A 56,960-nucleotide genomic window follows, 5' to 3' on the forward strand; every position below is an offset into this window, starting at 1 on the left:
TTTCGGGCGGGCGGTGGGGGTGGGGGTGTGGTGTGGGGCGGGGGGGGCCGCCCCCCACGACCCGGGAGTGGACGCAACTGCTCGCGCTGACGGTGCGCGTGGCATCGTTGCCCGGACTGCTGCCCACCTCGACCGTGTTCGGGGTCAAGGAGGAGTTGCCCGACGATCCGGAGCCCGGAACGGTCGGATTGCTGATCGCCGAGGGGCCCGTCATCGGCGCCGAAGCCGTGACGCCGGAGCGATTCGCGGACTGCCGGCCGTCGGCGCTCATCATGTTGCATCCTCCGTCGGAGACGACTCCGACGCTGCCCGAGAATGCGGGTGCCGCGTCGGGGTGTGTGTTGTTGCCGGGCCTCCCCCACCTGGGCCTCGACCACCGGGCAGCCTGGGTGGAAGCGGAGCCGGACGGTACCGTGACGTCCCTGGTGAGCAGGGTCGGAGTGAATCCGAGCAGTGATCCCGACACCGCAATTCTGGCGATGCTGCTGGCCGCGTGACCCGCACCCGCACAAGAGAGTTCGGTTCTCCGAAACTGAGCATGCCCTTTACCGATGCGCTGTCGGGCCGGTATCGTTTGCTTCGCGAAGGGGAGTAGCCCCCAATCGCCGAGTCGACATACTGGCGGCGCCGCGCAGGCGGACCGCCCGGCACGGCGAACCGGACGGTAGTCCGGTGGGCGAGACCTTCGGCCGTCGGCGCACCGTGCCCGACGTCCGGAGGAAGCCCAATTTTCCTCCAGCGGGTGAGGAGGAATGCCGATGTGGTCCGCCGTCGTACTGAGCTTCGCAGTCATCTTCGTGGCCGAACTGGGCGACAAATCCCAGTTGATGGCCATGACGTTCGCGTTGCGGTACCGCTGGTGGGTCGTCCTGACCGGCATCCTGTTCGCCACGACGGCCGTGCATCTCGTATCGGTGGCCGTCGGGCACTATCTCGGCGTCGCCATTCCCCCCGTCGCGATGTCCATCGTCGGCGGCCTCGCGTTCCTGTTCTTCGGTCTGTGGACGTTGCGAGGAGATTCGCTCGACGACGCCGAACAATCGAAGGCCGGACGCGTGGCGCGTTCCGCGTTCCTGGCCGTGGTCTCGGCCTTCTTCCTCGCGGAACTCGGCGACAAGACGATGCTCGCGACCATCACCCTCGCCGCCGACAACGACTGGGTGGGCGTGTGGATCGGATCGACCGTCGGCATGGTTGCCGCCGACGCACTCGCGATCATCGCCGGTGCGGTGCTCGGCCGTCACATGCCGGAGAACGCCATCCGGCTCGGCGCGTCCGCCTTGTTCTTCGGGTTCGGCGCGTGGATGCTCGGCGACGGACTCGCGCCGGACTCGGCCGTGGTCGGTCCGGTCGCCGGAGGGATCACCCTCGTCCTCGCCGCTGCGGGGGCGGTCGTCGTCGGGAGGCGGGCGGCACGCCGGACGACTGCGGAGGTTCCGGCTCCCGTCGAGCCCTGATGTCCACCCGGCTTCCCGGCGTGACCAACGACACCGCGTGAGCGCCGAACATCCGGGCTCCTCTCGCTCCAGAAGAGTATGCTTGCCGATAGGCAAATACTTTGGGAGTTGAATGACACCACCGATGGGAAGCACACACTTCGACGACGACGACATCCACCGCCTGCGCATCGCCCTCGGCCGGATCGCCCGGAGCGTCGGCCGGTCCGCAACCGACGAGGGGCTCACCCGGTCCCAGTCGTTGCTGCTGACGACCGTGGCGAAGCACGGGACGATCGGGGTGCGCGAACTCGCGGAGCACGAGGGACTCAACCCCACAATGTGCTCGCGGATGGTCGGCAAGCTCGAAGAAGCCCAACTCGTCACGCGTTCCTCCGACGCCGGCGACAAGCGCGTCGTGCGGATCCACATCACCCCGGCGGGGGCGCGGCAGTCGGATGAGCTACGCGCTCGCCGGACGGCGATGTTCGCCCGGCACCTGGCGGAACTGGACGACGACCGACTCGACGCACTCCACGACGCCCTGCCCGCCCTCGAAGCACTCGGTGAGCGCATGTGCCGGGGACGGGAGGTGCGTGAGTGACCGTCATCGACGACATCCGCGGACAGACGTTCGCGGCCCTCCGCGGGCCCAACTTCCGCCGCTACATCGGCGGTCAGGCGATTTCACTCGTCGGCACATGGATGCAGACCATCGCCCAGTCGTGGCTCGTCCTCCAGCTGACCGGCTCGGCCACCGCCATCGGCATCGTCCTCGCCCTGCAGACCGTGCCGATGCTGCTCCTCGGGCCGTACGGCGGGGTGATCGCGGACCGCACCGACAAGCGCCGGCTCATGATCGGGCTGCAGAGCCTCATGGGTGTGCAGGCACTCGTGCTGGGTCTGCTCGTCGTGACCGGCACCGTCGAGTTGTGGCACGTCTACGTGCTCGCCGTACTGCTCGGCCTCAATCAGTGCTTCGAGAACCCCGCACGGCAGTCCTTCATGCTCGAAATGGTCGGGCCCGACGATCTCCGCAACGCGGTGAGTCTCCAATCGGTGCTCGCCTCGTGTTCCCGCATGATCGGCCCGGCTGTCGCGGGCATCGTGATCGCCGCAGGTGGTATCGGACTGTGCTTCCTGCTCAACGCGGCAAGCTTCGTCGCCGTCGTCACGTCGTTGCTGACACTCGACGTGTCGAAACTCGTGCCCTCACCGCCCACAGCCCGCGCGCGCGGCCAGCTACGCGAGGGACTCGCCTACGTGCGGCGCACATCCGATCTCGCGGTGCCTCTGCTGATGATGGCGCTGGTGGGATGCCTCGCCTTCGAGTTCCAGGTCGTGCTTCCGGTGCTTGCCGACCAGACGTTCGACGCGGGTGCCGAGGCGTACGGCTTGCTCACCGCGGCGATGGGTGCGGGATCGGTAGTCGGCGGTCTCGTGGTCGCGACCTGGGGGCACACGGGCACCAAGCCTCTCGTCCTGACGGCGCTCGCATTCGGTGTCGCAATGGCCGTAGCCGCAGCGTCCCCGACCATGCCCATCCTGGTGGCGACGATGGTCGTCGTCGGCGCTCTGAGCGTGACCTTCACGTCCACCACCAACAGCACGCTCCAGCTCACCGCCGCGCCGACCATGCGTGGCCGGGTGATGGCCCTCTGGTCCGTCGCCTTCCTCGGCTCCACCGCGATCGGCGGTCCCATCGCCGGCTGGGTCTGCGAGCAGGGCGGCGGGCGAGCCGGGCTGTTGCTGGGCGCGGGCGCGTGCCTCGTCGCCGCCGCGATGGGTGCCGCGGTGATGCGCCGACGGGCTGCGATCGAACTGACACCTGCACGCTAGGGTTCGTGACGGACCACACACGCGTGCCGCAAGGCCCGGACGAGGAGTTACGAACAGTGGAAATTCAGGGATCTGCCGCACTGGTGACCGGCGCCGCATCCGGCCTCGGTGCCGCCACCGCCCGTCGCCTCACCGACGCGGGGGCCACCGTCTTCGGTCTCGACCTCGAACAGTCGATCGAGCGCGTCGGCGACGCGGCACCCGAGGGCGTCACGCTCATCCCCACCGACGTGACCAGCGCCGAGGGCGTCCAGTCCGCGATCGACCGCATCGTCGAGTCGGGACTGCCGCTGCGCACCGTCGTCAACTGCGCCGGCGTCGGCTGGGCCGGCCGGATCCTGTCGAAGAACGGGCCGCACGACCTCGAACTGTTCCGCACGGTCATCACCGTCAACCTGCTCGGCACCTTCAACGTCATGCGCCTCGCCGCCGATGCGATCGCCAAGACCGAGCCGGTCGACGAGTCCGGCCAGCGCGGCGTCGTCGTCAACACCGCGTCCGTCGCCGCGTTCGAGGGCCAGGTCGGGCAGATCGCCTACTCCGCGTCGAAGGGCGGCGTGCACGGCATGACCGTTCCCGCAGCGCGCGACCTCGCGCAGTACGGGATTCGCGTCAACACCATCGCGCCGGGCATCGTCGACACCCCGATGCTCGCCGGCGTCACCGAGGAGTACCGCAAGGGCCTCGAGGCGGGCGTGCCGTTCCCGTCGCGCCTCGCACAGCCCGCCGAGTACGCACAGCTCGTGCAGATGATCGTCGAGCACGACTACCTCAACGGCGAGACCATCCGCATGGACGGTGCGCTGCGCATGGCGCCGCGCTGATCCGCGACGCACAACGCTTCCCACGTCGGCGCGGTGGAGTCACGTACTGCGTGCCCACCGTCGCCGCGTGCGGGCGGCCGCGTGCGGTCAGAGATCGTCGATGTGCGGAATCTCGAGGACCGCACGATCGGACATCCACTCCCGCAGGATCTTGGTCGCGACCACGTCGTCCTCGTTGTACTCGAGCAGCCGCGCGCGCTGACTCGGATCCGGCTCGCCGTCCAGCCCGACGGCCTCGCGGTACCAGCTCATCGACGCCTCTCCCCCGGCTTCGTCGTCGCGCCAGTGGTGACCGGCGATCGGGGCGACCTTCTTGAGCCCCTTCCCGTTCGGGCACACGAACTGGTCGGTGACGGCCTGGTAGATGTCCACCCATTCGGATGATCCGATGAACGCCTTGATCTCCGCTTCGGGCGGCACACCCGGAAAACCGCGGAACCGCCGCGCCGACGACAACAACCACTTGTCTTCCGCCGACCTCGAATAGCAGTAGGCCGCAAAGGTTTTCCCACGGCGCTCGGCGGTACGCCGCTGGTCCGACAACCACGCCCAGAACTCGGCGAACGACCGCGCCTCGTCGTCGGTGGGTACCGGCACCCAGGTCGCGAAGGGCCGGTACTCCGACTGCGATCCGGAGTTGAGCAGCGTCCCCCACAGATAGGCGCCGTGCTCGTGAAAGCTCTCCATGTCGACATCGACCTCGATGTCGGCGCGGTGGACGTGCACATGGCGGTACCGGCGGACGAGGGGGGCGCCCGCGAGCCACGCCTTCGCGATCACCACCGCATCCTCGAAGGGGCCCTGGGGCCAGATCTCGGGTGGTTCGCCTTCCCAGCCCGCTAGACCGTCGATGGTGTGGACTCCGAGTTCCCTGAGGACCTCGGCGCGCTGACCCGACGCCACCAGCGACACGTCGCGTTCGCGGGTGAGTTCGGCCCGGCACCGATCCCACCACGGGCACGTCCTGCACTCCCCGATCTGCGACGGTTTCGTCGGCGTCCGGCCGCGGGCGATCTCGACGCGATCGGTCAACCGGGCGTCGTACTCGTCGAGGACCGTGCTCAGATCGTGCACCAGAATGCAGTCGCCGCCGTACCCGATCGCGCCGCCGACCTGCCCGGGACTTGCGAGACCGTGCCGCTCGAGCATCCGGTACAGGTGCGCGAGGCGCATCTGGTCGCGGACCTGGCTGCGCACTTTGCGTGTCTGGTCCACCACCGGCTTCCACTCGAACAGCCCGGTGGTCGTGGCGCCCTGACCGGGATCGGTGACCTTATGGTTCACGACGATCACCGGGATGTAGCCCCCGCGCACGGTGTCGCGCAGCAGAATCTCCGACCTGCCCCGGCGTCCGGTGTCGACCTCGACGGGCAGCACCGCACCCCAGATCCGGTCGGCTCCGGCGCGACACGCCTCGAGAGTCTGTTCTGCGCGCTGCGACATCGAGCCGTCTGGGCCGATGAGCACCCAGCCCTCGGGGTCCGCCTCGAACAAGTGCTGACGGATCGCCTCACGGTGGGCGGCGGCCGCCTCCTGGCGCTGCCGCGCACCCGCGTTCTCGGCCGCACCTGCAAGTTCGTGGGGGAACGAAGCGTCCAGATACACCCGGTGGCGGCACCGCGTCAGCGCACTCGCCTCGAGGGAAACGGGTGTTCGCCGCACATCACGGGTTGGCTCCACAACTGTCCAGGGTATTCGCTGCGCACGGATCGCCTCGCACCAGCACCGTCACGTTAGGCTGACGCGGGGCGCCGGAGCGTCGTGTCGTACCGAATGGAGGGTGCTGTTCGATGGGGTTGTTCACACGGAAACGTCGCGCCACTCGCAAGGCGGAAGCCAAAGCTCTCAAGCACAGGGCGAAGCTCGAAGCGAAGCTGGTGGCGAAGAACCAGCTCAAGAACGACCGGCGAGCAGCGAAAGCGCAGCAGAAGCTGAGCAAGAAGCTGGCGAAGTCGCAGGTCAAGCTCGATCAGGAACTGCTCAGTTCGCAGGCGAAGATCGAGAAGGAACAGATCGCAACGCTCAAGGCACAGAAGAAGGCCGCAGAGAGCCAGGGCCTGACCGCAGCGAAGGTGCGCCGGTACCTCGGTGTCGCCCGTCTGCTCGCGCCGGTGCTCGTTCCGATCGTCTACCAGGTGGTCACGGCGCTGCGCGGTCAGCTCGACGCGCGACGGGCACAGCAACTCGGTGTCCCCATCGACGAGCTCGGCTCGTACACGGGCCGCGGTGCACGACTCAGTGCCCGGATCGCCGGCGCCGAACAGTCGCTCACCAAGATCGAGTCCCTGCACCCGAAGGACGCCGAGACGCAGAAGTTCGCCGCGGCGATCCGCGGTCGTCTCACCGACCTGACCGCGGCGGTGCAGGCTGCCGAGCAGATGCCCGCGGCGCGCCGGAAGTCGGCGCACGCCGCGATCTCGTCCGAGCTCGACGGCATCGAGGCCGATCTGCTCGCCCGGCTCGGGGTCCGCTGACCCGAACGTGAACACGAACCCGGCCCTCCTCGGCAGCACCGCGGGCATCACGACCGCGGCGCTGGCTGCGGCTGCGCACGGCGCGGCCGGTGGCGGTGTGCCCACGGGCCCCGCCTCGGCACTGCTGCTCGCAGTCGCCGCGGGGGTCGGGATCGTGGGTGCGTACGTGCCGACGCTGCCGCCGATCGCACTTCTCGCCGTCGGGCAACTCGGCACCCACGCCGTTCTCTCCGCCCTCACCGAGGGCCACCCGCACACGTCGGGATCGATGTTCGCCGCACACCTCGTGGCCGTCGCAGGCTGCGCGGTGCTGCTGGTCGCCGCCGCCCGGCTCTTCGACGCGTGCAGTACCGCGATCCGGGCCGTGACACTCCGGCTCGGCGGCGTACACGTGCCGGCGTCGCTCGCCCCGACGAGAACGACCGACCCGCTCGTCTGGGGTCGCGCTCCCCCGGCGATCTCCCGGAGAGGTCCTCCGGTCGCGCGGTGACGCGCAGCCGTATTCGTTCTCCGAGAAAGATCCACCCATGAAGACATCACCTACCCGTGCCCTCGTCGGCGCGGGCGCCACTGCTGTGCTGATGCTGGCCGGTTCCGGCCTCGCGTCCGCACATGTCACGGTCGTCGCACCGGGCGCGGAGCAGGGCGGTTACACCGTGCTGACGTTCCGTGTGCCCACCGAATCCGATACCGCCGGAACCACTGCGGTGTCGGTCGGCCTGCCCGGCCTGAAGTCGGCACGCACCGAACCATTGCCGGGCTGGTCCGCGACGATCGAGAAGGATCCCGAGACCCAACTCGCCACCGGCGTCACCTGGACCGCGGATCCGGGAGTTGCCGTCGGTCCGGGCGAGTTCCAGCAATTCGTGCTCTCCGCCGGGCCGCTCCCCGACGAGGCGGAAGTGTCGTTCCCCGCGGTACAGACCTACAGCGACGGCGAGGTCGTCGCCTGGGACCAGGTCACGACCGGGGACACCGAACCCGAACGTCCTGCTCCGAGCCTGACGCTCGCGGGCAACGGCGACGGGCACGGCGGCGGAGCACACACCACCGGCACCGACTCCGGCACCACGTCGGAGGACTCCGGCACCGATGTCACCGCACGGTGGCTCGGCGGCATCGGTCTCGTCCTCGGTGCGCTGGGCGTGGCCCTCGGCCTCGGCGCCGTGATCCGGGGACGGCGCTCATGAGACGCCTCTTCGTCGTTCTCGCCGCGTTGTTCACCGCACTGGCGCTCTCGGCCGGTCCCGCGGCGGCGCATTCCGTGGTGCTGTCGAGCTCGCCGGAGGACGGTGAGCAGATCGCGCAGGCACCCGAGCGGGTGAGCGTGACGTTCAACGAGCCCTTGCAGGAGCAGTTCGCGGCGATCACCGTCGTCGGCCCGGACGGCAACCTGTGGTCCGTGGGCGACCCCGCCGTCGAAGGTTCCACGGTGAGTGTCGCCGTGGACGGACTCGGTCCGGTCGGCGAGTACACCGTGGCCTTCCGGGTGACGTCCGCCGATGGGCATCCCGTCAGCGGTACCCGGACCTTCACCCTCACGCAGGAGGGCACCGGCGCGCCCGGTGAGCCGGCGTCCGGTACGTCCGAGACGGCCGACGGGAACGAGAGCGGCGACAGCGGGCCCGCCGTGTGGTGGTTCGTCGTCGCCGGTGTAGTCGTGATCGCCGGCGGACTGGTCTTCGCCCTTCGCAAGCCGAAGGCATGATCGGATGATCTCGGTGCGCCGGCGGTGGCTTCTCGGTGCCGCCGTCGGCGTACTCGCCGGCACCGTCGCCGGAGTGGCGTGCGGCTGGATGCTCGCGACCCCGGAGGCCTCCAGCTGGGTCCGGGCGCTGTCGGTGGGCACGGGATCGACCGTGCTCGGTATCGCGGTCCTCGCTGCGATGATCCGCGGTGAACGTCGGCCCGGAATCGAACCCGACGACGTGTGGCGCGCGATCGCGACGTCGAGCGGAGTGTGGCTCGCGCTCGAATCCGTCCAGCTCGTCCGGGAGGCCGCGTCCGCGGTCGCCGTTCCGGTGGGCGACCTGCGCGCCGGCTTGTTCGCCGAATACCTCGCCACTGCCGGTTCCGGGCGCGTCGAAGCCGCCGCCTGGGTCTGCGTCGCCGCGTGCGGCATCGTCGCGGTGGTGGCGTACCGGCGGTCGGCGTCGTGGTCCACCGCACCGGTACTGGTGTTCGCGGCGCTGGCGCTGATCGCGCGGCCCGCGACCGGGCACATGGCTCAGCAGACACTCGGTTCCCTGCTCAATGCCGCGCACGTCCTGGCCGCGGCCGTCTGGTTCGGGGTGCTGGCCGCATTGGCCCTCCTCGTGCGCAGACGCGGTACGTGGGCTCAGCTGCTCCCGCGCTACTCGGCGCTCGCACTGCGGTGCGTGGCGATTCTCGCGGCGACGGGCGTCATCGACGCTGCTGTCCGGATCGGGTCGCTCAGCGGACTGTTCGGCACCGGCTACGGACGCATCGTGCTGGCGAAGACCGCTGTGCTCGTGGCGTTGCTGGTGCTGGCGTGGACCTGGCGCCGAACGTGGGTGCCGGACGCGGTGTCGCACCGCATCACCGCCGAGGAGTCGCTCCGCAACGCAGTCGTGGAGGTGTGCGGCATCGCCGTCGTCTTCGGCCTCGCCGCTGCCCTCGCCACCGCCTCCTGAACTACCGCCTCCTGAACTACCGCTTCCTGAGTTACCGCGTCCCGCGCGACCGTCACTGCCCTGAGCGGGCGGCGCGGCGGAGGTCACCGACGAGCGACCGGAGCGCGTCGTCACGGTCCGATCGGGCGCGGAGAACCGCGGACGGATGGATGGTCACCACCACCGATGGATCCTGCCCACCGCGTATCTCGTCGGGCAGGCGCAGCACTTCGCCGCGGTGTTCGGTGAGCCTGAATCCGTTGCCCAGCAGCGCTTGCGCCGCGCTCGCGCCCAGACACACGACCACCTCCGGGCGTATCGCCTCGAGTTCGGCCAGCAGCCAGGGGCGGCACGCCGCTATCTGGCCACCCGACGGCTTCTTGTGGATGCGGCGCCTGCCGTTCGCCGAACGGTCGAAGCGGAAGTGTTTGACGGCGTTGGTGACGTAGACCGAGCCGCGATCGACACCCGCCTGCTCGAGGGCCTTGTCGAGCAGATACCCCGCCGGTCCGACGAACGGCTCGCCGGCGCGGTCCTCCTGGTCTCCCGGCTGCTCGCCGACGAGGAGCATGCGTGCGCTCTCGGGCCCCGCTCCGAAAACGGTTCGGCCTGCGGCCTTGTACAGGTCGCATCCGCGGCAACCGCGCGCCGCCGCCGCGAGTGCGGGCACCTCGCTTGTCTCGGGCAGGTACTCCTGGGCACCGGGATAGCTCACCACGACGACGGGATACCCCCGGACGCCGCCGATCCACGCGCGCGGCGACACGAACGTGCGGGATGGTGGTGAGCGGCGTGCCCCATCAGCCGGGCACCACGGGTTGCTGCCCGGCGACGCGGCCCAGGCCGACGGCGACACAGACGGCGGTGATCGATCCCGCAGCCATGATCGCCGCGAGCACGACGACCTGGAATCGTCCCGCTTCGAGCGGGGAGAGCCCGCCGAAGATCGCACCGACGAACGCACCCGGGAGTGTCACCAGGCCGGTTGTCTTGGTCTGATCGATCGGCGGAATCATCGCCGCGTGCACCGCGAGCCGTGCGTGCTCGGCCGTTGCCTGCCGCATGGTCGCGCCCAGCGCGAGCCATCCCTCGACTTCCAGCCATCGATCGACGACGAACTCGTGGAACCGCCGGCCTGCGAGACCTGCGACGGTCATCGCGTTGCCGATGACCATGCCGCCGAGCGCCAGCGCGTACCGCGGCGTCGCCGCTACCGCTCCGGTCACGAAGATCACCGCGAGCGCGACACCGATTCCCAGCAGCATGGCCCCGGCGACGATGGCCAGGACGCGCACGCCGCTTCCGACCCGGCGCGCGGCCGTCCATGTTCCGACCGAGAACATGACGAGCAGAACGACGCCGACCCACGCCCCGTTCGTGATGACTCCGGTGAGCACGACGCTGACGATCGCGAGTTGCAGTGCGCCACGCGCCACCGCGTACAGAGACGCGAACCTGTGCGGAACCCCAAAGACCCACAACACCGACGTGGCCACCGCTGCGAGCGCGAGGACACCGATCAGTGTGCGGAGGAGCACGTCAGGGTCGTCGATCATCGGATCGAGCGTATCCACCCGGACATGCCATCGCGATGCCGTGCGCGATACGGTCGATGCATGGCACGCAAGTCCGCTGTTCGCCGTCACGAACCCGAGTCCGACGACTACCTCTACGAGCCCACCGAACGGAGGATCCGGGGTCAGTTGTTCGATCGGACGATCGTCGACAGCAGCCGGGCTCTGCTGGTCTGGGCGCCGGGGAAGCCGGTGCCGTTCTACGCGTTCCCCCGCGACGACGTCCGGCTCGATCTGATCGCGGCGTCGCTGTCCCCGAGTCGCAGCCGACCGGATGTGTGGCAGTGGTACGACGTCGTGATCGACGAGCAACGCGCGTATTCGGTGGTCTACCAACTCGACGTCGACGGTCTGGACGATCGGCTGATCTTCCAGTGGTTCCGGCACGGGGAGACCGGGCCGGGTGACGAGGTCGACGAAGGCGAACGCTGGTTCGAGGAGGAAACCGAAGTGTTCACCCATCCACGCGACGCGCACCATCGGGTCGATGCTCTGCGCAGTTCGCGCCACGTTCGGGTCGAGATCGGCGGCACCGTGGTCGGCGAGACGCGCAATCCGGTGCTCGTCTTCGAGACGGGATTGCCCACCCGCTACTACCTGCCGCCGGAGGATGTCGATTTCTCCGTCCTCGAGGAATCCGAATGGCGGACGAGTTGCCCCTACAAGGGGACCGCGCGGTACTGGTCGTTCGTCGGCCAGCCTCCCGCGGAGAACGTGGCGTGGTCGTATCCCGAACCGTTCGCCGCGGTCGCCGATATCGAGGGCTACCTGTGCTTCTACGACGACGCCGCGGAGATCACCGTCGAGGACTGACCTGCGCATCGCACGCGGTAATGTTGTTCTCACGTCGAGAGAACTACATTTGCAGATTCTTATATTTGCACTAATGTAAAACTTCATGACTGCAGCGGAGCCCAGGGGCCAGGACGCGAAAGGTTCCCATCGCGAGCGCAAGCGGGCCCGCACGTGGGCCGCAATCCATCTCGCCGCGGCCGAATCCGCCGCCGTGCACGACCGCCTCTCGGACGTGACCGTGGAAGCGGTCGCGGAACGGGCCGAGATTTCGCCTCGCACCTTCTTCAACTACTTCAGGTCGAAGGAGGACGCCGTCCTGGGCCAGCAGGCTCCGGTGATCCACGACGACATCGCCGACGATTTCCACATCGAGGCCGGCGACGACCTCGTCGAGAAGGTCGCGTTCCTGTTGCTCGCGGTGTTCCGCACCTCGGTCCACCGCCTCATCACGTACGGCGAATACGTCACGTTGCTCGACCGCCACCCGGAACTGGCGCGCCGGCGCCTTCAGCACATCGATGCCGTGGAGGCACTCGTCGCCGACCTCGTCACCGCACGTCTCGCCGAGTCGCAGGCGCCCAACACATCGCCCGGCGGACACGGCGGGCACACCGTCGAGGAGACAGCCCTGCTGATCGTGACGGTGGCCGGTGCCGTGATGCGCACCGCGATGGCTCCCGTGCTCGACCTTCGGAACGGGACCGAGGGCGACGCGGACTCCGTCCTCCGCCGCACCTGCGCACACTTCAGGGAGGTCACGCGAGCATGAATGCCACCGCCACCACCGCCGCACCGCGCAGCCACACCGAATTCGACCGCCGCGCAATCACCTTCATTTTCATCGGGCTGATGGCGACGATGCTCGTCGCCTCGCTCAACCAGACCGTGCTCAACCCCGCACTCCCCACCATCGTCGGCGAACTCCACGGTGTCGACAAGATGCTGTGGATCGTCACCGCGTACATCCTCGCGTCCACGATCACGATGCCGATCTACGGCAAACTAGGAGATCTGTTCGGCCGCAAGCCACTGCTGCTGACCGCCCTGACCATCTTCCTGGTGGGCTCGACCATCAGCGCGTTCGCGGGAGATATCACGTGGCTGATCGTCGGCCGCGCCGCCCAGGGTGCGGGCGGCGGCGGACTGATGGTGCTGTCGCAGGCCACTGTCGCCGACGTGATTCCGGCCCGGCAACGCGGAAAGTACCTGGGCATCATGAGCAGCGTCTTCGCGGTGTCCTCGGTCGCCGGTCCCCTGCTCGGCGGCTGGTTCACCGAGGGACCGGGATGGCGGTGGGTCTTCTACATCAACCTCCCGCTGGGCGTACTCGCCTTCATCGCGGTGGCGTTCTTTCTCCGGCTACCCCGCACCCGCAACTCGCGGCCCCGCATCGACATCGCCGGCATGACGGTCCTGTCCCTCGCCACGACGCTTCTCGTCTTCGTCGCGACCTGGGGCGGCTCGCGTTACCCGTGGACCTCTCCCGTGGTGCTGGGTCTCATCGCGGGCACGCTCGCCACGGCAGTTCTGTTCCTGTTCATCGAAAGCCGTGCGGCGGAACCTATTCTCCCGCTGCACCTGTTCCGCGACCGCAACTTCGACGTGAGCACCCTCGCCGGTCTCCTCAACAGCATCGCGTTGTTCGGTGTCGCGGCATACATGCCGACCTACCTGCAGATGGTGGCGGGACGGAGCGCGACGGTCGCGGGCCTGCTCATGTTCCCGATGATGGGATCGATGCTGATCACCTCGACGCTGGCGGGACGTCTGGTGAGCCGGACCGGCCGATACAAGGTGACGCCCATCGTCGGCTCGGTGCTTGTCGCGGTGGCGATGCTGTTGCTGTCCCTGCTCACCGTGGACACACCGATCTGGGTGCTGTGCTGCTTCCTCGCCGTGCTCGGGGTCGGACTGGGCGCATCCATGCAGATCATGGTGCTCGTCGTGCAGAACTCGTTCCCGGTCGAAGAGGTCGGCACCGCCACCGCGGGTAACAACTACTTCCGGCAGATCGGAGCGACGCTCGGTTCGGCCGTGGTCGGCAGCGTGTTCGCCACCCGCCTGAATGTGCTTCTCGCGGAACGGGTCCCGGAAGGGGGCCTCGCCGCGGACGACGCCAATTCCCTCACTCCGGCCATGGTGCACACCCTGCCCGACGCCGTGCAGCAGCCGATCCTCGAGTCCTACAACGACGCCCTCACACCGATCTATCTGGCGATCGGCCCGTTGGCGATGGTGGCCGCGGTACTACTGTGCTTCGTCGTCGAGAAGCCCCTCGCGACCACCATCACGCGGCGTACGGACCCGGCCGTCAACGACCCGGCAGCCACCCCATCGCCTTGACGAGCGGGGGCAGCATCTTGGCCCAGATCTGCCTCGGAAGCCCGCGCGGGCCGTCGAGGTTCAGCACCCGGGTGACGGCCACGGTCTGCGACTCGGTGTACTTGAGAAGCCCTTCGGCACCGTGCCGGCGGCCCACACCGGAGATGCCTACGCCACCCATCGGAGCATCCATGCTGCCCCACGCCGGCGCGTAACCTTCGTCGACGTTGACGGTGCCGGCGCGGACCTTCGCCGCGATCTCTTCACCCTGCGCCTTGGTCGCCGCCCAGACGGAGGCATTGAGCCCGTACTCGGTGTCGTTCGCACGCCGGATCGCTTCGTCGACGTTGTCGACCGGGTACACCGACACGACCGGACCGAAGGTTTCGTCCCGGTAACACTCGGCGTCCTCGGGAACGTCGGTGAGCACGGTCGGTTCGTAGAACAACGGACCGAGGTCGGGGCGGGCCTTGCCGCCCGCCACCAGCGTCGCGCCCTTCGCCACCGCGTCGTCGACGTGGCCCGACACCGTCTTGACCTGGGTCTCGTTGACGAGGCAGCCCATCTCGGTGTCGAAGTCGTAGGACGCGCCGAGCTTGATCGCGCGCACCCGGTCGCCGAACATCCGCAGGAACTCCGGAGCGATCGACTTCTCGACGTAGATACGTTCGATGGAGATGCACAACTGCCCGGAGTTCGAGTAGCACGCGCGCACCGCCGCGTCGGTGACCTTCCGCAGGTTCGCTCCCGCGGTGACGATCATCGGGTTCTTGCCACCGAGTTCGGCGGAGAAACCGATCAGGCGCCGGCCGGCCTGCTCGGCGAGCAACCGGCCCGTCTGCGAGGACCCGGTGAACATCAGATAGTCGGAGTTCTCGACGATCGCCGTGCCCACCACCGATCCGGGGCCGGGCACCACGGCGAACACATCGCGTGGCACACCCGCCTCGTACAGCAGTTCGGCGACTGCGAGAGCGCAGTACGGCGTCTGACTGTCGGGCTTGAGCACCACCGCGTTGCCCGCGAGCAACGCGGGAATCGCGTCGGACACCGCAAGGGTCATCGGATAGTTCCACGGCGCGATGACGCCGACGACACCCTTCGGATGGTGCAGCACGGTGGTCTTCGTCAGGACGGGAAGCATCCCGGTCGCCCGGCGGGGCTCGAGCAGTTTCGGAGCGACGTGCGCGTAGTGCCGCGCCGTCATCGAAATGTCGAGCACCTCCTCCTGCGCGGACGTGCGGGACTTACCCGTCTCCGCCTGAGCCATGTCCATCAGCTGGTTTCGCCGCGCGTACACCAGTTCGCGGTAACGGAGGATGATCTCCGCGCGCTCGGTGACGGGCATCCGCGCCCAGGACGCCTGCGCAGTGCGGGCACGATCGATCGCGGCCTTTGCGTCGTCGGCGGTTCCGACGGGGACGGACGCGATCTCCTTCCCGGTGAACGCCTCGACGACAGGCCGCGTGGGCCGGTCCGCCGCGTCGGGAATGGCGATGAGATCGGCGAGACGTGCGAAGGTCGCAGCGCTCGGAGCAGGCATAAGACACCCCTACCGGTGAGTAGTTCTCGGAGTTACACCAAACGTACCCTCGGAAGGTGGTCCCTGTCACAAGCGCCTACCTCCGCCCGGGTCGTGAGTTACCCGGCGAAACCGGGCATCCCGCGCGCCCCGGCTTCCTAGACTGGGGCATATGACCACATCGAAGGGCATATCCGATGAGAAGGTCGATCGAGCGAAGATCGAGAACCGGGCGCCCTCTGTGGCTCACATGTTCCTCGACCGCATCACCGCGTCTCCCGATGCCGAGGCCTTCCGGTTTCCGATGGGCGCGGAGGAATGGATCGGGGTCACGTGGGCGCAGACGGGCGAACGCGTACGCCTGCTCGCGGCGGGCCTCATCGCGCTCGGCATCCAACCCGAGGACCGGGTGTCTCTCGCGTCGACCACACGATACGAGTGGGTCCTCGCCGACCTCGCGGTGATGTGTGCGGGCGCGGCCACGACCACGGTCTACCCCACCACGAACGCCCACGACGTCGCGTTCATCGTGGCGGATTCGGGAAGCCGGATCGTTATCGCCGAGGACGCCGACCAGGTCGGCAAGCTGGTTCAGCACCGGGACGAACTGCCGGATGTCTCCGCGGTGGTGGTCGTCGACGGCCACGGTGACGGCGACTGGGTACTCGGTTACGACGATCTCGAGGACCGCGGACGCACACTGCTCGCCGAGAACCCGAACGCGGTGTCCGACCGGATCCAGCGGATCCGGCCCGATCACCTCGCGACCCTCATCTACACGTCGGGTACCACGGGAAGGCCCAAGGGTGTTCGTCTGCCGCACTCGGCCTGGACCTATGAGGCCGCCGCGATCGACGCCATCGGCCTCCTCGGTCCCGACGACCTCCAATACCTGTGGCTTCCGCTGTCGCACGTGTTCGGGAAGGTGCTGCTGACCCTTCCCCTCCAGATCGGTTTCCCGACAGTGGTGGACGGACGAGTCGACAAGATTGTCGAGAACCTCGCGGTCGTGCACCCCACATTCATGGGGGCGGCGCCACGGATCTTCGAAAAGGCGCATGCCCGAATCGAATCCATGATGGAAGACGAAGGCGGCGCGAAGAAGAGGATCTTCGACTGGGCCGTCGGCGTCGGACTGAAGATGTCCCGGGCCCGGCAGGACGGCAGGTCCCCTGGCACGCGCGACAAGCTCGGCTACGCGCTCGCCGACCGACTCGTGTTCTCCACCGTCCGCGAGCGGTTCGGCGGCAGGTTGCGCTTCTTCATCTCCGGTTCCGCGCCGCTCAACCCGGACATCGGCAGGTGGTTCGATGCGGTGGGTATCCCGGTGCTCGAGGGGTACGGGCTCACCGAGACCGCGGCCGCGTCGTGCGTCAACCGCCCGGACTCGAACCGGATCGGCACGGTCGGGCGCCCGGTGCCCGGCACCGAGATAGCGATCGCCGACGACGGCGAGGTGCTGATCAAGGGGCCGGGCGTCATGACGGGCTATCACAATCGTCCCGACGCGACGGCCGAGTCGCTCACCGAGGACGGCTGGTTCCGCACCGGCGATATCGGCAGCATCGAGGACGGTTATCTGAGGATCACCGACCGCAAGAAGGACATGTTCAAGACCTCGCAGGGCAAGTACGTCGCACCGTCCGCGACCGCGGCGACGTTCAAGGGAATCTGCCCGTACGCGTCGGAGATCGTCGTCTACGGCGAAGGCAGGCCGTACTGCGTCGCGCTGGTGGGCCTGGACGCGGAGACCGTGACCGAGTGGGCCGGCAGGAACGGGCTCGACGGGGCGAGTTTCGCGGAGATCTCGCGGCACGAGAAGACGCGCGGCATGATCTGGACGTACATCGAGGAGCTGAATCTGCAGCTCAACCGGTGGGAACAGGTCAAGAAGTTCACGATCATCGACCGCGAACTCACGGTGGAATCCGGTGACCTGACGCCGAGCATGAAGTTGCGCCGCAAAGTGGTGGTGGACTCGTTCTCGGACAGCCTGGTGGGTCTGTACGACTGAGGGCTTATGCTGTCGATATGAGTAGTGCACGACCTAATTTGTTTCAGCGCCTCGGATACATGGTCGGTCGCACGTTGCCGCCCGAGATGCGCGAGTGGGTTCGCAACGACATCCTCGGTCCCGGGGGCGCGCGGCGCTATCTGCTGCGCTGGAACCTGCCGATCATCCCGCCGTTGATGCTGTTCCTGCTGATTCCGGGCCCGGTCTGGATTCCCTTCGCGATGATGCTGCTGCTGTTCCTGCCCTGGGTCTACTTCTCGGCGGCACTCATGCCCGTGTGGCAGCGCCATCGCTTGCAGCAACACGGAATCGATCCCGAACTGCTGAGCGAGAAAGCCCGTAACCGGGCGGCCCGGGAACGCGAGGACTACGAGCGTCGCATGGGCCGGGCCGTCTGAGCCTCGGCTCCACCGTGCGCCGGCCTACGACAGCACTTCCACCAGCGTGGTCTCGCTGTCGCCGGTCATGTACTTCTCGACCTTGTCGAGATGGTGACGCCAGAAGGCCTGTGCCCGGCCGGGTTCGCCCGCGCGCAGTAGTGCGACGAGTTTGCGGCTCGCGCGCAGCGCGACGGCCGCGCCGGGCCGGTCCGGCTCGGCGCGAGAGGAAATGTACAGGGCGGCATGAGCATCCATGATGTCGAGGAGCATGCCGGCCAGCGTGTTCAGCGTCTCGTTGCCGCCGAGTTCCATGACCGTGCGATGCACCTCGGTGTTCGCCTTCGCGAACGCGTGTGGATCGTCCAGGAAGGCTTCTCCCCGGTCGACCACGGCGGCGAGTTCGTCGATCCGCCCGTCGGGATCGGCCGCGATCAAACCCACCGCCGCGACCTCGAGTTCGGTGCGGGCGCGGTAGACGTCGGCCAGGGGGACGCCGCGGTATTGCAGCAGCAGGCCGGCATAGCGGGCTGCGGTGGACCTGTCGGGCGCCTGCACGCGGGCGCCCCCGTGGGCCCCGCGCAGAACGGTGATGATGCCTTCCGACTCGAGTATCCGGAACGCTTCACGCAATGTCGGGCGCGAGACGCCGAACCGCTCCATGAGCGCGGCCTCGTTGGGAAGCGGCTCCCCGGCTTCGAGTTCTCCGGTGATGATCTGGCGGCGAAGATTCGCCGCGATCAGTTCCCCGGCCTTGGGCACACGCACGATCGTCGAACGTCCGTCGAGTGGCATGTCCCCGTCCTGTTCTCCCGGTCGGTCGTTCACCCGGCATAAGTGAACCTTTGTGAAGGATACAAGGATCTAACGCTTTGGCCTGCGAAGAGATTAATCATCGATCTGATTGCGGCGATCCCGGTCGCCGCCGTCCGGACGGCCCGCCGCCGTCCCTTTATCCTCAGCACATGAGCGAAGCCACTGCCCACGCATTCACCGCAACCGCCGACCTCGCCGACGAGATCGGTCCGGACATCCGTAGCTGCGACACCCAGTTCATCCAGTTCGGTGGCCGCAGCGAGTTCGCGGGCCCCGTCACGACGATCAAATGCTTCCAGGACAACCTGCTCGTCAAGCAGACCCTGTCCGAGCCCGGCAACGGCGGCGTGCTCGTCGTCGACGGTGGCGGCAGCATCCACACCGCGCTCGTCGGCGACATCATCGCCGGCCGCGGGGTCGACAACGGCTGGGCCGGCGTGATCGTCAACGGTGCTGTCCGGGACTCCGCGATCCTGCGCACGCTCGACATCGGGGTCAAGGCACTCGGCACCAATCCCCGTAAGAGCACTCAGACAGGGTCCGGCGAGAAGAACGTGCCGGTCGAGATCGGCGGCGTGACGTTCAACCCCGGCGAGATCGTCTACAGCGACCACGACGGCGTCGTCGTGCGCGCGGAGAACTGACTCGATACGCAGGTCAGGTGTCGCGCACGACCCGCGCGCTCATCCCGCCGATCTCGACCACATCACCGACCTGGAGCTGACGGCCTCGTCTCACGTCGACTTCACCGTTGACGGAGACCAGGCCGTCGGCGATGACCTCCTTGGCCTCGGCACCCGATTCGATCAGGCTCGCCAGCTTGAGGAACTGGCCGAGTCTGATCGACTCGTCACGGATCGGTACTTCGAAGACATCGGACATGCCAGCCATTGTCCAGCACACTGGTTCGATGAGCCGTCCCGCCATCGTCTGGTTCCGACGCGACCTCCGGCTGCGCGATCTTCCCGCCGTCCTTTCCGCTACCGACATCGCGCAGCAGGGCGTGGCGTTGTTCGTTCTCGACGACGCCCTGCTCGGTCCGTCCGGGCCGCGCCGGCGTGCCTTCCTCATGGCGTGCCTGCGTGCTCTCGACGACGATCTGTCCGGCCGCCTCCTCGTGGTGCGAGGTGATCCGGCAGAGGCCGTGCCTGCGGTCGCCCGCGCCTTCGACGCGTCCGAGGTTCACATCAGCGCCGATTTCGGCCCGTACGGGGCACGGCGCGATGCGCACGTTGCCGAGGCGCTCGAGGGTGTGGCACTGGTGTCCACCGGATCGCCGTACGCGGTGTCGCCGGGGCGCATCACGAAACCCGACGGCACGCCGTACAAGGTGTTCTCCGCGTACCGGCGTGCCTGGCTCGAACACGACGTGCGGCCACCCGCAGCGACCGACGCCGGGACCATCGACTGGATCGACCCGGCGGGCACGCCGGGCCGCACAGCGATCCCCGACGCCGGCGACATCGCGCTTCCTCCGGCCGGGGAACGGGCCGCCCTCACCCGCTGGCGAGAATTCCTCGCCGACGATCTCGAGCGGTATGCGACCGACCGGGACCGCCCCGGTGCCGACGGCACGAGCAGGTTGTCGGCCCACCTCAAGTTCGGGTGCATTCATCCCCGCACCCTGTTGCACGACCTGCGCGACCGCTCCGGCGCCGGGACCACCACGTTCCGCAGCGAACTCGCGTGGCGCGACTTCTACGCCGATGTGCTGCACCACCGTCCCGACACTGCGCGGCGGAACTACAACGAGACGTTCGACGCTATCCGATACGACACCGGCCCCGACGCCGACACGCTGTTCACCGCGTGGTGCGAAGGGCGGACCGGGTTTCCGATCGTCGACGCCGGTATGCGCCAGCTACTGGCGGAAGGCTTCGTCCCCAACCGGGTCCGGATGATTGTCGCGTCGTTCCTGACCAAGGATCTGCACATTCCGTGGTGGCGGGGGGCCCGGCACTTCATGACGCACCTCGTGGACGGCGATCTCGCCTCGAATCAGCACAATTGGCAATGGACCGCGGGGAGCGGAACGGACGCCGCGCCGTACTTCCGGATATTCAATCCGACGGCGCAAGGCGAAAAATTCGATTCCGAGGGTGATTACGTCCGATGCTGGGTACCCGAACTCCGGAGTGTCGTGGGCAGCCGGGTGCACACGCTGCCGGACGGCCCGCCTGAGGGATATCCCGCGCCCCTGGTGGACCACGCTCACGAACGCCGGGTGGCGCTCGAACGGTACGGGGAAATTCGATCGACGAATCGACCCATCCACCGGTCGGGTCGCGCCGAATGAGAAACAGGCGGACCGTCCGCCTCCGACAATAAGGAGACACCGTGCTGCGAGATTTCGTCGAGACTGCATTCCTGGCCATCCATACCCCGCTGGTCGAGGGCTACCTGTTCCTCCTCAGCGTGCTTCCAGCCTGACCGGAATGCGGCGCCGGGAGTGCCGGCGCCGCACACCGGATCCCGACAATCGCGGCGCCACAGCGGCGAATTCAGCCCGGAGGAAACATGGGCATCGAGTACAGCAGTATCGTCGACGCCCCCCGTGACGACGTGTTCGCCTGGCATGCCCGCCCCGGCGCTGTTCATCGACTGATTCCGCCCTGGCAGCCGATGAGCGTGGTGTCGGAAGCCGATTCGCTCGCCGACGGGCGTGCCGTCCTGGGCCTCCCCGGTGGCCTGCGCTGGATCTCCGATCACCAGCCCGAAGGTTACGACCCCCCTCACCGTTTCGTCGATGCGCTCGGTCGTGACAGCTTGACGTCCCTGCCGCCGAACCTGATCCGGTCGTGGCGGCACGAGCACCGGTTCGACGTCGTCGACGAATTCCGGACCCGCGTGACCGACAAAGTGGACACACCGGTCCCGGAACGCGTTCTGACTCAGACATTTCGGTACAGGCACCGCCAGCTCGCCGACGATCTCGCCAGCCACCGCCGGGCGCACACCGAGGGAGTGTGTCCCCGCACGGTCGCGGTGACCGGCTCGAACGGCGTGGTGGGCAGCGCATTGACCGCTTTCCTGAGCGCCGGCGGTTACCGGGTGGTGCGCCTGGTGCGCCGGCCCGTTCACGGGCTCCGGGAAAAGCAACTGGATCAGGAAAGACAGTGGGATCCGATCGATCCCGCGCCCGATCTGCTCGAAGGCGTCGACGCCGTCATCCACCTGGCGGGCGCCTCGATCGCCGGACGCTTCACCGAGGCGCACAAGGCAGCCGTCCGCGACAGCCGGGTCGCGCCGACCTGGCGACTCGCCGAACTCGCCGCCGGCACCAGCAACGGGCCGGCGACCTTCGTGTGTGCGTCTGCCATCGGTTTCTACGGATACGACCGGGGCGATGCGCCTCTCGACGAACAGTCTTCACGCGGGGCAGGTTTCCTCGCCGACGTCGTCGCCGAGTGGGAATCCTCGACGCAGCCCGCGGAGAAGGGTGGTGTGCGAGTGGTCCAGGTTCGGACCGGGATCGTGCAGACTCCGCGCGGCGGCACCCTGCAACTGATGCGGCCGCTCTTCTCCGCCGGCCTCGGCGGCAGACTGGGCAACGGCCGGCAATGGTTGTCGTGGATCGATATCGACGATCTGCTCGACATCTATCACCGTGCGCTGACGGATCCGTCCGTTTCGGGACCGGTGAATGCGGTGGCTCCGCAACCGGTCCGCAACGAGGAGTACACGCGGACGCTGGCGAGCGTGCTCCATCGTCCCGCGTTGCTGCCCGTCCCCGGTCTCGGTCCACGACTGCTGCTGGGAGACGAGGGCGCACGCGAGGTCGCCGGCGCGAGTCAGTTCGTCGTTCCCAAAACGCTCCTCGACATCGGGCATCGATTCCGCAGACCCGACCTCGAGTCGTCGCTGAGGCACCAGCTCGGCCACATCCTGAACGGGAAGTGACGGGCGCGATGACCGCCGGCCGTGTCCTCGTCACCGGTGCCACCGGATACATCGGCGGACGGCTCGCGCCGCGACTGCTCGAAGCCGGTTATCGGGTACGGGTACTCGCGCGCAGTCCGGACAAACTACGGGACGTGCCGTGGGCCGACGATGTGGAGATCGTGCGCGGTGATCTCACCGACCCCGCGTCTCTCCGCGAGGCGTGCCGGGACGTGGATGTCCTGTACTACCTGGTCCATTCGATGGGGGGCCGAGACGAATTCGTCGAAGCCGAGCGGCGGGCTGCGGAGAACGTGGCGGCCGTTGCGCGCGAGTCCGGGGTGTCGCGCCTGGTCTACCTCGGAGGTCTGCATCCCGAATCCGGGCAATTGTCACCACATCTGAGCTCTCGCGCCCAGGTGGGACGGATCCTCCTCGAATCAGGTGTTCCCACCCTGGTACTCCAGGCAGGCGTCGTGATCGGGTCGGGGTCGGCGTCGTTCGAGATGATCCGGCACCTGAGCAACCGCCTACCGGTGATGACCACACCGCGCTGGGTGAACAACCGGATCCAGCCGATCGCCGTGCGCGACGTTCTGCACTATCTCGTCGCGGCCGCCGACGCACCCCTTCCCCGCAGCGGGACCTACGACATCGGCGGTCCCGACGTGCTGCGGTACGGCGAGATGATGCAACAGTATTCCGAGGTGGCAGGCCTGGTGCGGCGACGCATCGTCGTACTTCCCGTACTGACCCCACGACTCGCCGGTCTGTGGATAGGGCTCGTCACTCCGATCCCGCCGGGGCTCGGCCGGGCACTCATCGAATCGCTGGGTTCCGACGCGGTGATGCGAAATCACGACATCGACGCCGTGATCCCTCCCCCGCCCGGCGGACTCACCGGATATCGCGAAGCGGTGCGTCTCGCACTGAGCCGGCTCGAACACGGTGAAGTGGAGACAAGCTGGTCGAGCGCGTCCCCCGTGGGCGCACCCGCAGATCCGTTGCCGTCCGACCCGGACTGGGCGGGCGAGGTCGTCTATATCGACGAACGCTCCGTCGAATCGGACACGTCGGCGGACCGGGTATTCGCGGTGGTCGAGAGCATCGGCGGCGAAAACGGCTGGTACTCGTTCCCGCTCGCGTGGACTGTGCGCGGGTGGCTCGACCGGTTCTCCGGAGGTGTCGGCCTCACCCGAGGGCGCCGCGATCCGAAAAAATTGCACACCGGCGATGCACTCGATTTCTGGCGGGTCGAACGTATCGAGCGCCCCGAACTCCTCCGATTGCGCGCCGAGATGCGGGCACCCGGTGGCGCATGGCTGGAATGGCGGGTCGAACAACTCGCGGCCGACCGCACCCGACTCACGCAACGAGCGATCTTCTTTCCCAAAGGTATTGCCGGGCGACTGTATTGGTACTCGCTGTTGCCGTTCCACGGCATCATCTTCCGCGGCATGCTCGAGAACATTGCGGGCACGGCGTCACGATCGGGTTCCTGACCGGATTCGCGAACGGAAAGGAGGGCCTGCCTTCACGGCAAGCCCTCCTCCCTCCCCGACCGGTACTAGACGGTGCAGAGCGGTCTGATCTCCTGCATCCCCTCGGTCGTCGGCGACGTCAGCATCAGGCACGCGTTGTACCCGCTGTTTTCGACGACGCGCCGGATCTCCTGCCATGCAGCAGGATCGACCACCGGAGAACGCGACAGCACGAACCCGGACAGGCGTGTCGAATCACCGACGAACGCCCACGAGTAGTCGTCTGCCAGGTAGGTGACGATGTAGTTGGTCGGCCCGTCCAGTGAATCCTGGGACGGTACTCCGGGGAACGACACATGCAGCTGCGCAGTGTCGTTCACCCGTGCATTTCCGACGATGCCGCGACGCTCACCGGTCACCGTGGTGCACGAATTCTCCACTCGGACGTTACGTTCGTCGAGCAACGTGTAGTTCGCCGTGGTGTCGCGCACGCAGTCGATGTTGAACGGCGCCGGATTCGCAGCGAGCTGATACCACTGTCCGACATACCTGTTCACGTCCAACTGCGGGACGGGTGTGAGCGGCGCGGCCTGAGCCGGCGCCGCAAGAACAGCCGCACCCGCGGCGGCGATGAACGCCGCCGCGAGTCCCCGAACGCTGCTTCGGATTTTCCGCATCGATACCTGACCTTCCCGAGGGTGAGTTGGAGAGAGCACTTACTGCGGGGTCAGGACGCCGTCGATCAGGTAGACCACGCCGTTCTCGGTCTCGATGCCGCCACAGATCACGTTGGCGCCGTTGACCGTCCACATATCCTCGGAACCGGCTACCTCGACAGTCCCACCCTGCACGGTGGTCTGGGTGCCCGCGACGTCGTCGATGGTGAGCTCACCCGGAACCACGTGGTAGGTCAGGATGTCCGTCAGCATCCCCGAGTCGGTCTGCAGCGTTTCGATCGTGGCGGGGTCGAGAGCCGCGAACGCTTCGTCGACCGGTGCGAAGACGGTGAATTCGCCGCCGTCGAGCGTTTCGACGAGATTGACATCGGGGTTGAGCTGGCCGCTGACCGCCTGTGTCAGCGTGGTGAGGATCGGTACGTTACCCGCGGCCTCGGTGATCGTCTGCGTCGAGAGTTCTTCGACGGACGAGGGACCGGTCGGATTCGCCTCGACGTAGGCGGCGCAACCGGGGCCGACGGGACCCGCTGCCGCAGCCTGCGCCGAGGTGCTTTCCGTGGTCTCCATTGCCGAACCGGTGGTCGTGGTCGCTGCCGAGGTGTCCGACGCAGTGTCGGAATCGTCGGACGTACAGGCCGCGACACCGAACGCGGACATCGCACCGATTCCGATGACCGCCAGGCTCTTACGTGTAGCGATGTTCATAGCTGAAATTCCCTTCGTAAGCCGTGGCCTGGACGACCACGCCGATCGATGTGTCAGGGGTCATTCGCTACCAGTGTGAAGGCGGATGGGTCGGGGCGTGGAGTTTTTCCTTCGACGCCCCGGACCAATCCGGGATGCGTGCTGCAACGAACGACATTCATGGAGATTCTTCCGGGCCGTTCACGGGCCCACGTGCTGGTGCTTCCGGGCGGCAGGCCTGTCGGTACCGAGGCGCCGCGCCCGTGGCATGCGTCCGAGCTCCGGATGACGGCGTTCACCCACACGCTGGGCTCACGCCTACGTCCGCATCACATCACCGTCGAGCAGGTGCGTTACCGCTACAGAGGATGGAACGGCACGCATATGAGTCCGGTCCGCGATGCCCTGGAAGCGCTCGACCGCGCCACCCGGCGGGGCCACACCCGGATCGGGCTCGTGGGCCACTCGATGGGCGGGCGGGTCGCCGCGCACCTGGCCTCCCAGGGCGGGGTGGAATCCGTCGTGGCCCTGGCACCGTGGTGGCCCGAAAACGACTCCGAGCACATACCCATCGGCCGTCATCTGCTCGTCGCGCACGGCACCGAAGACCATGAGACGGACCCGCGAGCCACGCAGAGTCAGACGATGGCCGCCCGCGACCGCGGAGTGAACGCGCGCTGGCGTCCCTTGCCCGGAGCCGGACATTTGCTACTCACAGACCCCGGCTGGTGGGCCAGAACGACCGCAGATTTTCTGGTGTGCACTCTCACCAGCGAGCCGTTGACCTCACCTGGAGACGATCATGCTTCCTGACACCCCACGGTCCGCTCCTCTGCCCGGCGGTGGAATTGCGGTGCCGGCCGCCGCCGGCGCCGCGGTCCGGCGCTCCCGTATTTCGCGGCGGTGACGGCGGTGCTGTACTCCGATGTCTTGAGCCGCCGGTTTCGCCCGGCTAGGCTTTCGTTCGATGAGCGGACTGAGCCGATGACCGGCGTCGGTAGAGACACCGACACCCTGGGGGCGCTACTCACGCGCGTCGCCGCACAGGACCAGGCCGCGTTCGCCGAACTCTACGACGCCACACGGGCACGGGTGTTCGGCATGGTCCTGCGAGTCCTGCGCGATCCCGGCTACAGCGAGGAGACGACGCAGGAGGTCTACCTCCAGGTGTGGCGCTCGGCCGGCAGCTTCGATACGAGCCAGGGATCCGCACTGTCGTGGATCATCACGCTCGCGCATCGGCGGGCCGTCGATCGCGTACGCAGCGAGCAGTCCGGCGCCGACCGGGAGTCGCGCTACGGCTCGGCGACGGTGGACTCCGCCTTCGACTCCGTGAGCGAAGAGGTCACCCAGCGTGACGATCGCCGGCGTGTCACCGACTGCCTGGGCTCGCTCACCGATCTCCAACGCAGATCCGTCGAGCTGGCCTATTACGGCGGATACACGTATCGGGAAGTGGCCGAAGAACTTTCATCGACGCTACCCACCGTCAAGTCGCGGATCCGCGACGGACTACTCCGATTGAAGACCTGTTTGGGGGTGAATTCTGATGGCGCTCGACGATGATCGGGACCTGCTCGACATGGCGCCCGTGATCGCCCTCGACGCACTCGCACCCGACGAGCGGGACGAGGTAACGGCACGGCTGGACGACGCCGCGCCCGAAACGGTCGAGCGTTTCACCACCGACCTCCGGGACGCCCGGGAGACACTCGCCCAGATGTCCGCGGCCACCGCGACCGAGCCGCCCGCCGGATTACGGGGCCGGGTGCTCGCACTCGTCGCCGCGGAGAGCGCCACCGACCGTCCCGCCGAGCACGGCGGCGCGGAGAACTCCGGCCCGGACATCGGGAATTCGTCCACCGACGTCATCTCGCTCGACGAACGACGCCGGCAGAGCAGGCGGCGGAACTTCCTGCTCGCCGCGGCCGTAGCCGTGGTCGTGGCGCTCGGCGGTGTCGTCGTCGCGAACCAGTGGACCCAGACGACCGACAGCCCCCTCGCCGAGCGGGTGCTCGCCGCCGAAGACGTCCGCACCACCACCGGCACGCTCGAGGGCGGCGGCGTGGTGACGGTCGTCTTCTCCGAGGACGCCGGCGCCGGCGTGCTCGTGATGAACAACGTCGCACCACCCGCCGACGGCACCGTCTACCAGATGTGGCTGATCGGGCCGGACGGACCGGAGTCCGCGGGCACGATGACCCCGGCGGACGTGGCACCGTCCACGACCGCGCTGCTCGAGGACATCTCGGGCGCCACCGCCCTGGGATTCAGTGTGGAACCCGCCGGTGGATCCACCGCGCCGACGTCGATATTCGCCGAACTGCCACTGGGTTGACGCGATGTCACCTACGGTCCGCGACGACGACCGTGGCGTCCGACTCGTCCGAGAAGAGCACTCGCGGGCGGTACCCCGCCTGCGTCAGCATCTTTTCCGCGGCGGGAGCCTGAGTCGCTGCGATCTCGATCAACAGATGCCCTCCGGGTGCCAGCCAGCGCCCTGCCTCGGCGGCGAGTCGCCGATGGATGTCGAGCCCGTCCTCGCCCCCGTCGAGCGCGACACGCGGTTCGAAGCACCGCGCCTCACGCGGCATCGACTCGAGTGCTCCCGACGGGACATAGGGGGCATTCGCGACGAGCACGTCGACGCGTCCGAGCAGGGAGCCTGGCAAGGACGCGCACAGATCACCCTCGAGCACCCGCTCGCCGGGCAGATTGAGCCGCGCGCACCGCACGGCGACAGGATCGATGTCGGTCGCGTACACCTCGCACACGCCGAGCATCGCCGCGAGTGCGGACGCCACCGCACCGCAACCGCAGCACACGTCCACCACGACCGGGTTCGGGGGAGCCACCCGCGCGGCGCATCTCGCCAGGAATTCCGTACGACGGCGGGGGACGAATACCCCGGGCGACACCGCGACCCGCATGCCGCAGAACTGCACCCACCCGAGGAGATGCTCGAGAGGCGCTCCGGCAATTCGTCTCGCGACGAGAACATCCAGTTCCCGCTCGGAGGTTGCGGCGTCGGTGAGCAGGCGCGCTTCGTCTTCGGCGAACACACATCCGGCCCGGCGCAGCGCCGCGACGACGGCGGGCGAGGGCACCTGCTGCGGCGAGTTCGGCTGCGGCGGTATCGGCTGTTCGAAAGCCATGGTGAACCCTATCGCGCGGCGTCAACCGGTTTCCGTGGATGGATCGTCGGCGACGGGGGTACTCCCGGTCGTGTGAGCAGAGCTGCCCCGGTGCGCGCGGACGAGTTCGACGAGCAGGCGGCGCAACGTCTCCGGATCGGAGACCGACAGCGGAGACGCGGTGTTGTCGCCGACAGCGGCGTTGTCGTCTCGCTCGAGTTCGAGCACCCGGCGGTATTCGGCAGCACCGGCGGCCGTGATCCGCACACGCATCCGACGCTCGTCGGCGGGATCGACGGAGCGGGAAGCGAATCCGCCACGCACGAGATGATCGACGGTGCGGCTCATCGTCTGGTCCGTCACGCGACACGCCCGCGCCATTTCTCGTTGGGACATCGGTTGCGCCGCAATCGAATGCAGCGCGATAACCCCGGCATGGGTGAGCCCCCGCTTGCGAAGCTGCTGCTCCCACGCCTGTTCGACGAGGCGGGCAGCGGTGGAGAGCAACCGCCCGGTGGGCCACGCCTCGAGATCGTCGGGTCCCGCATCGTTCAGCACGCTGAATAATCTAGTATTCGGATATTCGCTCACGCCAGGAGGAATCTTGAGCACTGCAACCGCACCACCGCGAAAGACCGGTCGCTGGAGGTGGCTGCTCCCCGCCCTCCTCCTCATCGCGTGGCTCGTAGCCGCAGGCGGAGGCGGGCCGTTCGCCGGCAAGCTCAGCGAAGTCGCGTCCACCGACGCCAGTTCGTTCCTCCCGGCCTCCGCCGAGTCCACCCGGGCCGACGAGCTCTATGCGCAGTTCAACAGCAGCGAGTTCATCCCGGCGATCGTGGTCGCCGAACGCGACGGTGCGATCACCCCCGAAGACATCGAGTTCATCGCGTCCGAATCGGCCGGTCCGCCACCGATCCCGTCCGAGGACGGCAGCGCGGTGCAGATGATCGTCCCGATCGATGCCTCCGGGGAGGTAGGGGACGCCGTCGAGGAACTGCGTACGGCACTGGAGAACGCCCCTGAGGGGTTGACCGTCCACGTGACGGGACCGGCCGGCCAGGCCGCCGACCTGTCGTCGGCCTTCGGGGGCATCGACGGTCTGTTGCTGCTCGTCGCCGGCGGCGTCGTCCTCGTCATCCTCGTGGTGGTCTACCGCAGTCCGATCCTGCCGTTCGTCGTCATCATCTCGGCGGTGTTCGCACTGGCCCTCGCGAGCCTGGTGGTGTACCAGCTCGCCAACGCCGACATCATCGCGCTCAACGGGCAGAGCCAGGGCATCATGTTCATCCTGGTGTTCGGCGCCGCCACCGACTACGCACTGCTCCTCGTATCCCGATACCGCGAAGAACTCCGGATGGAGCAGGACAAGTACACCGCGATGCGCGCGGCGCTCCGTGGGTCGATCGAACCGATCGCCGCGTCCGCGGGCACCGTCATCCTCGGCGTCCTGTGCCTGCTGCTCTCCGACCTGAACTCCAACCGCGGCCTCGGTCCGGTCGCGGCGATCGGTATCGCCGCGTCCTTCCTCGCCTCCGTCACCTTCCTGCCCGCCGCACTCGTTCTGCTCGGCCGGACCGCGTTCTGGCCCACCCGGCCCAAGTACGAACCCGGCACGGACCAGGACGACATCGACAGCGGACACCGCTTCTGGGGCCGTGTCGCCCGATGGGTCGGCTCCAAGCCCCGCCCCATCTGGATCGTGTGCACGCTCGTGCTCGTCGCGTTCGGCATCCTCGCTCCCCAGTTCAAGGCCAGCGGGGTCGCGTCCTCCGACGTGTTCCTCCTCCAGACCGACTCGAAGTCCGGCCAGGAGGTCCTGGGCGAGCACTTCGACGCCGGCACCGGATCGCCCACGATCGTCGTCGCGCGTGAATCCTCGCTGGACGCAATCGTCGACGCCACGGCCGGGGTCGAAGGTGTCACGGAGGCCCGGCCCGTCACCGGACCGGGCGACGTACCTGTCGTCATCGACGGACTCGTCGCGGTTCAGGCCACGTTGTCGGATCCCGCCGACTCGCTCGCCGCAGAACAGACCGTCGAAAGAATCCGCGATGTGACCCACGCCGTGCCGGAGGCGGATGCGCTGGTCGGTGGTCCCACCGCCGTCGACCTCGACACCAAGGACACTGCCACCCGGGACCGGACCCTCATCATTCCGGTCGTGACCCTGGTAGTGCTGCTGGTGCTCATCGTGCTGCTGCGCGCCGTCGTCGCGCCGATCCTGCTGATGCTCACCGTGATCCTGTCGTTCGCGGCCACACTCGGCGTGTCGTCGCTGTTGTTCAATCACGTATTCGGTTTCCCCGGTGCGGATCCGGTGGTGCCGTTGTTCGGCTTCGTGTTCCTCGTGGCCTTGGGTATCGACTACAACATCTTCCTGATGACCCGAGTCCGAGAGGAGACCAAGAAGGTCGGTACCCGGCAGGGCGTGTTGCGCGCACTGACCGTCACCGGCGGCGTCATCACCTCGGCGGGCGTCGTTCTGGCCGCGACGTTCTCGGCGCTCGCTGTGATCCCGTTGCTGTTCCTCGCACAACTGGCGTTCATCGTCGCGTTCGGTGTGTTGCTCGATGCCCTGCTGGTCCGAGCGCTCCTCGTGCCCGCGCTGTCCATCGACATCGGCAAGAAGATCTGGTGGCCGAGTGCGCTGTCCCGGACCGAGCCCGACGAACACGCCGCGACCGACGACGACACGCCCGGAGTGACCCCCACACCCGAATCCGGACGAATTCGATAGGGATGCACTCCAAGTGACCGCGCTCCCGCCGGTCACTCGGAGGGTTCCCGGCGCCGTGCACCGGCCGTAGCGTTACGGTCGGTGCATGTCTGCGGATCCCATAGCGCCGCCCTCGTCGTCGCCGTCACCGTCGCCCTCGGCGGCCCGGGAACGGCGTACCCCGGAGCCCCACCCGTCGCTGTCGGCACGCCTGAGCAGTCACCTCACCGCCGTTCCGCACATCGCCGGGCTGATCCTCGGCGTGTACGCGATCGCGATGGCCGCGTGGTCGATTTCGCCCACCCTCCGGTTTCTGATCCGCACGCCGCGCGAATACATCGACGAGTACTACTTCGACGCCCCCGACACGAGTCTCGCGCTCGCACTGGTCGTCGGACTGCTCGCCGGAGCAGTCGCAGGGCGTAAACGCATCGCGTGGTGGATTCTCACGATCTACCTCGGCGGCTTCACGATCACCAATCTCGTGTCCGCGATCGTCGAGAGCGACGCCACGCACCTGGTGGCCCTCGTTGTGCATCTCGCGGTGGTAGCCGTCCTGCTCCTCGCGTACCCGGAGTTCTACACCCGGGTCCGGCGCGGCGCGGTCTGGACGTCGGTGGGTGTGCTCGCCGGCGGACTGGTCGCCGGCACCCTCGCCGGATGGGGTCTGGTCGAACTCTTTCCCGGCACCCTGCCGCCCGCCGACCGCTTCCTGTGGGCACTGAACCGTGTCACCGCGCTGGGATTCATCGACAACGACCAGTTCGCTGGTCGCCCGCACGGATTCGTCAACACGACCCTCGGTCTGCTCGGCGCACTGGCTGTGCTCGCCGCCGTCGTGGTGCTGTTCCGGTCCCAGCGCTCCACCAACGCCCTCACCGGATCCGACGAATCGGCGATCCGAGGGCTCCTGTCCCAGAGCGACGACTCGCTCGGCTATTTCGCGACGCGGCGCGACAAGGGGGTCGAATTCGCGCCGAGCGGCAAAGCTGCGGTGACCTACCGGGTCGAACTCGGAGTCTGTCTCGCGAGCGGCGATCCCATCGGGAATCCGGAAGCCTGGCCGCACGCGATCGACGAATGGCTCGACCTGGCACGCGCCTACGGCTGGACACCCGCTGTGCTCGGCGCCGGCAGGGAAGGGGCGACGGCGTATCACCGTGCGGGACTGAACGTTCTGGAACTGGGAGACGAGGCAGTGCTGTCCACGGACAGTTTCACTCTCGCGGGTCGTGAGATGCGTCCCGTCCGCCAAGCCGTCAATCGGGCGCGGAAACACGGTGCGACAGTGCGCATCACCCGCCACCGGGATCTGTCTCCGATCGAGATGTCCGCGGTCGCTCAGCGCGCCGACGCGTGGCGTGACACCGAATCCGAGCGTGGGTTCTCCATGGCCCTCGGGCGCCTCGGCGATCCGATCGACGGCGACTGCCTGCTCGTCGAGGCAGTGGTCGACGGGTCGGTCGTCGCGATGCTGTCGCTGGTCCCGTGGGGCTCCGACGGAGTCTCCCTCGATCTGATGCGGCGCGATCCGCACGCCCCCAACGGCATCGTCGAGTTGATGGTGTCCGAACTGTGCTCCCAGGCACCGGAATTCGGGATCCATCGTGTGTCCCTCAACTTCGCGGTGTTCCGCTCCGCATTCGAAGAGGGTTCACGCCTCGGAGCCGGGCCGATCATGCGAATGTGGCGGTCGATCCTGCTGTTCTTCTCGCGGTGGTGGCAACTCGAGTCGCTGTATCGCTCCAACGTGAAATACCGGCCCGAGTGGGTACCGCGGTATCTGTGCTTCCGCGAGACACGGGAGATCCCGCGGGTCGCGCTCGCCGCAGCCGTTGCCGAAGGATTCCTCACCCTGCCGAGCTTCGGCCGTCGTACCACGCGCACCCACACCGGCACCCATTCGTCGTTCCCCCACAACGTCGACTCGGCAGAAGCACTGCACGACGACGGAAGCGCACCCGACTCGGCGCCGGGCGACACCGACACCGTGGACGCCCGCAGCGATACCCGTCCGGAACAGGACCGGGTGCGGAGGGCGACCCTCGAACGCATCATCGAGCACGGGGTGGACCCGTATCCCGTCGCGATCCCCCCGACGCACACCGCCGCCGAAGCACGTAACGCCCTCACCGGCACGCGTGTCGTCGTCGCCGGACGGCTGATGCGCATCCGGGATTTCGGTGAGGTGCTGTTCGCGGTTCTCCGCGATTGGTCCGGTGACATCCAGATTCTCGTCGACAGCCAACGCGTTGCCGGACAGCGCTTCCTGTTCGATCTGGGTGACCTCGTGGAGGTGACCGGCCGAATGGGACGCAGCCGGAGCGGGGAGATCTCGGTGCTCGCCGACTCGTGGCGAATCGACGGCAAGTGCCTGCACCCCCTACCCGGCAAGTGGCACGGGCTCACCGATCCCGAAACCAAAGTGCGGCAGCGTTACCTCGACCTCGCGGTCGACACCGGGGCGCGCGGCCATCTCGCCGGCCGAAGTGCGGTCGTGCGGTCGCTGCGCGAGGAACTACAGTCCCGCGGATACCTCGAGGTCGAGACCCCGATCCTGCAGGCGGTGCACGGCGGCGCCAACGCGGCGCCGTTCGTCACGCACATCAATGCCTACGACACCGACCTCTACCTCCGGATCGCCCCCGAGTTGTACCTCAAGCGACTGTGTGTCGCGGGCATGCCGAAGGTGTTCGAGATCGGACGCGCCTTCCGCAACGAGGGTGCCGACTTCACACACAATCCCGAGTTCACAATCCTCGAAGCCTATGAAGCACACAGTGATTACGAGAAGATGCGGGTCGTCGCCCGCGAACTGATCCAGGCCGCCGCGCGTGCGGCACACGGCCGCGAGGTCGTCCTGCGCCCGAATCCGGACGGCACATCGACCGAGATCGACATCTCGGGAGAGTGGCCCGTCACGACGTTCCACGATGCCCTCTCCGAAGCACTCGGCACGTTCGTCGATGCACAAACGCCCGCCGACGTACTGCGACGCCTCTGCGACGAGCACCGGATCGCCTACAACCCGTCGTGGGACGCGGGCGCAACCGCGCAGAAGATGTACGAGCACCTCGTCGAGGCCCGCACCGAATTCCCGACGTTCTACACCGACTTCCCGTCGTCGGTGTCACCCCTGACCCGGCCCCACCCCCGTAAACCGGGTGTCGCCGCGAAGTGGGATCTGGTGGCCTGGGGAGTCGAACTCGGCACGGCCTACAGCGAACTCACCGACCCGGTCGACCAGCGTGCCCGTCTCACCCGGCAGTCGCTGCTCGCCGCCGGCGGCGACGAAGAGGCGATGCAACTCGACGAGGACTTCCTGGAAGCGCTCGAATACGCGATGCCGCCTACCGGCGGACTGGGTATGGGTGTCGACCGGATCGTCATGCTTGTCCTCGGCGGCAGCATCCGCGAGTCGCTGGCGTTCCCGTTCGCGAGGCCGCGCCGGTCCTGACAGGCGGTTTCACGTGAAACCGCCGCACCTGGCATCGTGAAGTCCGTGCAGCTACTTCTGATCCGCCACGCTGAGCCGAACAACGCGCGTTCCGGCAACGGCCTCCCGGTCGACCCGCCGCTCACGGAGGGCGGACGACGGCAAGCCGAGCGTCTCCCGGACGCGCTCGCGCCGTACCGGATCACGCGGCTGTTCTCGAGCCCCCAGCAGCGCGCGGCCCAGACCGCGGAACCGGTTGCCGCGACCCGGCAGCTCGAGGTCGAACGGGTGGAGGATCTCGCCGAGTACGACTACGGCCTCGACCACTACCTCACCATCGAGACCGCCAAGAATGTCGCGTCGGACGCCTACGCCCGAATCCGTGCCGGCGAGCTACCGGACTTCGTCGACGCGGAACTTTTCCGCACCCGGGTGCTGCGGGGACTCGACCATGTCGTGGCCTCGTGCGACCACTCCGACACCGCTGCGATCTTCGTGCACGGCGGAGTGGTCAACGTGGTGCTGCAAGACCTGCTCGGTCTTCCGCGACCGCTGATGTTCCCGATCGAATACACGTCGGTCACCCGCATCCTGGTTTCACGCACGGGAACTCGCCGGGTCGCCTCGATCAACGAGACCGGCCACGTGAGGGACACCCTGCGGGTGTAAATCGGTGCCGACCCAGCCCCGGTTACCGCCGGGTGCGCGGAGTGGCCAGGCGCATGACGACCCGGGGCGCGCCGCCGAGGGTTCCCCGCACGGGCGCGACCTCGACGAACCCGGCCTTCTCGAACATCGAGCGCAACCCCGGGTAGGTGAACACGGCATCGACCTTGTCTCCGGTATCGAGGGGATAGCCCTCGACGACCTCGGCGCCGTGCTCACGTGCGAACGCGATCGCTCCGAGCAGGAGTTGCTGTCCGATACCCCTGCGGCGCCGCCGCCCCTTCGTACGGAGACAGAAGATCGACCACGGATCGACCCCGTCCACCAGTGGATAGGTCTCCGTGTCCTGCAACGCGGCGACCCGGGAGCGGGGTGCGACGCCCGCCCATCCGACCACCTCTCCGTCGAGATACGCGAGGATTCCCGGGGCCGGACGGTGAGCGCACATCTCGAACACCCGCTCCCGGCGCTCGCCGGCGTCCAGTCCGGCCGCCTCCGCGCCGAGGCGGTAGGTGAGACACCAGCACGCCAGGGCGTCCGGCCGTCGCTTGGGACCCAGCATCTCGGTCACGTCGTCGAAGGCCCGCTGTGTAGCCGACCGGAACTTCATGACCGTCGACTCGGCGCTCATAGGCTCGGCGAGGTCTCGGCTGCCTTCTCCATGGTTCCCACCGTAAACAGATATCCCGGCATGCCTGCGCCGGTTTTACACTCCGGTTATAAGGCGAGCGTGAAGCGTGACATCGAACGACTCCGCGCGCCGGGGTGCCGTTCGTCTCCCCACATGGCCGCGCCGGTTGTGTCGCCCGTCGGGTAGGAGAGGAAGAACCCTGTTCCGGGTGCAGACGCCGCCGACCCGGTTGGTACGGTCACCGCCGGAGGTGGCACCGGATGGATGCGGACAGGATCGACGAGCTCGTGCAGAACGGGCTCAGCACACAACACGAACTCGAGGCGGTCCTCGGGGCACCGCATCCGGCGATCGTCGACAAGGCCCGACCGCATCTGACGCCGCTCATCCGCAACTTTCTGTCGCTCGCCCGCTTCTTCACCCTCGCGACCGCCGATGCCGCGGGCAACTGCGACTGCTCCCCTCGGGGCGACCTCACGTCTTCGGTGCTGGTCCTCGACGACCACACGATCGTGTTGCCGGACCGGCCGGGAAACCGGCGCGCCGACTCCTACCGGAACATCCTCGAGAACCCGCACGTGGGTTTGCTCTTCTTCGTCCCCGGCGACGAAGAAGTTCTGCGGATCAACGGCCGTGCCACTCTCTCGACCGACCCCGAGCTTCTCGAGAAGCTGTCGCTGAGCGGGAAGCCGGCTCTGCTCGCGGTGATCGTCCGCATCGACGAAGTGTTCCTGCACTGCGCCCGCGCGATGCTCCGCGCGAAGCTCTGGGACGCGACGACGTATCCGAAACACGAACTCGTCCCCAGCATGCGCGATATGCACGCCGAACTCGTCTCCATCGACGTCCCCGCCGACGCCGAAGCCGGGAAGCGCGAACTCTATCGCGAATACCTGTACTGAGGTCGTGCCCGGCTCACGCCTTGGATGCGATCCAATCCCGTAGCCAGCGGGTCGCGGTGGTGCCACGTTCGTCGACCGGGTGGTTCGAATAGTCCTGATGGATCTGCGATCGGTAGAACTCGCGGATCTGGGCCTCGCGACGCCCGTTGGCGTCGGGCGTGAGGTGTTCGAGCAAGGGCGTGGAACAGTACAGGTCGCCGCACGCCGGGATCGTCCTCACCGGACGACGGTGACCTGCCCGCCGCCGATGTTCGTCACGAAGACGTTGCCCGTCCCGTAGTCCACATCGGTGCCCGGTACCGATCGGTCGACCACGCTCGCTCCGGTCCCTGCCGGAGGATCGACCACGGCGATATCCGGACCGAAAAGGTTGGTGACGTAGACGTTTCCGGTGACCGGATCGGTGATCACCGCGCCGGGGGGTGGCGGAACCGATGGGGGCAGCGGTCCCGGGTCGCCGTCCGTGACGGTGACCGCACCGGTGCCGATGTTCGTCACGAACACGCCGTCGGTGCCCGCGTCGACCGATATCTCCGGCATCCCGGGATCCGGCGGGGGTGTGCTCGGCGCCGCGGGTTCCGGTGTGACCGACCGGCGGTCGACGGCGACCGCGCCCGTTCCGAAGTTCGTCACCGCGACGTTGCCGACGCCCCCGTCGACGCGCATCTCGACGAATGCCGTCGACACCTCGGTGCGTCCCGCAACCCGGCCCTCCGGGTGGCTCACGCTCACCGTGCCCGGGCCGACATTGGTGATGCAGGCGTTGCCGGTGCCGCCCTCGACGCCGAGAAGCCGTGGGCCGTCGAAGCCGAACACGGCGGGGACAGGATCGGCCCCGTCCACCGAGACGATTCCGCCGGCGTTCTGGATGCACGCTCCCGCCGGGTCGGCAGCGGCGGCCGGAGCCGTCGAGACACCCGCCCCGGCGATGCACGCACCGACCGTGAGGAGCGTCCATCGCCGTCGCGAAACAGTCATGGGCAGAACGGTAACCGCTCCGTCGCCGGTGAGCGGAAGAACGACGGTAACTCGAATCGGCGACGTGTCTACACCGCCCGCCGGCACACCCTGGTTACAAACCGACTGCGTCCTCGGGCCGCTCGGCGGTTCGCCACCCGGGGATCTCCGCACCCGACGCCCACGTGGAGTGCGTGCCCGAACTGACCCGTTCCGGAAGACGAATCCGGGCGACCGGGCCGTCGGCGAGACGCTGTGCGTCGAAGACGAGGCACTCGGACAGATCACGGTTCATGTCGACGGTCATGGTGACGAGGTATCCGTCGTCCTCACCCGAAGACCCGATCCGCGGCGCCATCACGGTTTCGCTTCCGAACACTCCCTCACCGAGCGCGTAGTGCTCCTCGGCGCCGGTCAGCGAGTCGTGCTTGACGAGGCCGTCGAACAGGAACCACCCGGGCAGGCCCGTCGCCGCATACGTGTAGCGGTGCGGTACTCCCGTGTGTACGGGACTGATCATGCCGAACTCCGTGACCCGTTCGGAGAGGCGCTCTTCCGTGACGCCGCCGGTGCGCAGGTTCAGGCGCCACCGGTGCAGGTGCGTGCCCATTCTGTCGAGAGCGAGAAAGCGGAACATGCGCTGGTAGATCGACCCGTTCCCGGTGTCCTCCGGCTCGGGTGTCTCCTGGTGGAACCCTTCCAGGACGATCTCGTCGCCGTCCTCGTAGGCATTCGTCCAGTGCAGGACGTAAGTGGGAGCCGCGTCGAACCACCTGATCTCGCTCCCGCCGCCGCGCCGCGGGAGCACGCCGAGGCGCATCGGAATATCGGGGTGGAAACGCGAGACGTACTTACCCGCCGCGAGAGCCTCGGGTATCCAGAAGAGCGGGCAGTCGTTGAGGATGGCGTAGTTCTCGGTGAAGGCCATGTCGTGGGGTAGCCGAGGACCGGGCAATTCGATGTCGGTGTAGTGCACGAGTTTGTCGGACGAGTCGACGACGCCGTAATGCATGTACGGCGCGTCCGTTCCGTAGTTGAAGAAGAGCATCTCCCCGGTACGGTGATCGACCTTGGGATGCGCCGACACTCCGAGATTCGACGGGAAGTCGCCGCCCCACTCCGCTTTGCCGACGGTCTCGAGCGACATCGGATCCACCCGGTACAAGTCGCCGCACTGCCAGAAACTGGTGAGTGCAACCCCGTTGTGCACGGTGACATCCGTGCTCGATCCGTCCTTCATCCTTGTGCGCGCACCCCAGCCGTCGGTGCGTTCCGACTTCGCCGGATTCTCGGCGATTCCCGCCCAGAGCGCGCGACCGGCTTCCTGCTCGGCGACGAAGCCGTCCGTCTGGACGAAACGGTTCCGGTAGAACGCCTTCCCGTCGCGGAAGCCGACGACATGCACCATGCCGTCACCGTCGAACGGGTGGTAGCGGCCCTGCTGGGCAGGGTGCACCGGATTCTCGGTGTTCCGGATGTACACCCCGTCGAGATCGGCGGGCAGTTCCCCGACGACCTCGAGATCGTCGGCGCGGTGCTCGGTGACCTGGGGTCGCCACGGCCCGGTGCGATAGGGGTGATCGTCGTCGGTGGGCAGCGTCGACAATGCGCGGCCGAGAATTTCGAGGTCCATCGATGCTCCTTCGGCTCAGCCGATGATGAGGGATACGGAAGTGGTGGTGCTACCACCGAAGTTGAAGGTGGCCGCCCGTCGGGCGCCGTCGACCTGGTAGGCGCCGGCGGTGCCCGTGACCTGGCGATGGCAGTCCAGAGCCATGCGCACGCCCGTGGCCCCCACCGGGTGTCCTCCGCCCAGGAGTCCCCCACTGGGGTTCATGGGCATCCGGCCGCCGATCTCGAGATCGCCGGCTTCCACGGCGCGCCAGCTTTCGCCGGGCGGCGTGAGGCCGAAGTGGTCGATCGCCACGTACTCGCTGATGCTGAAGCAGTCGTGCGTTTCGATCAGGTCGAGTTCGTCCACACCTCCGATTCCGGCGCGCCCGTATGCGTCGGCGACGGTGTCGGCGAGGTGCGGGAACATCAAGCCGCCGCCCGAACTGCGTGCGAGCTTCTCGTCGAGGGAGAGCCCGACGGTGCGGTGACCCCAGCCGAGAATCCGGGAGCGGGGGGCCGCGTCGAACTCCGGATGCCGGGCGACGTACCGATCGCTGACGAGGACCACGCCTGCTCCTCCGTCGGTGAGGGGGCCGCAGTCGATCTTGCGCAGGCTGCCCTCCACGAGCGGATTGGCGGTGTCGTCGGCCGTGAACGATTCGGGGGAATAGGACCGTGTCCGGGTCTGCGCGCGAGGATTGCTCCGGGCGTTGCGGATATTGAGTTCGGAGATGGCCCACAGGTGCGCCGGGTCGAGTCCGTACCGGGTCGTGTACTCGCCGGCGATGCGATCGAACATGTAGGGCCACATGAATTTTGCGTCCTGGCCCTCTCGTCCCACCCACGCGGCCGGACTCATGTAGTTCGTGCCGATATCGCCCGGCACGGTCTTCTCGAGTTCGACACCGAGGACGAGTGCGCAGTCGTAACGCCCTGATTCGAGGTCGGCCATCGCGGCGAGAATCGCCAGAGAGCCCGACGCACATGCTCCCTCGTGCCGGCTCGCGGGAACGTCCCACAGTTCGGGGATCATGGACGCCGGCATCGCCCCGAGGTGACCCTGCCCGGTGTAGAGCTGGCCGAAGGCATTGCCCACGTGGACGACGCCGACCTCGCTCGCGTCGATCCCCGCGTCGTCGAGCGTGCGGCGCGCGACCTCGGCGGTGAGATCGCCGATGTCGAAGCCTTCCTTGGTGACGTTGCGGGCGAAGTCGCTCTGATAGCCGCCGGCGATCCACACCTGAGCTGATGTCATGTCGTCTCGCTTTCGAGATCGGTTCGACGGGTCGGTGGAGGTCTTGGGAGAGTAGTTCCGCGACGGTGAAGCCCGCCGTCCCCGTTTAGTACAGTTATTGAAGCATCTTGGTGTGAGCCACGCAACGACGGATGCGCACCGGAGGAGGTTGGCCCGTGACCCGAAGCAACACCGTGCCGAGCGACCGGACTGCGACCGTCAATCCGGTCGCCGCCACGCTCGATCTGCTCGGCGACCGCCTCACACTCGCGCTGCTCGGACACGCGTTCGTGAGCGGCACGACCCGCTTCAACCAGTGGCTCGAACTCACGGGTGCCCCGTCCTCGGTGCTGACCGACCGGCTCCAGTCACTGGCAGCGGCCGGTGTGCTGGAACGCTCTCCGCAGTCGGCCGGCTCGGATCGGCACGACTACCTGCTGACCGATCTGGGGACCGCCACCTGGCCGATCCTGGTGTGCATCTGGAGCTGGCAACGGGAGTGGACACCCGAAGGTGCGTGGCAGCCCGACCTGGTGCACGACGTGTGCGGGCACCGTGGTCCCGCCGTCATCCGCTGCGGATCCTGCGGCACTGTCGTCACCACCCACGACACGGACATCGAGATGGATGCGGAAGCGATCTGGACCGTGACCTCCGGTGCCCGGCGGCGCTCCACCCGCGGGCCCGCCGGCAAGAACGTGTCGGCAGACATGCAGTTCAACGCGGTGATGGAGGCTCTGGGTGATCGCTGGAGCGGCGCGATCACCGGTCTCGCACTGGCCGGAGCCCGCCGGTTCGGAGAATTCCGGTCGGCGCTGGACATCTCCCCGACGACGCTCACCGATCGCCTCGCCCGCCTGTGCGCCGCGCAGATCCTCGGCCACCCGTCCGGTACCGACCGCCAGTACCGCCTGACGCACCGCGGTCGTGCGCTGTTCGGTGTGTTCGTCTTCCTGATCCGGTGGTCCACACAGGCCTTCCCGGAGGCGCCCGGGCCGCTACGGATCCTGCACCGCGAGTGCGGCGCGATCCTGCATCCGGAACTTCAGTGCAGGGGGTGCGACGGGCCCGTGGACCGGCACAGTGCCCGGATCGAGCCGATGTTGCCCCATCCCTGACGCGGGCCTTTGGTCCCCATCTTGACACCGAGCGACGTCACCCGGTATCACTTCGTTAGCTGTAGTGACTCGGGTCACGACATTCAACGAGTCGGAGCAAATCTGTGAATCGGAGCAATCCCCCGTACATCTACGACGCCGTCCGCCTCCCCCGTGCCCGCGTGCGCAAGAGCGGCGGCACCCTGGCGGGCGTACGTCCGGTCGAGCTGATCGCCCGGCTTCTCACCGCACTCGACGAACGCTGCGGTGCATCCGAGGTTGTGGACGACGTGCTCCTCGGAATCAGCACAGCCACCGGAGAACAGGCCGGCGACCTCACCAGAGCGGCCGTGCAGTGGGCGGGCTGGCCCGATCACATCCCCGGCGGCGTCGTCTCCCGGTTGTGCTGCTCCGGGCTCGATGCCATCGAAAGCGCAGCCGCACGGGTGGCCGCCGGTACGGCGCGCGCGGTGGTCGCGGGGGGCGTCGAATCGATGTCCCGGGTGCCGATGTTCTCCGATTCGCCCCCGATCGCTGTGGACCCCGAACTCGGTGAACGCACCGGGTTCGTCACCATCGGGGTGTCGGCCGATCTCACGGCGGCACGGTACGGGTTCACCCGCGAGTTGCTCGATGCCTACGCGGTCGCCTCGCACGGGCGTGCCGCCACCGCGCCCCCCTCGCCGTCACTGATCAGCATGAAAGTCGGCGATACCGAACTCGATTCGGACGAGGGCCCGCGCCCCGGAGTGACACTCGACGATTTCGCCGCGCTGCCCGCACTCTTCGGAGAAGACGCCGGGTGGGAGCGGGTCGCCCGCCGGTTACCGGATTCACCGCGCCCGGCGGCGGGACTGCACACAATCGCCACCGCCCCTCAGCTGGCAGACGGAGCCTCCGCGATTCTGATCGGTGACGCCGAAGCCGGTGCGGCCCTGTCGATGCGGCCCCGCGCCCAAATCGTCGGGACGGCGCAGAGCGCGGTCCGCTCACCGCTCCTGACCGCTCCCGTGGTCGCCTCGAACCGGGCGCTCGCACGTGCCGGCATCACGGCGCAGGACCTCGACGTTGTCGAAATCAACGAATCCTTCGCCGTGACACCGTTGATGATGATCGAGGAACTGCACCTCGACCCGGCCCGCGTCAATGTCCACGGCGGCGCTCTCGCCGTCGGACATCCGCTCGGGGCCACCGGCGGCATTCTCGTGGCTCACGCACTCGACCAGCTCGAACGCACCGGAGGCGAGCACGCGCTCGTCACCATCCCCGCAGCCCTCGGTCTCGGCACAGCCCTGGTGCTCCGCCGGCTGTGAGCGATACCCGCGACCACTTTCCCACCCGGACTTCGCGAAAGGCCCCCTGATGTCCACACCGCTTTCCCACCCGCCCACCGCACGCGCGTGTCATCCCGACGCCACAGTCTCCGAATACCTGGAACGGGGCTGGTGGCAGGACGAGACGCTCCCGGACCTCTTCGATTCCTGGGTACAGCGCAGGCCTTCGCATGCCGCGACCACCGACCCGGCCAATTTGGCGGATCTCACCGGGGCACAGCCCCGGTCGCTGACGTGGCAGGAACTCGACGAGTTCGTGCGGCGGGTCGCAGCCGTATTCCACGCGCGCGGAATACGGCAGGACGACACGGTTGCCGTGCAGATGCCCAATTCGGTCGCCCTCACCGCCACCTACCTGGCACTGTGGCGCCTCGGCGCCGTGGCGACCCCGATGCCCGCGTCGTATCGCCGTCACGAACTGTCCGGCATCGTCGATGCGTGTTCTGCCGTCGCCGTCGTCACTGTGGGTAGACTCGGCGACCGCTCGCTCGCCACCGAAGCGTCGGAACTGGCCTCCGGCCACCGGACCCTCGGCACCGTATTCGCTTTCGGACCGCACGTGCCGGAACAGGCCGTCGAGATCGACACCGCATCGGTGCCCACACCCCATCTCGACGAGGCCGATGCCTATGCGGCCGCAGTGGTGCGCACGGTCAACGACCGGGTCACCGTGTGCTGGACGAGCGGTACCGAGGCGGCGCCCAAGGGCGTACCCCGGTGCCACGCCGATTGGCTCGCGGTGGGCCGAGGGGTGCAGGACGGCCTCGAAACCACGGAGGATTCCGTGCTCGTGAACCCGTTCCCCTTGGTGAACATGGCCGGGTTCGCAGCGGCGTTGCTGCCCTGGCTCCTCGGTGGAGGTCACCTCGTCCACCACCACCCCCTGGACATCGCGGTCTATCTGGGCCAGATCCAGCACCACCGGGCCACCCACACCACCATGCCCCCGGCGATCCTGACGATGCTGCTCAAGAACGACGCCCTGCGCGGCAAGTTCGACCTTTCGTCGCTCACGCGCGTCGGGGCGGGTGGCGCACCGCTGCCGCCGTCCGTCGTGGCGTCCTGGCAGAACGACCACGGGGTCGAGGTGATCAATTTCTTCGGATCCAACGAGGGCGTGTGCCTTCTCGGTGCACCGGGCGATATCCCGGACCCGACCGTCCGCGCGCAGCATCTGCCCAACTACGCGGCGCCGGACCGGTCCTGGGTGGTGCGTCTGAGCCGCAGCACCGAGGTACGCCTCATCGATCCCGTGACCGGCGCCCTGGTCGACACCATCGGCGGCCGCGGCGAACTCCGGTTGAAGGGGCCCACCGTCTTCGCGGGTTACCTCGAGGGCACCGCGACGTCGTCCCCGTTCGACAAGGACGGCTTCCTCTGCAGCGGTGACGTTTTCGAGTTGTGCGGTGAACACGGCGAGTACCTGCGCTTCGTCGACCGCATCAAGGAGATCGTCATCCGGGGCGGTATGAATATCGCACCGGCAGAGATCGAAGGGCTGCTGCAGGACCACCCGGCGGTGGCCGAAGTCGCGATCATCGGTATCCCCGACGAAGTACTCGGCGAAAAATGCTGTGCGGTCGTGGTTCCCACCGCCGGCGTCACCCCGACACTCGACGACCTCACGGCGCACCTTCGCGCGCGGGACATCGCGTCGTTCAAACTGCCCGAACGCATCGAACTCGTCGACACCTTGCCGCGCAACGCGGTAGGCAAACTGTTGCGACGCCACATCCGCACCGACCTCCTGGAATCCCTATGAGCATGTCCACAGCACCCCACCCCACTCCGATCGACGTTCCCGCGCGCGTGCGCGTCCCGGTAGTCGCGGCCCCGATGTTCCTGGTGTCCGGCCCGGAACTCGTCATCGCGGCGAGCGCGGCCGGAATCGTGGGCTCCTTCCCCACGCCCAACTGCCGCACGACCGCCGAACTCGACCGTTGGATGGGGACGATCTCCGACGGTGTCGCCGCCGCGGGACCGGATGCCGCGCCGTGGGCGGTGAACCTGGTGACCCACCGCTCCAACCAGCGTCTCGAGGAGGACTTGCGCCTGGTCGCCGAGCATCGCCCGCCTGTGGTCATCACGGCTCTGGGGTCTCCGGAACCGGTGATGGAGACGGTCAAGGGATACGGCGGACTGGTGCTCGCCGATGTGGTGTCCGTCCGGCTCGCCCGGAAAGCCGCCGGCTTCGGAGTCGACGGACTCGCGTGCATCTCGGCGGGAGCCGGGGGGCACACGGGCCATCTCTCCCCGTTCGCGTTCGTCTCCGCCGTACGGCAGTTCTTCGACGGGCTGCTCGTCATCGGCGGGGGCATCGCCGACGGCTGGGGTGTGGCAGGTGCCGTCGCGGCCGGCGCCGATCTCGTCTACATGGGCACCCGGTTCCTCACGGCGACGGAAAGCATGGCGTCCGCCGACTACAAGCAGATGGTCGTCGAGCACGGACCGGACGATCTCGTCGTCAGCTCCGGCATCACCGGGACCAGCGCCTCGTGGTTGCGTCCCAGCCTGGTTGCGAACGGTCTCGATCCCGACGCCCTCACCGCACCGGCCAGCCGTGACTACAACGCCGGTGCGGACGTGCAGGGGCGGTGGAAGAACATCTGGGCCGCGGGCCAGGGTCTGGGCCTGATCGACGGTGTCACGCCGGTGAAATCCATCGTCGACGACCTCGCCGCCGAATACGCGGCCGCGACAAGCCGCTTCGCAGGCCGGACTCTTCGGTAGGTCCGGGAAGAGACAAACGGGGCCGCACACTCTCGTGTGCGGCCCCGCTTGTCGTTCGGCAGCGTCAGCGCTGCGGCATCGTGCTGGTGGTGATCGGAACGGGAAGCGCCGTTGCTCCCTCGAGGAATCGATCCACTGCCGCCGCGCATGCGCGACCCTCGGCGATGGCCCACACGATGAGAGACTGGCCACGCCCCATGTCGCCGGCGACGAACACGCCGTCGACATTGGTGGACCACTCCTCGGAGCGGGCGACGTTGCCGCGCTCGTTGAGGTCAACACCGAGATCCGTGAGCAGGCCCGGCTTCTCGGGCCCGACAAAGCCCATCGCGAGGAGGACGAGATCGGCTTCGAGTTCGAAGTCGCTTCCCTCGACCTTTTCGAAACGGCCGTTCACCATGCGCACCTCGTGGGCGCGGAGACCCGTGACCTTGCCGTCCTCGCCGACGAACTGCTCGGTGTTGACGGAGAAGACGCGGTCGCCACCCTCTTCGTGTGCCGAAGAGATGCGGTACATCAACGGGTACGTCGGCCACGGCGTCGAGTCGGCGCGCTGCTCCGGCGGGCGCGGCATGATCTCGAACTGGCTGACGCTCACCGCACCCTGACGGTGTGACGTACCGAGGCAGTCGGCACCGGTGTCGCCGCCACCGATGATGACGACCTTCTTACCTTCCGCCGTGATGGTCGGCGCGGGGAGGTCACCGAACTGGACACGGTTGGCGATCGGCAGGAACTCCATCGCCTGATGGATCCCGTCGAGTTCGCGTCCGGGAATGGGCAGATCGCGCGCCACCGTCGCACCGCCGGCGAGGACCACGGCGTCGAACTGCTCGCGCAGTTCGTCGGCCGTGATGTCGACCCCGACATTCACTCCGGTCCGGAAGACGGTGCCCTCGGCCTCCATCTGTGCGAGACGGCGGTCGATGAACCGCTTCTCCATCTTGAACTCGGGAATGCCGTAGCGGAGCAGTCCGCCGATGCGGTCGGCCCGCTCGAACACCGTGACCGTGTGCCCCGCGCGCGTAAGCTGCTGCGCCGCAGCAAGTCCTGCCGGACCCGACCCGACGACCGCCACCTTGCGACCGGTGAGCTTCGACGGCGGCACCGGCTTGACGCGGTTGTCCTCGAAGGCCTTCTCGATCAGCTCGACCTCGACCTGCTTGATCGTCACCGGATCCTGGTTGATGCCCAGGACACACGACGCCTCACAGGGTGCCGGGCACAGCCGCCCGGTGAACTCCGGGAAGTTGTTGGTGGCGTGGAGGCGTTCGATGCCGTCCTCCCACTTGCCCTTGTACGCCAGGTCGTTCCACTCGGGAATCAGGTTTCCGAGCGGACAGCCGTTGTGGCAGAAGGGAATACCGCAGTCCATGCAGCGACTCGCCTGGACCTGGAGGGTCTCGAGCGGGAAAGGCTCGTAGACCTCCTTCCAGTCGAGCAGCCGGAGGGGGACGGGACGACGGACCGGAGTCTCGCGCGACCCGTGCTTGAGGAAGCCGCTTGGATCACCCACGAGCTGCCTCCATGATCGCCTCGTCCACGTTCCCACCACGAATGGTGGCGTCCTTGATAGCCATGAGCACCTTCTTGTAATCGCGAGGCATGACCTTCGCGAAGTGGCTGACCTGTTGTGACCAGTCGGCCAGGATGCGGGCTGCAACGTCGGAGCCCGTTTCGTCACGATGCCGTTCGACCGCGCCCTTGAGCCAGACGAAGTCTTCGCCCTCGAGATCCTCGAGGTCGACCAGCTCGGTATTCAGGTTGTCCTCGAAGTCCTTGTCCGGGTTGTACACGAACGCGACGCCACCGGACATGCCCGCACCGAAGTTGCGGCCGGTCTTGCCGAGGATGACGACCTTGCCACCCGTCATGTACTCGCAGCCGTGGTCGCCGACGCCTTCGACGACGGCCGTGGCTCCGGAGTTGCGGACTGCGAAACGCTCGCCTGCGACACCGCGGATGAGAACCTCACCGCCGGTGGCACCGAACAGGATCACGTTGCCGGCAATGATGTTGTCTTCCGGCACGAATCCCGGTGCGGCGTCGAGCGGGGGACGCACGACGATGCGGCCACCCGACAAGCCCTTGCCGACGAAGTCGTTCGCGTCCCCGTACAGGCGCAGCGTGATACCGCGAGGCACGAAGGCACCGAAGCTGTTACCGGCCGATCCCGTCAACGTGATGTCGATCGTGCCGTCCGGCAGGCCGTCCTTGCCGTACTTCTTGGTGACCTCGTGGCCGAGCATCGTGCCGACCGTGCGGTTGACGTTCGCGACGGCCGTGTCGATCTCGACGGGCGTGCCGGACTCGAGAGCCTGCTGCGCCTTGGCGATCAGGTCGTTGTCGAGCGCCTTGTCGAGTGCGTGGTCCTGTTCCTTGGTGCAGTGCATGTCCTGCTCGCCGTAGATCGGCGAGGTGACCTTCTGCAGCAACGGCGACAGGTCCAGCTTCGACGCGCGGTAGTGGTCCACGGCCTTGCGGGTGTCGAGGCAGTCGACCTGCCCGATCGCCTCGTCGAGACTGCGGAAGCCCAGCTCCGCGAGGTACTCGCGCACCTCTTCGGCGATGTAGAGCATGAAGTTCTCGACGAACTCCGGCTTGCCGGTGAAACGCTTGCGCAGCACGGGGTTCTGCGTCGCGACACCCACGGGGCAGGTGTCGAGATGACAGACGCGCATCATGACGCAACCCGAGACCACGAGCGGCGCGGTGGCGAAACCGAACTCCTCGCCTCCGAGCAGCGCCGCGACGATGACGTCGCGGCCCGTCTTCATCTGGCCGTCGACCTGCACCACGATGCGGTCGCGCAGACCGTTGAGCATGAGCGTCTGCTGGGTCTCGGCCAGGCCGATCTCCCACGGTGCGCCGGCGTGCTTGAGCGAGGTCAGCGGCGACGCGCCGGTGCCACCGTCGTGACCGGAGATGAGCACCACGTCGGCATGCGCCTTGGACACGCCCGCCGCGACCGTGCCGACGCCGAGTTCGGACACCAGCTTCACGTGGATGCGGGCTTCCGGGTTGGCGTTCTTCAGGTCGTGGATCAGCTGGGCCAGATCCTCGATGGAGTAGATGTCGTGGTGCGGCGGCGGCGAGATCAGGCCGACACCCGGCGTGGAACCACGCACCTCGGCGACCCACGGGTACACCTTGTGCGGCGGGAGCTGTCCACCCTCGCCGGGCTTGGCGCCCTGCGCCATCTTGATCTGGATATCGGTGCAGTTCGTCAGGTAGTGCGACGACACACCGAACCGGCCGGACGCGACCTGCTTGATCGCCGAGCGCCGCCAGTCGCCGTTCTCGTCCGGCGTGAAGCGGTCGGGATGTTCGCCGCCCTCACCGGAATTCGATCGGCCGCCGAGACGGTTCATCGCGATCGCGAGAGTCTCGTGGGCCTCCGACGAGATGGAGCCGTAGCTCATCGCACCGGTGGAGAACCGCTTGACGATCTCGCTCGCCGGCTCGACCTCCTCGAGAGGCACGGCGGGGCGCAAACCGGTCTTGAACTCGAACAGGCCACGGAGCGACGCGAGCTGCTGCGACTGGTCGTCGACGAGCTTCGTGTACTCCTTGAACACCTTGTACTGACCGGTGCGGGTGGCGTGCTGGAGCTTGAACACCGTGTCCGGGTTGAACAGGTGGTACTCACCTTCACGACGCCACTGGTATTCACCGCCCACCTCGAGCTCGCGGTGCGCGTGCTCGGACGGCCGGTCGAGGAATGCCGACCGGTGACGGGCTGCCACGTCGTGGGCGATCTCTTCGAGGCCGACGCCCCCGAGCTGCGACTGCAGGCCGGTGAAGTACTCGTCGACGAGGTCCTGCGACAGGCCGATGACCTGGAACAGCTGCGCGCCCGTGTACGAGGCGAGCGTGGAGATGCCCATCTTGGACATCACCTTGAGGACGCCCTTCGACGCGGCCTTGATGTAGTTGGCGATGGCCTTGTCGAGGGTCATGCCCTCCGGCAGGTCGCCGTTCTGCAGCAACTCGTCGATGCTCTCGAACGCCATGTACGGATTGACCACGGCCGCACCGAAACCGCACAGCGCGGCGATGTGGTGCACCTCGCGGGCGTCGCCCGCCTCGACGAGCAGACCGACCTGCGTGCGCGTCTTCTCCCGCACGAGGTGGTGGTGCACCGCGGAGGTGAGCAGCAGCGACGGGATCGGCGCGAGCTTCTCGTCGGACTCGCGGTCCGACAACACGATCAGGCGTGCGCCCTTCTCGATGGCCTGGGACACCTGCGCGCGAATGCTCGCGAGCGCCCGCTCCAGACCGGCTCCGCCTTCCGCGACCGGGTACAGGCCGCGGATGATGACGCTGCTGAAGCCCGGGAACTGCTTCTCGTCGTTGACGTGGATGAGCTTCTGCAGATCGTCGTTGTCGATCACCGGTGCGGAGAGCAGGATGCGCCGGCACGACGCGGCGGTGGGGTCGAGCAGGTCGCCCTCGGGCCCGAGCATCCCACCCATACTGGTGACGATCTCTTCGCGGATCGCGTCCAGCGGCGGGTTGGTCACCTGCGCGAACAGCTGCGAGAAGAAGTCGAACAGCATCCGCGGCCGCGACGACAGCACGGCGATCGGTGTGTCGGTGCCCATGGAACCGAGCGCCTCACCACCGGTGGCAGCCATCGGCTTGACGAGGAGGTCGACCTCTTCGTTGGTGTATCCGAACACCTGCTGCCGCAACACGACCCGCTCGTGCGACATGTAGGTGTACTTCGACTGCGGCAGGTCTTCGAGACGGGTGACGCCGTTTTCGACCCACTCCTGGTACGGGAGTTCGGCGGCGAGTTCGCGCTTGATCTCCTCGTCTTCGACGATGCGGCCCTTGGCCGTGTCGACGAGGAACATCCGGCCCGGCTGCAGGCGCCGCTTGCTCACGATCTTCTCGGCGGGGATGTCGAGCACACCCACCTCGGACGCCATCACGACCAGACCGTCGTCGGTGACCCAGGCGCGCGACGGGCGCAGACCGTTGCGGTCGAGCACCGCACCGATGACGACACCGTCGGTGAAGCACACCGACGCGGGGCCGTCCCACGGCTCCATGAGCGCGGAGTGGTACTCGTAGAACGCACGACGGGCCGGATCCATGGCCGTGTGCCGTTCCCACGCCTCCGGGATCATCATGAGCACCGCGTGCGGCAGGCTGCGGCCACCGAGGTGGAGAAGTTCGAGAACCTCGTCGAACCGCGCGGTGTCCGAGGCGCCCGGGGTGCACACCGGGAAGATCTTCTCGAGCTTGTCGCGACCGCCGAAGATGTCGCTGTTGATCAGTGCCTCACGTGCACGCATCCAGTTGGCGTTGCCGGTGACGGTGTTGATCTCGCCGTTGTGTGCGACGCGACGGAAGGGATGCGCGAGAGGCCACGACGGGAAGGTGTTCGTGGAGAAGCGCGAGTGCACCAGACCGAGAGCCGACTCGACGCGCTCGTCCTGGAGGTCCACGTAGAAGCCCTTGAGCTGCGGCGTGGTGAGCATGCCCTTGTAGACGAAGGTCGACGCCGACAGGCTCGGGAAGTACACGGTCTCGCGGCCGGGGCCGTCCTCGCCGGGGCCGTGGTGGCCGAGTTCGTGCTCGGTGCGCTTGCGCACCACGTAGGCACGGCGCTCGAGGTCGATGCCGGTCAGGGCGCGGGCGCCCGACGCGACGAAGATCTGGCGGAAGGTCGGCATGGCATCGATCGCCATGGAGCCGAGTTCCGACTCGTCCACGGGTACCTCACGCCAGCCGAGGACCTCGAGGCCCTCTTCCTCGACGATGCGGTTCACCTGTGCAACAGCCTCATCGGCGGCTTCCGCGCCCTTGGGCAGGAAGGCGATACCGGTCGCGTAGGCACCTTCCGCGGGAAGGTCGAAGTCGACGACAGCGCGGAAGTACGCGTCGGGAATCTGAATGAGGATGCCGGCGCCGTCGCCGGTGTTCTGCTCCGCTCCCGCAGCACCGCGATGCTCCAGGTTGACGAGCGCGGTGATCGCCTTCTCGACGATGTCGCGGCTTCGGCGACCGTGCATGTCGACAACGAACGCGACGCCACAGGAATCGTGCTCGTTCGAGGGGTGGTAGAGCCCTTGAGGCCCGGGGAGAAGAGTCATACCTAGCCTTCGTTGCGTGCGATAGCACCGACGACCAGCAGCGCTGATGGCCATCTACTGCCGTAGACGGGTATCGGCCGGGTGTCCCGATACCTTCGACACCGCCAGTATCCGCTCATCCGCGACGGTGCGGGTGCCTTTTGTCGGCAGCACGAGACGGGTCTGGCGACCGGTGGGACATCGTGGGCCCACCGCTCTGGAGGAAACGATATGCCAGGTCACCGGGGGTAATGCAACATAGGCTGCCCTACCTTGAGGCTGACCTGCGTAAATGCCCCGTTGACACGCCTGTGACGAGCCGTTCACATAACCGCGGTTCGCTGCAGAACGGCGTCGAGGATCCTGCCGATGCCGGTCTGCGGGTCCGTCCCGTCGTCCTCGGAGGTGAGGCGGTGGAGGATCACCCCGTCGACGTAGTCCACCACGATCTGCGCGGCCGTCTCGGGGTCGTCGGCGCCGAGCGCGGCGAGGATTTCCCTGCCCCACGCCCGCAGTTCTCCGCGCCTCGCGCCCACCGACGCGCGCATCGCGGGGACCGTGGTCGACTCGACGAACAGTGCCAGTCGCGCGCGGGTGCGCACCGCGTCCGGACCGGTCGCGTAGAGCACGTAGTCCCGCAGCAGAACCTCGAGGCCCCGCCGGTCCGGTGCCGTGCCGTCCGCCGTCAGGGCCGCCAGATCCTGGCGATCACGTTCGAGGAGGCGATCGAGTACGCCCTCGACGAGTGCACCCCGGGTCCGGAAGTAGTTCGACGTCGAACCTGCGGGAACACCCGCGCGTGCGTCGACGCGGCGATGGGTGAGGGCGCGCACCCCGTCTGCTCCCAGAACCTCGATGGCGGCGTCGAGCACAGCGGCACGCTTGTCGGTCACGGTCCCAGCATAAACCGGCTACTACACATGTAGTGACACCGCACTACAAACGTAGTAGATTGCGGTGCATGAGCGGGACACACGCAGGAAAGGCCGCGATTCTCGGTGGGGGCATCGGCGGGCTCACCGCTGCGAACGCGCTCGTCCGCTTCGGCTGGCACGTCGACGTGTTCGAACGCGCCGAGGGCCTTCCTCCCACCGGAACCGCGCTGGGACTGTGGCCCGAGGCACTTGCCTCGCTCGGAGTGGCCGGTCTCGGAGGCGAGGCCGAGAAACGCGGAGTGCTGCAGACCTCGGGGTGGTTCCTGCGCTGGGACGGCCGGCCTATCGCGCGCCTCGAGAATCTCCGGCGGCCCGCGGTCCTCCTGTCGCGGCCGCCGTTGCTCGAGCTCCTGTCCGCCGGGTTACCGGATGGCACAGTGCACTTCGGTCACCCTGCGGCGGCGGCACCGGATCTCTCCGGATACGACGTCGTGGTCGGCGCCGACGGCATCGGGAGCGCCACCCGCGACGCCCTCTTCGGGCCGCGGTTCCGGCCGGTCTACACCGGATTCACCGCATGGCGAGGGTGGGTCGACGGGCGGGCCGCCTCACTGAGCGAAAGCTGGGGACCGAACGCGCTGTTCGGGATCACACCCCGCGACGGCGACCTCACCAACTGGTTCGCGGCCGTCCGCGCGCCGGCCGACTCGACCGGCGGTGTTCCCGACCTCCGCGAGCGTTATCGCGAGTGGCACCCCGCGGTCCTCGACGTACTCGATCGCCTCGACCCTCCTGCGGTGCTGCATCACGACCTGTACCAGTCGCCACCGCTGCCGTCGTACGTCCGCGGCAAGGTGGCCCTCATCGGTGATGCCGCACACGCGATGGCACCCAACCTCGGCCGCGGTGCCTGCGAGGCGATCGTCGACGCCTCCGCGCTCGCCGTCCTGCTTCGCGACCATTCCGTCACCGAAGCCCTGCATCGCTACGACCGCGCGCGCCGGCACCGCACCCAGCGACTCGTGCGGGCCTCCCGGATGCTGGCCGGGGTCGCGACCGCCACCCGGTTCGCCACCGCGCGCAACGCGGCGATCCGCGCCACCTCGAGATTCGCCTGAACGCGCCGGGTTCCCCCGAACCGAGCCCACGGCCCTCCGCCGGGTCGTAGCGTTCGGGCGCATGAGCCCCGAATTGGAAGGGCACGGTGGCGATCACGCCGCCGCTGTGGCCCGCGCACACGGTGTGGAGACGATGTTCACCCTCTCCGGCGCCCACGTCTTCCCCCTGTACGACGCCGCGGTGAAAGGCGAGTCGCGGATGCGGCTCGTCGACGTGCGGCACGAGCAGACGGCGGTGTTCGCGGCGGAGGCGACCGGCAAGCTCGACCGGCATCCGGGCCTTGCGGTACTCACCGCCGGGCCGGGCGTCACGAACGGGATCAGCGCCGTCACGCAAGCTCACTTCGCGGGCTCGCCGCTGGTCGTACTCGGCGGCCGCGCCCCCAATGCGCGCTGGGGCACCGGAAGTCTCCAGGAACTGGATCAGCCCCCGTTGTTCCGGTCGGTCACCAAGCTGTCGGAGACGGCGCGCACCGTCGGCGAAGTCGGCCCGACGGTGGATGCGGCGTTCACCGCGGCCGAATCCCCGCATCGCGGACCGGCTTTCGTCGACGTCCCGATGGACGAGTTGTACGGGCGGGTGACGGCGCCGCGGCCGCAGGCGCATGTGCTTCCCCGCCTCGAGCCGGATGCGGAGGACCTGGCCGAGATCGCCCGGCTGCTGACCAGCGCGGAACGGCCCCTGCTCGTCCTGGGCACCGACGTGTGGGCGGACGGCGCCGAGAACGCGGCCCTCTGGTTCGTCGACGAACTCGGCATACCGGTGATCACCAACGGCATGGGACGCGGCATCGTCCCCGGCGGTCATCCGCTGCTCGTCAGCAAGGCACGGAGCGCGGCGGTCGGCACGTGCGATCTCGTGCTGGTCGTGGGCACCCCGCTGGATTTCCGGCTGGGGTACGGACGATTCGGAGGCCGCGACGGCGGGCCGGCGGCCCAGGTCGTGCACATTGCGGACTCCCCCGGCCAGATCTCGGCACATGCCGAACTCGCGGCCTCCGCGGCCGGGGATCTCACGGCGTGCTTCGACGGCATTCTCTCGGCCTTGTCCGCAAGGCCGGATATTCGTGCGTGGGCGGACCGGTTGCGCGATCTCACGCTCGAGGCCGCCGCTCGGGATACCGCGCTGTTGTCCGCCGACTCGGACCCCATCCATCCGGCCCGCATCTACGGTGAGCTTCTCCCGCGTCTGGCCGACGATGCCGTCGTCATCGGGGACGGCGGTGACTTCGTGTCGTTCGCGGGAAAGTTCGTCGAGCCGCGAAAGCCGGGCCTGTGGCTCGATCCCGGACCGTACGGATGCCTCGGTGCCGGTCTGGGCGCTGCGATCGCGGCGCGAATAGCGCGGCCGTCGAGCCAGGTCGTGTTGCTGCTCGGCGACGGAGCCGCCGGGATGTCGCTGATGGACGTCGACACCCTCGTGCGGCACCGGCTGCCGGTGGTGATCGTGGTGGGGAACAACTCGGCGTGGGGACTCGAGAAGGGGCCGATGCAGATGTTGTACGGGTACGACGTCGCGGCAGACCTCACCCCCGGCACCCGCTACGACCAGGTAGCGGTCGCGTTGGGTGCCGGGGGTGAGATGGTCGCCGATCCCCGGGCGATCGGCCCGGCCCTCGACAGGGCTTTCTCGTCGGGGATCCCCTATGTGGTGAACGTTCTCACCGACACGGAGGCGGCCTATCCTCGCGCGACCACGGGCATCTGAGAGGCCCGTAAACAACAACTGGCCGCAGCGATGAACATCAGCTGCGGCCAGAGGTAACGAAAGAATAACGCGGCGCTTTCGAAACCGTAAGTCGCGCTCAGGTGAACTCTGTCACATTGCGGTTCGTTCCCAGACTCGGTGGGTACCGAGCAGCTCCAACACCGCACCGACAGCGTCTTCCGGACCGGTCGCAGAGACCACGCCCGGTGCCGCAACGCCCTCGAACAACGCCTGGCCGTCACCCCACGCGGCGACTGCCTTCTGGTGCCGGAGAGTCTCGTCGACGAGGACCCGAGCCCGTGGATCGGATGCGGGGGTGGCGAAGAGAACCGCGTCGAACTCGACGGACCGTGCGGTGAGGAACGTCCGGGAGATCGGGACCACACCGCCGAGCTTTCCGCCGTGCGGTGCGATGACCAGCGGGACACAATCCGCGCCGTCGATCGCCGTCACAGCAGCCTGCACCTGATCGAGGTCGCTGGTGTCGTCCGCGACGATACCGATGATGCGGCCCTGAACCGGCCACGTCTTACCCACCTGTGACAGGGCCGGGCTCGGGGCAGGATCGACGAGTTCGATCGTGGGTGCGGGAGCCTCGAGACCGAGCCCTGCTGCCACTGTCGCGCACAGATCGGCGTCGATGTTGGCGAGGATCTGGAGCTGGCGCTCCTTGATCGTCTGCTCGTAGCACTTGCCGAGTTCGAAGGTGTACGCGTACGCGACGTGTTCCTTCTCGATCTCCGACAGGCTCTTGTAGAACTGGCGGACCTGCGAGTAGTGGTCGTCGAAACTCCGCGACAAGGCGCGTTCCTTCTGTGCCGCCTGCAACTCGACCGGGAAGTCGATGAAGGCGCCTTCGTCGGCACCTGCCGCGAACGGGCACCCGGCATCGAGGGAATTCGGCTTGTACGGCGCGACGCCCTTGTGTACCGCGTGCTGGTGGAACCCGTCGCGCAGCATGTCGTTGACGGGGGCGTGCGGGCGGTTGATCGGAATCTGACCGAAGTTCGGCCCGCCGAGCCGGGTGATCTGCGTGTCGAGGTAGGAGAACAGGCGCCCCTGCAACAGCGGGTCGTCGGTGACGTCGATACCGGGCACGAGGTGGCCGGGATGGAACGCGACCTGCTCGGTCTCCGCGAAGAAGTTGGTGGGGTTGGCGTTGAGCACCATGGTGCCGATGATCTGCACCGGAGCGAGCTCTTCCGGCACGATCTTCGTCGGGTCGAGCAGATCGATGCCCTCGAAGGTCTGTTCCGGATTGTCGGGGAACACCTGGACCCCGAGATCCCATTCCGGGTATGCCCCGGCCTCGATGGCGTCGGCGAGGTCGCGGCGGTGGTAATCGGGGTCGAAGCCGTTGATCATCTGGGCTTCTTCC

Annotated in this window: 51 protein-coding genes (1 of these 51 only partly in view); 32 read left to right on the top strand and 19 right to left on the bottom strand. The window is 67.7% G+C overall.

Annotation, left to right across the window (positions count from 1 at the left end; all coding sequences use genetic code 11):
• From ACLQ3J_RS11220 to ACLQ3J_RS11240, 5 genes are all read left to right on the top strand, one after another.
• Nucleotides 1-497, top strand: a 497-nt coding sequence (locus tag ACLQ3J_RS11220) for a peptidase (protein ID WP_425903258.1), incomplete at its 5' end; no start/stop codon positions are given.
• A gap of 261 nt (nt 498-758) precedes the next feature.
• Nucleotides 759-1,457, top strand: a complete 699-nt coding sequence (locus tag ACLQ3J_RS11225) for a TMEM165/GDT1 family protein (protein ID WP_169621065.1) — start codon at nt 759-761, stop codon at nt 1,455-1,457.
• A 124-nt stretch (nt 1,458-1,581) separates the two neighbouring features.
• Nucleotides 1,582-2,040, top strand: coding sequence for a MarR family winged helix-turn-helix transcriptional regulator (locus ACLQ3J_RS11230; protein WP_206036871.1), 459 nt, complete (start codon nt 1,582-1,584; stop codon nt 2,038-2,040).
• Nucleotides 2,037-3,275: an MFS transporter gene (locus ACLQ3J_RS11235; protein ID WP_169652261.1), complete on the top strand. Its 1,239-nt coding sequence runs from the start codon at nt 2,037-2,039 to the stop codon at nt 3,273-3,275. The genes ACLQ3J_RS11230 and ACLQ3J_RS11235 overlap by 4 nt, the downstream gene beginning before the upstream one ends.
• Nucleotides 3,276-3,331: 56 nt before the next feature.
• On the top strand, nt 3,332-4,099 hold the full coding sequence (locus ACLQ3J_RS11240) for an SDR family NAD(P)-dependent oxidoreductase (protein WP_169621067.1): 768 nt from the start codon (nt 3,332-3,334) through the stop codon (nt 4,097-4,099).
• An 87-nt stretch (nt 4,100-4,186) separates the two neighbouring features.
• Here ACLQ3J_RS11240 and ACLQ3J_RS11245 read toward each other — a convergent pair whose 3' ends face one another.
• Nucleotides 4,187-5,779 carry a TM0106 family RecB-like putative nuclease gene (locus ACLQ3J_RS11245; protein WP_378527237.1) on the bottom strand — a complete coding sequence of 531 codons (1,593 nt, stop codon included), beginning with the start codon at nt 5,777-5,779 and terminating at the stop codon, nt 4,187-4,189.
• A 110-nt stretch (nt 5,780-5,889) separates the two neighbouring features.
• Here ACLQ3J_RS11245 and ACLQ3J_RS11250 point away from each other — a divergent pair, with 110 nt between their 5' ends.
• Genes ACLQ3J_RS11250 through ACLQ3J_RS11270 form a run of 5 tightly spaced genes read left to right on the top strand, consistent with a single transcriptional unit; the run spans nt 5,890 to nt 9,227 of the window.
• A complete protein-coding gene (locus tag ACLQ3J_RS11250; RefSeq protein WP_169620824.1) occupies nt 5,890-6,573 on the top strand; it encodes a DUF6474 family protein in 684 nt (227 codons plus the stop codon).
• 7 nt (nt 6,574-6,580) lie between these two features.
• Nucleotides 6,581-7,063 (top strand): hypothetical protein, encoded by a 483-nt coding sequence (locus tag ACLQ3J_RS11255; protein ID WP_169620825.1) that lies wholly within the window; start codon nt 6,581-6,583, stop codon nt 7,061-7,063.
• A 37-nt stretch (nt 7,064-7,100) separates the two neighbouring features.
• The gene (locus ACLQ3J_RS11260) at nt 7,101-7,763 is read left to right on the top strand and encodes a YcnI family protein (protein WP_425903259.1); all 663 of its coding nucleotides are present in this window, start codon (nt 7,101-7,103) and stop codon (nt 7,761-7,763) included.
• Nucleotides 7,760-8,281, top strand: coding sequence for a copper resistance CopC family protein (locus tag ACLQ3J_RS11265; protein ID WP_169620827.1), 522 nt, complete (start codon nt 7,760-7,762; stop codon nt 8,279-8,281). Before ACLQ3J_RS11260 ends, ACLQ3J_RS11265 begins: the two co-directional genes overlap by 4 nt.
• 4 nt (nt 8,282-8,285) lie before the next feature.
• The gene (locus ACLQ3J_RS11270; protein WP_422424110.1) at nt 8,286-9,227 is read left to right on the top strand and encodes a copper resistance D family protein; all 942 of its coding nucleotides are present in this window, start codon (nt 8,286-8,288) and stop codon (nt 9,225-9,227) included.
• Between the two features lie 52 nt (nt 9,228-9,279).
• On the opposite strand, the gene ACLQ3J_RS11275 is transcribed toward ACLQ3J_RS11270, so the two are convergent.
• Nucleotides 9,280-9,924 carry a UdgX family uracil-DNA binding protein gene (locus ACLQ3J_RS11275; protein ID WP_425903528.1) on the bottom strand — a complete coding sequence of 215 codons (645 nt, stop codon included), beginning with the start codon at nt 9,922-9,924 and terminating at the stop codon, nt 9,280-9,282.
• 82 nt (nt 9,925-10,006) lie between these two features.
• Nucleotides 10,007-10,762 carry an ABC transporter permease gene (locus ACLQ3J_RS11280; protein ID WP_425903261.1) on the bottom strand — a complete coding sequence of 252 codons (756 nt, stop codon included), beginning with the start codon at nt 10,760-10,762 and terminating at the stop codon, nt 10,007-10,009.
• Nucleotides 10,763-10,822: 60 nt separating this feature from the next.
• On the opposite strand from ACLQ3J_RS11280, the gene ACLQ3J_RS11285 reads away from it, so the two are divergent.
• The 3 genes from ACLQ3J_RS11285 (at nt 10,823) to ACLQ3J_RS11295 (ending at nt 13,918) form a co-directional block, all read left to right on the top strand.
• The gene (locus tag ACLQ3J_RS11285) at nt 10,823-11,593 is read left to right on the top strand and encodes a DUF427 domain-containing protein (RefSeq protein ID WP_425903262.1); all 771 of its coding nucleotides are present in this window, start codon (nt 10,823-10,825) and stop codon (nt 11,591-11,593) included.
• Between the two features lie 85 nt (nt 11,594-11,678).
• Nucleotides 11,679-12,344, top strand: a complete 666-nt coding sequence (locus tag ACLQ3J_RS11290) for a TetR/AcrR family transcriptional regulator (RefSeq protein ID WP_422424114.1) — start codon at nt 11,679-11,681, stop codon at nt 12,342-12,344.
• Entirely contained in the window at nt 12,341-13,918 is a 1,578-nt protein-coding gene (locus tag ACLQ3J_RS11295; protein ID WP_296550654.1) for an MDR family MFS transporter, read from the top strand. The genes ACLQ3J_RS11290 and ACLQ3J_RS11295 overlap by 4 nt, the downstream gene beginning before the upstream one ends.
• Here ACLQ3J_RS11295 and ACLQ3J_RS11300 read toward each other — a convergent pair.
• Nucleotides 13,887-15,440 carry a succinic semialdehyde dehydrogenase gene (locus ACLQ3J_RS11300; protein WP_169620834.1) on the bottom strand — a complete coding sequence of 518 codons (1,554 nt, stop codon included), beginning with the start codon at nt 15,438-15,440 and terminating at the stop codon, nt 13,887-13,889. The genes ACLQ3J_RS11295 and ACLQ3J_RS11300 overlap by 32 nt on opposite strands.
• 151 nt (nt 15,441-15,591) lie before the next feature.
• On the opposite strand from ACLQ3J_RS11300, the gene ACLQ3J_RS11305 reads away from it, so the two are divergent.
• Nucleotides 15,592-17,433, top strand: a complete 1,842-nt coding sequence (locus tag ACLQ3J_RS11305; RefSeq protein ID WP_296550655.1) for an AMP-dependent synthetase/ligase — start codon at nt 15,592-15,594, stop codon at nt 17,431-17,433.
• 17 nt (nt 17,434-17,450) lie between these two features.
• On the top strand, nt 17,451-17,831 hold the full coding sequence (locus tag ACLQ3J_RS11310; RefSeq protein ID WP_169652270.1) for a DUF5313 family protein: 381 nt from the start codon (nt 17,451-17,453) through the stop codon (nt 17,829-17,831).
• A 24-nt stretch (nt 17,832-17,855) separates the two neighbouring features.
• On the opposite strand, the gene ACLQ3J_RS11315 is transcribed toward ACLQ3J_RS11310, so the two are convergent.
• On the bottom strand, nt 17,856-18,605 hold the full coding sequence (locus tag ACLQ3J_RS11315; RefSeq protein WP_169652271.1) for a FadR/GntR family transcriptional regulator: 750 nt from the start codon (nt 18,603-18,605) through the stop codon (nt 17,856-17,858).
• A gap of 170 nt (nt 18,606-18,775) precedes the next feature.
• Between ACLQ3J_RS11315 and rraA the strand changes: the two genes are divergently transcribed.
• Nucleotides 18,776-19,270 (top strand): ribonuclease E activity regulator RraA, encoded by a 495-nt coding sequence (rraA, locus tag ACLQ3J_RS11320; RefSeq protein WP_169620837.1) that lies wholly within the window; start codon nt 18,776-18,778, stop codon nt 19,268-19,270.
• A 13-nt stretch (nt 19,271-19,283) separates the two neighbouring features.
• Here the strand turns inward: rraA and ACLQ3J_RS11325 are convergent, their stop codons facing one another.
• The gene (locus tag ACLQ3J_RS11325) at nt 19,284-19,508 is read right to left on the bottom strand and encodes an RNA-binding S4 domain-containing protein (protein ID WP_169652272.1); all 225 of its coding nucleotides are present in this window, start codon (nt 19,506-19,508) and stop codon (nt 19,284-19,286) included.
• 28 nt (nt 19,509-19,536) lie between these two features.
• Between ACLQ3J_RS11325 and ACLQ3J_RS11330 the strand changes: the two genes are divergently transcribed.
• The 3 genes from ACLQ3J_RS11330 to ACLQ3J_RS11340 all read left to right on the top strand — a co-directional run bounded on the left by ACLQ3J_RS11330 (nt 19,537) and on the right by ACLQ3J_RS11340 (nt 24,007).
• The gene (locus ACLQ3J_RS11330; RefSeq protein WP_425903265.1) at nt 19,537-20,922 is read left to right on the top strand and encodes a cryptochrome/photolyase family protein; all 1,386 of its coding nucleotides are present in this window, start codon (nt 19,537-19,539) and stop codon (nt 20,920-20,922) included.
• 221 nt (nt 20,923-21,143) lie between these two features.
• Complete coding sequence (locus tag ACLQ3J_RS11335) at nt 21,144-22,526, top strand: TIGR01777 family oxidoreductase (RefSeq protein WP_425903267.1); 1,383 nt, start codon at nt 21,144-21,146, stop codon at nt 22,524-22,526.
• An 8-nt stretch (nt 22,527-22,534) separates the two neighbouring features.
• The gene (locus ACLQ3J_RS11340; RefSeq protein ID WP_425903268.1) at nt 22,535-24,007 is read left to right on the top strand and encodes an SDR family oxidoreductase; all 1,473 of its coding nucleotides are present in this window, start codon (nt 22,535-22,537) and stop codon (nt 24,005-24,007) included.
• A gap of 65 nt (nt 24,008-24,072) precedes the next feature.
• Here ACLQ3J_RS11340 and ACLQ3J_RS11345 read toward each other — a convergent pair whose 3' ends face one another.
• Both ACLQ3J_RS11345 and ACLQ3J_RS11350 read right to left on the bottom strand, forming a co-directional pair.
• Nucleotides 24,073-24,663 carry a lipocalin family protein gene (locus ACLQ3J_RS11345; RefSeq protein WP_206038684.1) on the bottom strand — a complete coding sequence of 197 codons (591 nt, stop codon included), beginning with the start codon at nt 24,661-24,663 and terminating at the stop codon, nt 24,073-24,075.
• 39 nt (nt 24,664-24,702) lie between these two features.
• Nucleotides 24,703-25,368: a fasciclin domain-containing protein gene (locus tag ACLQ3J_RS11350; RefSeq protein ID WP_169620842.1), complete on the bottom strand. Its 666-nt coding sequence runs from the start codon at nt 25,366-25,368 to the stop codon at nt 24,703-24,705.
• Nucleotides 25,369-25,527: 159 nt separating this feature from the next.
• Here ACLQ3J_RS11350 and ACLQ3J_RS11355 point away from each other — a divergent pair, with 159 nt between their 5' ends.
• The 3 genes from ACLQ3J_RS11355 to ACLQ3J_RS11365 all read left to right on the top strand — a co-directional run bounded on the left by ACLQ3J_RS11355 (nt 25,528) and on the right by ACLQ3J_RS11365 (nt 27,685).
• Nucleotides 25,528-26,160, top strand: a complete 633-nt coding sequence (locus ACLQ3J_RS11355) for an alpha/beta hydrolase (RefSeq protein WP_169620843.1) — start codon at nt 25,528-25,530, stop codon at nt 26,158-26,160.
• A 171-nt stretch (nt 26,161-26,331) separates the two neighbouring features.
• A complete protein-coding gene (locus ACLQ3J_RS11360) occupies nt 26,332-26,913 on the top strand; it encodes a sigma-70 family RNA polymerase sigma factor (RefSeq protein ID WP_169620844.1) in 582 nt (193 codons plus the stop codon).
• The gene (locus ACLQ3J_RS11365) at nt 26,897-27,685 is read left to right on the top strand and encodes an anti-sigma factor (protein ID WP_169620845.1); all 789 of its coding nucleotides are present in this window, start codon (nt 26,897-26,899) and stop codon (nt 27,683-27,685) included. Before ACLQ3J_RS11360 ends, ACLQ3J_RS11365 begins: the two co-directional genes overlap by 17 nt.
• A 7-nt stretch (nt 27,686-27,692) precedes the next feature.
• Here the strand turns inward: ACLQ3J_RS11365 and ACLQ3J_RS11370 are convergent, their stop codons facing one another.
• Nucleotides 27,693-28,502: a putative protein N(5)-glutamine methyltransferase gene (locus ACLQ3J_RS11370; protein ID WP_425903270.1), complete on the bottom strand. Its 810-nt coding sequence runs from the start codon at nt 28,500-28,502 to the stop codon at nt 27,693-27,695.
• Nucleotides 28,503-28,523: 21 nt separating this feature from the next.
• On the bottom strand, nt 28,524-29,039 hold the full coding sequence (locus ACLQ3J_RS11375) for a MarR family winged helix-turn-helix transcriptional regulator (protein ID WP_296550657.1): 516 nt from the start codon (nt 29,037-29,039) through the stop codon (nt 28,524-28,526).
• A gap of 46 nt (nt 29,040-29,085) precedes the next feature.
• Between ACLQ3J_RS11375 and ACLQ3J_RS11380 the strand changes: the two genes are divergently transcribed.
• From ACLQ3J_RS11380 to ACLQ3J_RS11390, 3 genes are all read left to right on the top strand, one after another.
• On the top strand, nt 29,086-31,218 hold the full coding sequence (locus ACLQ3J_RS11380; RefSeq protein WP_169620848.1) for an MMPL family transporter: 2,133 nt from the start codon (nt 29,086-29,088) through the stop codon (nt 31,216-31,218).
• Between the two features lie 85 nt (nt 31,219-31,303).
• Nucleotides 31,304-34,654, top strand: coding sequence for a bifunctional lysylphosphatidylglycerol synthetase/lysine--tRNA ligase LysX (lysX, locus tag ACLQ3J_RS11385; RefSeq protein WP_425903271.1), 3,351 nt, complete (start codon nt 31,304-31,306; stop codon nt 34,652-34,654).
• Nucleotides 34,655-34,699: 45 nt separating this feature from the next.
• The gene (locus ACLQ3J_RS11390) at nt 34,700-35,302 is read left to right on the top strand and encodes a histidine phosphatase family protein (protein ID WP_378527226.1); all 603 of its coding nucleotides are present in this window, start codon (nt 34,700-34,702) and stop codon (nt 35,300-35,302) included.
• Between the two features lie 22 nt (nt 35,303-35,324).
• Here ACLQ3J_RS11390 and ACLQ3J_RS11395 read toward each other — a convergent pair whose 3' ends face one another.
• The gene (locus ACLQ3J_RS11395) at nt 35,325-35,930 is read right to left on the bottom strand and encodes a GNAT family N-acetyltransferase (protein ID WP_422424385.1); all 606 of its coding nucleotides are present in this window, start codon (nt 35,928-35,930) and stop codon (nt 35,325-35,327) included.
• A gap of 260 nt (nt 35,931-36,190) precedes the next feature.
• Between ACLQ3J_RS11395 and ACLQ3J_RS11400 the strand changes: the two genes are divergently transcribed.
• On the top strand, nt 36,191-36,832 hold the full coding sequence (locus tag ACLQ3J_RS11400) for an MSMEG_1061 family FMN-dependent PPOX-type flavoprotein (RefSeq protein WP_296550661.1): 642 nt from the start codon (nt 36,191-36,193) through the stop codon (nt 36,830-36,832).
• A 13-nt stretch (nt 36,833-36,845) separates the two neighbouring features.
• Here the strand turns inward: ACLQ3J_RS11400 and ACLQ3J_RS11405 are convergent, their stop codons facing one another.
• From ACLQ3J_RS11405 to ACLQ3J_RS11420, 4 genes are all read right to left on the bottom strand, one after another.
• The gene (locus ACLQ3J_RS11405; protein WP_296550662.1) at nt 36,846-37,052 is read right to left on the bottom strand and encodes a hypothetical protein; all 207 of its coding nucleotides are present in this window, start codon (nt 37,050-37,052) and stop codon (nt 36,846-36,848) included.
• Nucleotides 37,049-37,810: a hypothetical protein gene (locus ACLQ3J_RS11410; protein ID WP_296550663.1), complete on the bottom strand. Its 762-nt coding sequence runs from the start codon at nt 37,808-37,810 to the stop codon at nt 37,049-37,051. The genes ACLQ3J_RS11405 and ACLQ3J_RS11410 overlap by 4 nt, the downstream gene beginning before the upstream one ends.
• Nucleotides 37,811-37,904: 94 nt before the next feature.
• The gene (locus ACLQ3J_RS11415) at nt 37,905-39,422 is read right to left on the bottom strand and encodes a carotenoid oxygenase family protein (RefSeq protein WP_296550664.1); all 1,518 of its coding nucleotides are present in this window, start codon (nt 39,420-39,422) and stop codon (nt 37,905-37,907) included.
• Between the two features lie 15 nt (nt 39,423-39,437).
• Complete coding sequence (locus tag ACLQ3J_RS11420; protein ID WP_296550665.1) at nt 39,438-40,658, bottom strand: acetyl-CoA acetyltransferase; 1,221 nt, start codon at nt 40,656-40,658, stop codon at nt 39,438-39,440.
• 155 nt (nt 40,659-40,813) lie between these two features.
• Here ACLQ3J_RS11420 and ACLQ3J_RS11425 point away from each other — a divergent pair, with 155 nt between their 5' ends.
• The 4 genes from ACLQ3J_RS11425 to ACLQ3J_RS11440 all read left to right on the top strand — a co-directional run bounded on the left by ACLQ3J_RS11425 (nt 40,814) and on the right by ACLQ3J_RS11440 (nt 45,798).
• Nucleotides 40,814-41,755, top strand: coding sequence for a winged helix-turn-helix transcriptional regulator (locus tag ACLQ3J_RS11425; protein WP_296550666.1), 942 nt, complete (start codon nt 40,814-40,816; stop codon nt 41,753-41,755).
• Nucleotides 41,756-41,859: 104 nt separating this feature from the next.
• Entirely contained in the window at nt 41,860-43,047 is a 1,188-nt protein-coding gene (locus ACLQ3J_RS11430; RefSeq protein ID WP_425903275.1) for an acetyl-CoA C-acyltransferase, read from the top strand.
• Between the two features lie 49 nt (nt 43,048-43,096).
• The gene (locus tag ACLQ3J_RS11435; protein ID WP_425903276.1) at nt 43,097-44,830 is read left to right on the top strand and encodes a class I adenylate-forming enzyme family protein; all 1,734 of its coding nucleotides are present in this window, start codon (nt 43,097-43,099) and stop codon (nt 44,828-44,830) included.
• Complete coding sequence (locus ACLQ3J_RS11440) at nt 44,827-45,798, top strand: NAD(P)H-dependent flavin oxidoreductase (RefSeq protein ID WP_425903277.1); 972 nt, start codon at nt 44,827-44,829, stop codon at nt 45,796-45,798. Before ACLQ3J_RS11435 ends, ACLQ3J_RS11440 begins: the two co-directional genes overlap by 4 nt.
• A 64-nt stretch (nt 45,799-45,862) precedes the next feature.
• Here ACLQ3J_RS11440 and ACLQ3J_RS11445 read toward each other — a convergent pair whose 3' ends face one another.
• From ACLQ3J_RS11445 to ACLQ3J_RS11455, 3 genes are all read right to left on the bottom strand, one after another.
• A complete protein-coding gene (locus ACLQ3J_RS11445) occupies nt 45,863-47,314 on the bottom strand; it encodes a glutamate synthase subunit beta (protein WP_425903278.1) in 1,452 nt (483 codons plus the stop codon).
• Nucleotides 47,307-51,902 (bottom strand): glutamate synthase large subunit, encoded by a 4,596-nt coding sequence (gene gltB / locus ACLQ3J_RS11450; RefSeq protein WP_425903279.1) that lies wholly within the window; start codon nt 51,900-51,902, stop codon nt 47,307-47,309. The genes ACLQ3J_RS11445 and gltB overlap by 8 nt, the downstream gene beginning before the upstream one ends.
• A gap of 302 nt (nt 51,903-52,204) precedes the next feature.
• Nucleotides 52,205-52,774 carry a TetR/AcrR family transcriptional regulator gene (locus tag ACLQ3J_RS11455; protein ID WP_425903280.1) on the bottom strand — a complete coding sequence of 190 codons (570 nt, stop codon included), beginning with the start codon at nt 52,772-52,774 and terminating at the stop codon, nt 52,205-52,207.
• Nucleotides 52,775-52,842: 68 nt separating this feature from the next.
• On the opposite strand from ACLQ3J_RS11455, the gene ACLQ3J_RS11460 reads away from it, so the two are divergent.
• Entirely contained in the window at nt 52,843-53,874 is a 1,032-nt protein-coding gene (locus ACLQ3J_RS11460) for an FAD-dependent monooxygenase (protein ID WP_425903282.1), read from the top strand.
• Nucleotides 53,875-53,935: 61 nt separating this feature from the next.
• The gene (locus ACLQ3J_RS11465) at nt 53,936-55,582 is read left to right on the top strand and encodes an acetolactate synthase (protein WP_425903283.1); all 1,647 of its coding nucleotides are present in this window, start codon (nt 53,936-53,938) and stop codon (nt 55,580-55,582) included.
• 111 nt (nt 55,583-55,693) lie between these two features.
• On the opposite strand, the gene ACLQ3J_RS11470 is transcribed toward ACLQ3J_RS11465, so the two are convergent.
• A protein-coding gene (locus tag ACLQ3J_RS11470; protein WP_425903284.1) for a catalase crosses the window boundary here: on the bottom strand, nt 55,694-56,960 show its 3' portion. 851 nt of this gene lie beyond the right edge of the window; only the last 1,267 of its 2,118 coding nucleotides appear in the window; its start codon lies off the right edge, out of view; the stop codon is at nt 55,694-55,696.

The organism is Rhodococcus sp. DT1 (assembly GCF_049844875.1).
In the GTDB taxonomy this organism is placed as follows: Bacteria; Actinomycetota; Actinomycetes; order Mycobacteriales; family Mycobacteriaceae; genus Rhodococcus.

Excerpts from the sequence above, each read along its gene's own strand:
- ACLQ3J_RS11225 (WP_169621065.1), top strand. The coding sequence starts at position 759 with ATGTGGTCCGCCGTCGTACTGAGCTTCGCAGTCATCTTCGTGGCCGAA.
- ACLQ3J_RS11230 (WP_206036871.1), top strand. The coding sequence starts at position 1,582 with ATGGGAAGCACACACTTCGACGACGACGACATCCACCGCCTGCGCATC.
- ACLQ3J_RS11250 (WP_169620824.1), top strand. The coding sequence starts at position 5,890 with ATGGGGTTGTTCACACGGAAACGTCGCGCCACTCGCAAGGCGGAAGCC.
- ACLQ3J_RS11260 (WP_425903259.1), top strand. The coding sequence starts at position 7,101 with ATGAAGACATCACCTACCCGTGCCCTCGTCGGCGCGGGCGCCACTGCT.
- ACLQ3J_RS11265 (WP_169620827.1), top strand. The coding sequence starts at position 7,760 with ATGAGACGCCTCTTCGTCGTTCTCGCCGCGTTGTTCACCGCACTGGCG.
- ACLQ3J_RS11270 (WP_422424110.1), top strand. The coding sequence starts at position 8,286 with ATGATCTCGGTGCGCCGGCGGTGGCTTCTCGGTGCCGCCGTCGGCGTA.
- ACLQ3J_RS11280 (WP_425903261.1), bottom strand. The coding sequence starts at position 10,762 with ATGATCGACGACCCTGACGTGCTCCTCCGCACACTGATCGGTGTCCTC.
- ACLQ3J_RS11285 (WP_425903262.1), top strand. The coding sequence starts at position 10,823 with ATGGCACGCAAGTCCGCTGTTCGCCGTCACGAACCCGAGTCCGACGAC.
- ACLQ3J_RS11290 (WP_422424114.1), top strand. The coding sequence starts at position 11,679 with ATGACTGCAGCGGAGCCCAGGGGCCAGGACGCGAAAGGTTCCCATCGC.
- ACLQ3J_RS11295 (WP_296550654.1), top strand. The coding sequence starts at position 12,341 with ATGAATGCCACCGCCACCACCGCCGCACCGCGCAGCCACACCGAATTC.
- ACLQ3J_RS11300 (WP_169620834.1), bottom strand. The coding sequence starts at position 15,440 with ATGCCTGCTCCGAGCGCTGCGACCTTCGCACGTCTCGCCGATCTCATC.
- ACLQ3J_RS11305 (WP_296550655.1), top strand. The coding sequence starts at position 15,592 with ATGACCACATCGAAGGGCATATCCGATGAGAAGGTCGATCGAGCGAAG.
- ACLQ3J_RS11310 (WP_169652270.1), top strand. The coding sequence starts at position 17,451 with ATGAGTAGTGCACGACCTAATTTGTTTCAGCGCCTCGGATACATGGTC.
- ACLQ3J_RS11315 (WP_169652271.1), bottom strand. The coding sequence starts at position 18,605 with ATGCCACTCGACGGACGTTCGACGATCGTGCGTGTGCCCAAGGCCGGG.
- rraA (WP_169620837.1), top strand. The coding sequence starts at position 18,776 with ATGAGCGAAGCCACTGCCCACGCATTCACCGCAACCGCCGACCTCGCC.
- ACLQ3J_RS11325 (WP_169652272.1), bottom strand. The coding sequence starts at position 19,508 with ATGTCCGATGTCTTCGAAGTACCGATCCGTGACGAGTCGATCAGACTC.
- ACLQ3J_RS11330 (WP_425903265.1), top strand. The coding sequence starts at position 19,537 with ATGAGCCGTCCCGCCATCGTCTGGTTCCGACGCGACCTCCGGCTGCGC.
- ACLQ3J_RS11335 (WP_425903267.1), top strand. The coding sequence starts at position 21,144 with ATGGGCATCGAGTACAGCAGTATCGTCGACGCCCCCCGTGACGACGTG.
- ACLQ3J_RS11340 (WP_425903268.1), top strand. The coding sequence starts at position 22,535 with ATGACCGCCGGCCGTGTCCTCGTCACCGGTGCCACCGGATACATCGGC.
- ACLQ3J_RS11345 (WP_206038684.1), bottom strand. The coding sequence starts at position 24,663 with ATGCGGAAAATCCGAAGCAGCGTTCGGGGACTCGCGGCGGCGTTCATC.
- ACLQ3J_RS11350 (WP_169620842.1), bottom strand. The coding sequence starts at position 25,368 with ATGAACATCGCTACACGTAAGAGCCTGGCGGTCATCGGAATCGGTGCG.
- ACLQ3J_RS11355 (WP_169620843.1), top strand. The coding sequence starts at position 25,528 with ATGGAGATTCTTCCGGGCCGTTCACGGGCCCACGTGCTGGTGCTTCCG.
- ACLQ3J_RS11360 (WP_169620844.1), top strand. The coding sequence starts at position 26,332 with ATGACCGGCGTCGGTAGAGACACCGACACCCTGGGGGCGCTACTCACG.
- ACLQ3J_RS11365 (WP_169620845.1), top strand. The coding sequence starts at position 26,897 with ATGGCGCTCGACGATGATCGGGACCTGCTCGACATGGCGCCCGTGATC.
- ACLQ3J_RS11370 (WP_425903270.1), bottom strand. The coding sequence starts at position 28,502 with ATGGCTTTCGAACAGCCGATACCGCCGCAGCCGAACTCGCCGCAGCAG.
- lysX (WP_425903271.1), top strand. The coding sequence starts at position 31,304 with ATGTCTGCGGATCCCATAGCGCCGCCCTCGTCGTCGCCGTCACCGTCG.
- ACLQ3J_RS11395 (WP_422424385.1), bottom strand. The coding sequence starts at position 35,930 with ATGAGCGCCGAGTCGACGGTCATGAAGTTCCGGTCGGCTACACAGCGG.
- ACLQ3J_RS11400 (WP_296550661.1), top strand. The coding sequence starts at position 36,191 with ATGGATGCGGACAGGATCGACGAGCTCGTGCAGAACGGGCTCAGCACA.
- ACLQ3J_RS11410 (WP_296550663.1), bottom strand. The coding sequence starts at position 37,810 with ATGACTGTTTCGCGACGGCGATGGACGCTCCTCACGGTCGGTGCGTGC.
- ACLQ3J_RS11415 (WP_296550664.1), bottom strand. The coding sequence starts at position 39,422 with ATGGACCTCGAAATTCTCGGCCGCGCATTGTCGACGCTGCCCACCGAC.
- ACLQ3J_RS11420 (WP_296550665.1), bottom strand. The coding sequence starts at position 40,658 with ATGACATCAGCTCAGGTGTGGATCGCCGGCGGCTATCAGAGCGACTTC.
- ACLQ3J_RS11435 (WP_425903276.1), top strand. The coding sequence starts at position 43,097 with ATGTCCACACCGCTTTCCCACCCGCCCACCGCACGCGCGTGTCATCCC.
- ACLQ3J_RS11440 (WP_425903277.1), top strand. The coding sequence starts at position 44,827 with ATGAGCATGTCCACAGCACCCCACCCCACTCCGATCGACGTTCCCGCG.
- gltB (WP_425903279.1), bottom strand. The coding sequence starts at position 51,902 with ATGACTCTTCTCCCCGGGCCTCAAGGGCTCTACCACCCCTCGAACGAG.
- ACLQ3J_RS11460 (WP_425903282.1), top strand. The coding sequence starts at position 52,843 with ATGAGCGGGACACACGCAGGAAAGGCCGCGATTCTCGGTGGGGGCATC.
- ACLQ3J_RS11465 (WP_425903283.1), top strand. The coding sequence starts at position 53,936 with ATGAGCCCCGAATTGGAAGGGCACGGTGGCGATCACGCCGCCGCTGTG.